Origin of the sequence: Micromonospora sp. AMSO31t, from assembly GCF_008868175.1 — a bacterium.
Taxonomy (GTDB): Bacteria; Actinomycetota; Actinomycetes; order Mycobacteriales; family Micromonosporaceae; genus Micromonospora.
In genome coordinates this window covers 1-49,124 of record NZ_WBKT01000030.1, presented here as the reverse complement: position 1 = coordinate 49,124, position 49,124 = coordinate 1, and the positions used below count along the sequence as shown (strand labels likewise).

The 49,124-nt window shown below is 72.7% G+C and carries 44 protein-coding genes and 1 pseudogene; 20 read left to right on the top strand and 25 right to left on the bottom strand.

The window, feature by feature from the left end; translation table 11 throughout:
* Positions 1-28 precede the first annotated feature (28 nt).
* Positions 29-484 carry an Rrf2 family transcriptional regulator gene (locus tag F8274_RS10095; RefSeq protein WP_151462025.1) on the top strand — a complete coding sequence of 152 codons (456 nt, stop codon included), beginning with the start codon at positions 29-31 and terminating at the stop codon, positions 482-484.
* A gap of 4 nt (positions 485-488) precedes the next feature.
* Here F8274_RS10095 and F8274_RS10090 read toward each other — a convergent pair whose 3' ends face one another.
* The 7 genes and pseudogenes from F8274_RS10090 to F8274_RS32595 form a co-directional block, all read right to left on the bottom strand.
* Positions 489-1,100 (bottom strand): malonic semialdehyde reductase, encoded by a 612-nt coding sequence (locus tag F8274_RS10090; protein WP_151462024.1) that lies wholly within the window; start codon positions 1,098-1,100, stop codon positions 489-491.
* Positions 1,097-1,660, bottom strand: a complete 564-nt coding sequence (locus tag F8274_RS10085) for a flavin reductase family protein (RefSeq protein WP_151462023.1) — start codon at positions 1,658-1,660, stop codon at positions 1,097-1,099. The genes F8274_RS10090 and F8274_RS10085 overlap by 4 nt, the downstream gene beginning before the upstream one ends.
* On the bottom strand, positions 1,657-2,991 hold the full coding sequence (locus tag F8274_RS10080) for an LLM class flavin-dependent oxidoreductase (RefSeq protein WP_151462028.1): 1,335 nt from the start codon (positions 2,989-2,991) through the stop codon (positions 1,657-1,659). The genes F8274_RS10085 and F8274_RS10080 overlap by 4 nt, the downstream gene beginning before the upstream one ends.
* 11 nt (positions 2,992-3,002) lie before the next feature.
* Positions 3,003-3,266, bottom strand: a complete 264-nt coding sequence (locus F8274_RS10075; RefSeq protein ID WP_255474567.1) for an ABC transporter permease — start codon at positions 3,264-3,266, stop codon at positions 3,003-3,005.
* Positions 3,267-3,381: 115 nt separating this feature from the next.
* A pseudogene (locus F8274_RS10070) lies at positions 3,382-3,624 on the bottom strand (ATP-binding cassette domain-containing protein); the annotation flags it as partial.
* A gap of 26 nt (positions 3,625-3,650) precedes the next feature.
* Entirely contained in the window at positions 3,651-4,685 is a 1,035-nt protein-coding gene (locus F8274_RS10065; protein WP_151462022.1) for an ABC transporter substrate-binding protein, read from the bottom strand.
* A 141-nt stretch (positions 4,686-4,826) separates the two neighbouring features.
* Positions 4,827-4,904, bottom strand: a complete 78-nt coding sequence (locus tag F8274_RS32595) for a putative leader peptide (protein WP_349881247.1) — start codon at positions 4,902-4,904, stop codon at positions 4,827-4,829.
* Positions 4,905-5,150: 246 nt separating this feature from the next.
* On the opposite strand from F8274_RS32595, the gene F8274_RS10060 reads away from it, so the two are divergent.
* A complete protein-coding gene (locus F8274_RS10060) occupies positions 5,151-5,330 on the top strand; it encodes a DUF4236 domain-containing protein (protein ID WP_151462021.1) in 180 nt (59 codons plus the stop codon).
* Positions 5,331-5,439: 109 nt separating this feature from the next.
* The gene (locus F8274_RS10055) at positions 5,440-5,958 is read left to right on the top strand and encodes a potassium channel family protein (RefSeq protein ID WP_151462020.1); all 519 of its coding nucleotides are present in this window, start codon (positions 5,440-5,442) and stop codon (positions 5,956-5,958) included.
* Here the strand turns inward: F8274_RS10055 and F8274_RS10050 are convergent.
* Both F8274_RS10050 and F8274_RS10045 read right to left on the bottom strand, forming a co-directional pair.
* Positions 5,924-6,826 (bottom strand): hypothetical protein, encoded by a 903-nt coding sequence (locus tag F8274_RS10050; RefSeq protein ID WP_151462019.1) that lies wholly within the window; start codon positions 6,824-6,826, stop codon positions 5,924-5,926. The genes F8274_RS10055 and F8274_RS10050 overlap by 35 nt on opposite strands.
* Before the next feature lie 24 nt (positions 6,827-6,850).
* Entirely contained in the window at positions 6,851-7,372 is a 522-nt protein-coding gene (locus F8274_RS10045) for a VOC family protein (RefSeq protein WP_151462018.1), read from the bottom strand.
* A gap of 50 nt (positions 7,373-7,422) precedes the next feature.
* On the opposite strand from F8274_RS10045, the gene F8274_RS10040 reads away from it, so the two are divergent.
* The 3 genes from F8274_RS10040 (at position 7,423) to F8274_RS10030 (ending at position 11,794) form a co-directional block, all read left to right on the top strand.
* The gene (locus tag F8274_RS10040; protein ID WP_151462027.1) at positions 7,423-7,893 is read left to right on the top strand and encodes a MarR family winged helix-turn-helix transcriptional regulator; all 471 of its coding nucleotides are present in this window, start codon (positions 7,423-7,425) and stop codon (positions 7,891-7,893) included.
* Positions 7,894-7,941: 48 nt separating this feature from the next.
* A complete protein-coding gene (locus F8274_RS10035; protein WP_151462017.1) occupies positions 7,942-9,504 on the top strand; it encodes a tetratricopeptide repeat protein in 1,563 nt (520 codons plus the stop codon).
* 67 nt (positions 9,505-9,571) lie between these two features.
* Positions 9,572-11,794, top strand: a complete 2,223-nt coding sequence (locus F8274_RS10030; RefSeq protein WP_151462016.1) for a hypothetical protein — start codon at positions 9,572-9,574, stop codon at positions 11,792-11,794.
* Between the two features lie 12 nt (positions 11,795-11,806).
* Here the strand turns inward: F8274_RS10030 and F8274_RS10025 are convergent, their stop codons facing one another.
* Positions 11,807-13,204, bottom strand: coding sequence for a sensor histidine kinase (locus F8274_RS10025; RefSeq protein WP_370518213.1), 1,398 nt, complete (start codon positions 13,202-13,204; stop codon positions 11,807-11,809).
* A 50-nt stretch (positions 13,205-13,254) separates the two neighbouring features.
* The gene (locus tag F8274_RS10020; protein WP_151462014.1) at positions 13,255-13,911 is read right to left on the bottom strand and encodes a response regulator transcription factor; all 657 of its coding nucleotides are present in this window, start codon (positions 13,909-13,911) and stop codon (positions 13,255-13,257) included.
* A gap of 96 nt (positions 13,912-14,007) precedes the next feature.
* Here F8274_RS10020 and F8274_RS10015 point away from each other — a divergent pair, with 96 nt between their 5' ends.
* Together F8274_RS10015 and F8274_RS10010 are read left to right on the top strand one after the other, a co-directional pair.
* Positions 14,008-15,150, top strand: coding sequence for a sigma-E factor regulatory protein RseB domain-containing protein (locus F8274_RS10015; RefSeq protein WP_151462013.1), 1,143 nt, complete (start codon positions 14,008-14,010; stop codon positions 15,148-15,150).
* A 282-nt stretch (positions 15,151-15,432) separates the two neighbouring features.
* Positions 15,433-17,652, top strand: coding sequence for an AAA family ATPase (locus F8274_RS10010; RefSeq protein WP_192579773.1), 2,220 nt, complete (start codon positions 15,433-15,435; stop codon positions 17,650-17,652).
* Positions 17,653-17,701: 49 nt separating this feature from the next.
* On the opposite strand, the gene F8274_RS10005 is transcribed toward F8274_RS10010, so the two are convergent.
* The gene (locus F8274_RS10005) at positions 17,702-18,124 is read right to left on the bottom strand and encodes a hypothetical protein (protein ID WP_151462011.1); all 423 of its coding nucleotides are present in this window, start codon (positions 18,122-18,124) and stop codon (positions 17,702-17,704) included.
* A 301-nt stretch (positions 18,125-18,425) separates the two neighbouring features.
* On the opposite strand from F8274_RS10005, the gene F8274_RS09995 reads away from it, so the two are divergent.
* Positions 18,426-18,803 carry a hypothetical protein gene (locus tag F8274_RS09995; RefSeq protein ID WP_151462010.1) on the top strand — a complete coding sequence of 126 codons (378 nt, stop codon included), beginning with the start codon at positions 18,426-18,428 and terminating at the stop codon, positions 18,801-18,803.
* A gap of 64 nt (positions 18,804-18,867) precedes the next feature.
* Here the strand turns inward: F8274_RS09995 and F8274_RS09990 are convergent, their stop codons facing one another.
* From F8274_RS09990 to F8274_RS09980, 3 genes are read right to left on the bottom strand one after another with little or no spacing between them, the layout of a single operon-like run.
* Positions 18,868-19,815: a sporulation protein gene (locus F8274_RS09990; RefSeq protein ID WP_151462026.1), complete on the bottom strand. Its 948-nt coding sequence runs from the start codon at positions 19,813-19,815 to the stop codon at positions 18,868-18,870.
* Positions 19,816-19,872: 57 nt separating this feature from the next.
* Positions 19,873-21,747: a response regulator transcription factor gene (locus F8274_RS09985; protein WP_151462009.1), complete on the bottom strand. Its 1,875-nt coding sequence runs from the start codon at positions 21,745-21,747 to the stop codon at positions 19,873-19,875.
* On the bottom strand, positions 21,744-26,468 hold the full coding sequence (locus tag F8274_RS09980; RefSeq protein ID WP_151462008.1) for an STAS domain-containing protein: 4,725 nt from the start codon (positions 26,466-26,468) through the stop codon (positions 21,744-21,746). Before F8274_RS09980 ends, F8274_RS09985 begins: the two co-directional genes overlap by 4 nt.
* A 134-nt stretch (positions 26,469-26,602) precedes the next feature.
* Between F8274_RS09980 and F8274_RS09975 the strand changes: the two genes are divergently transcribed.
* Complete coding sequence (locus F8274_RS09975) at positions 26,603-27,259, top strand: hypothetical protein (RefSeq protein ID WP_151462007.1); 657 nt, start codon at positions 26,603-26,605, stop codon at positions 27,257-27,259.
* A gap of 105 nt (positions 27,260-27,364) precedes the next feature.
* Here the strand turns inward: F8274_RS09975 and F8274_RS09970 are convergent, their stop codons facing one another.
* Together F8274_RS09970 and F8274_RS09965 are read right to left on the bottom strand one after the other, a co-directional pair.
* Complete coding sequence (locus tag F8274_RS09970; protein ID WP_151462006.1) at positions 27,365-28,147, bottom strand: DeoR/GlpR family DNA-binding transcription regulator; 783 nt, start codon at positions 28,145-28,147, stop codon at positions 27,365-27,367.
* Between the two features lie 37 nt (positions 28,148-28,184).
* Entirely contained in the window at positions 28,185-30,194 is a 2,010-nt protein-coding gene (locus F8274_RS09965; protein ID WP_151462005.1) for a beta-galactosidase, read from the bottom strand.
* Between the two features lie 279 nt (positions 30,195-30,473).
* On the opposite strand from F8274_RS09965, the gene F8274_RS09960 reads away from it, so the two are divergent.
* From F8274_RS09960 to F8274_RS09935, 6 genes are all read left to right on the top strand, one after another.
* On the top strand, positions 30,474-31,802 hold the full coding sequence (locus tag F8274_RS09960) for an ABC transporter substrate-binding protein (RefSeq protein ID WP_151462004.1): 1,329 nt from the start codon (positions 30,474-30,476) through the stop codon (positions 31,800-31,802).
* Positions 31,803-31,824: 22 nt separating this feature from the next.
* Positions 31,825-32,781, top strand: a complete 957-nt coding sequence (locus F8274_RS09955; RefSeq protein ID WP_151462003.1) for a carbohydrate ABC transporter permease — start codon at positions 31,825-31,827, stop codon at positions 32,779-32,781.
* Entirely contained in the window at positions 32,778-33,689 is a 912-nt protein-coding gene (locus F8274_RS09950; RefSeq protein ID WP_151462002.1) for a carbohydrate ABC transporter permease, read from the top strand. Before F8274_RS09955 ends, F8274_RS09950 begins: the two co-directional genes overlap by 4 nt.
* Positions 33,686-35,881, top strand: a complete 2,196-nt coding sequence (locus tag F8274_RS09945) for an alpha-galactosidase (RefSeq protein ID WP_151462001.1) — start codon at positions 33,686-33,688, stop codon at positions 35,879-35,881. Before F8274_RS09950 ends, F8274_RS09945 begins: the two co-directional genes overlap by 4 nt.
* A 120-nt stretch (positions 35,882-36,001) precedes the next feature.
* Complete coding sequence (locus tag F8274_RS09940; protein WP_225853704.1) at positions 36,002-36,394, top strand: YciI family protein; 393 nt, start codon at positions 36,002-36,004, stop codon at positions 36,392-36,394.
* A 66-nt stretch (positions 36,395-36,460) separates the two neighbouring features.
* On the top strand, positions 36,461-37,684 hold the full coding sequence (locus tag F8274_RS09935) for an RNA polymerase sigma factor (protein ID WP_370518212.1): 1,224 nt from the start codon (positions 36,461-36,463) through the stop codon (positions 37,682-37,684).
* 31 nt (positions 37,685-37,715) lie between these two features.
* On the opposite strand, the gene F8274_RS09930 is transcribed toward F8274_RS09935, so the two are convergent.
* Both F8274_RS09930 and F8274_RS09925 read right to left on the bottom strand, forming a co-directional pair.
* The gene (locus tag F8274_RS09930) at positions 37,716-38,015 is read right to left on the bottom strand and encodes a MerR family transcriptional regulator (protein ID WP_151461998.1); all 300 of its coding nucleotides are present in this window, start codon (positions 38,013-38,015) and stop codon (positions 37,716-37,718) included.
* Between the two features lie 522 nt (positions 38,016-38,537).
* Positions 38,538-39,917, bottom strand: a complete 1,380-nt coding sequence (locus F8274_RS09925) for a cellulase family glycosylhydrolase (RefSeq protein ID WP_151461997.1) — start codon at positions 39,915-39,917, stop codon at positions 38,538-38,540.
* Between the two features lie 379 nt (positions 39,918-40,296).
* Here F8274_RS09925 and F8274_RS09920 point away from each other — a divergent pair, with 379 nt between their 5' ends.
* From F8274_RS09920 to F8274_RS09910, 3 genes are all read left to right on the top strand, one after another.
* Positions 40,297-41,259, top strand: coding sequence for a TIGR03557 family F420-dependent LLM class oxidoreductase (locus F8274_RS09920; RefSeq protein WP_151461996.1), 963 nt, complete (start codon positions 40,297-40,299; stop codon positions 41,257-41,259).
* Entirely contained in the window at positions 41,256-42,101 is an 846-nt protein-coding gene (locus F8274_RS09915) for an alpha/beta fold hydrolase (protein WP_151461995.1), read from the top strand. The genes F8274_RS09920 and F8274_RS09915 overlap by 4 nt, the downstream gene beginning before the upstream one ends.
* A gap of 164 nt (positions 42,102-42,265) precedes the next feature.
* Positions 42,266-42,904, top strand: coding sequence for a GAP family protein (locus tag F8274_RS09910; protein WP_151461994.1), 639 nt, complete (start codon positions 42,266-42,268; stop codon positions 42,902-42,904).
* Between the two features lie 11 nt (positions 42,905-42,915).
* On the opposite strand, the gene F8274_RS09905 is transcribed toward F8274_RS09910, so the two are convergent.
* The 6 genes from F8274_RS09905 to F8274_RS09880 form a co-directional block, all read right to left on the bottom strand.
* Entirely contained in the window at positions 42,916-43,719 is an 804-nt protein-coding gene (locus F8274_RS09905) for an endonuclease/exonuclease/phosphatase family protein (RefSeq protein ID WP_151461993.1), read from the bottom strand.
* A 10-nt stretch (positions 43,720-43,729) separates the two neighbouring features.
* Entirely contained in the window at positions 43,730-45,220 is a 1,491-nt protein-coding gene (locus tag F8274_RS09900) for a phosphatase PAP2 family protein (protein WP_151461992.1), read from the bottom strand.
* An 81-nt stretch (positions 45,221-45,301) separates the two neighbouring features.
* Positions 45,302-46,300 carry a YihY/virulence factor BrkB family protein gene (locus F8274_RS09895; protein ID WP_151461991.1) on the bottom strand — a complete coding sequence of 333 codons (999 nt, stop codon included), beginning with the start codon at positions 46,298-46,300 and terminating at the stop codon, positions 45,302-45,304.
* The gene (locus F8274_RS09890) at positions 46,293-47,300 is read right to left on the bottom strand and encodes a diacylglycerol kinase family protein (protein ID WP_151461990.1); all 1,008 of its coding nucleotides are present in this window, start codon (positions 47,298-47,300) and stop codon (positions 46,293-46,295) included. Before F8274_RS09890 ends, F8274_RS09895 begins: the two co-directional genes overlap by 8 nt.
* 103 nt (positions 47,301-47,403) lie before the next feature.
* A complete protein-coding gene (locus F8274_RS32455) occupies positions 47,404-47,979 on the bottom strand; it encodes a Clp protease N-terminal domain-containing protein (RefSeq protein ID WP_151461989.1) in 576 nt (191 codons plus the stop codon).
* Entirely contained in the window at positions 47,979-48,215 is a 237-nt protein-coding gene (locus F8274_RS09880; RefSeq protein ID WP_089010418.1) for an HTH domain-containing protein, read from the bottom strand. Before F8274_RS09880 ends, F8274_RS32455 begins: the two co-directional genes overlap by 1 nt.
* 106 nt (positions 48,216-48,321) lie before the next feature.
* Between F8274_RS09880 and F8274_RS09875 the strand changes: the two genes are divergently transcribed.
* Positions 48,322-49,122: a PP2C family serine/threonine-protein phosphatase gene (locus tag F8274_RS09875; protein WP_151461988.1), complete on the top strand. Its 801-nt coding sequence runs from the start codon at positions 48,322-48,324 to the stop codon at positions 49,120-49,122.
* Positions 49,123-49,124: the final 2 nt, after the last annotated feature.

Sequence of the window (49,124 nt, the reverse complement as noted above, 5' to 3'; positions counted from 1 at the left end):
TGCCCGGCCGGCCGGGCATGATGGCACTGTGCAGATCTCCGCGCGCGGCGACTACGCGGTCCGGGCCGCTCTGAGCCTGGCCACCGCGTACCCCACCCTGGTGTCCACCCAGGCCATCGCGGCCGAGCAGGACATGCCCCGCAAGTTCCTCGAAGCGGTCCTGGCCGACCTACGCCGCGCCGGCATCGTCCGGGCCCAGCGCGGCGCCGAGGGCGGCTACACCCTGGCCCGGCCGCCGCGCGACATCACCATCGGGCAGATCCTGCGCGCCGTCGACGGCCCCCTCGCCGGGGTACGCGGCCTGCGCCCCGAGGAGACGCAGTACGAGGGCGCGGCGGAGAACCTGCCCCGGCTCTGGGTGGCCGTCCGCGCCGCCGTCCGGCAGGTGGTCGACGAGGTGAGCCTGGCCGAGATGGCCAGCGGGAAGCTCCCCGGCCACGTCCGCAAGCTGATCGCCCGCCCCGACGCCTGGGAGCCCCGCTGACCCCTCAGAGGGTGCTGACCACCTCGGCGTAGTCGAGCCGGGGCAGCCGCTCCCGCCAGGCGTCCGGCGCCGGCCGGCCGATGTTCATGAGCAGCAGCACCCGGTGCCGGCCGTCCGGGAAGAACTCCCGCTCCACCCCGGCGGCGTCGAACCCGGCCATCGGGCCGGCGGCCAGCCCGGCGGCGCGTACCCCGACGAGCAGGTAGCCGATCTGGAGCGCGGCGTTGAGCCGGGCCTGGGCCTCCCGGCCGGCCGGGTCGCCGGCGAACCAGTCGCGCGCGCCGGGCCGGTGCGGGAACAGCTCGGGCAGCCGGTCGTGCCAGTCCACGTCGGCGGCGAGCACCGCGGTCAGCGGCGCGCCCGCCGTCTTGTCCCGGTTGCCGGAGCTGAGGTACGGCAGCAGCCGGGCCCGGGCCGCCGCCGAGCGCAGCAGCAGCACCCGCAGCGGCTGGGCGTTCATCGCGGTCGGGCCGTTGCGGACCAGGTCGTGGATGGCCCGGACCTGCTCCTCGTCGACCGGTTCGTCGGTGAACGCGTTGGCCGTGCGGGCCGCCCGGAACAGCAGGTCCTGGGCGGCCCGGTCCAGCGCGAGCACCTCGGTGGCCGGTGCGCTCACCACGTCTCCGGCCAGGCGCCGAGGGTGGTGGTGTACCCGCCGCGGTGGTGCACGAGCGGGTCGCCGTCCTCCCCGGCGCCGAGCGCGAGGGGCTCGGCGAGCACGAGCGTGTGGTCGCCGGCGTCGATCCGGCGGACCACCCGGCACAGCAGCACGGCCAGGGCGTCGCCGATCAGCGGCACCCCGAACGGCCCGGTCGCCCAGCCGGGGTGGGCGGCGAACCGGTCGATGCCGCTGGTCGCGAAGATCCTCGCGACCTCCTGCTGGCCGGAGGCGAGCAGGTGCACGGCCACGTGCTCGGCGTGGGCCACGGTCGGCCAGCTCGACGACTCGCGGCCGAGGCAGAACGAGACCAGCGGCGGGTCGAGCGACACCGAGGTGAACGAGGTGGCGGTGAAGCCGGCCGGCGGCAGCGACGGCAGGCGCCGGCCGGGCTGCAGGCCGGGGGTGGTGACCACGGTGACCGTGGACGCCTGCCGGCGCAGCAGGCCGCGGAACGTGTCGTTGTCGACCGGACGCAGCTCGACGGTGCCGGCCGCGGGCCGGTCCACGGTGGTCACGCGGTCACCAGCTCACGGTCGGCCCAGGTGCTGGCCGGGCGGGGCAGGCCGTAGTGCTCGCGCAGGGTCCGGCCGGCGTACTCGTGCCGGAACAGGCCGCGCCGGCGCAGCAGCGGTACGACGTGGTCCACGAAGGCCTCCAGTCCGTGGGGCAGCAGGGGTGGCATGACGTTGAAGCCGTCGGCGGCGCCCTGGGTGAACCAGAGCTCGATCTGGTCGGCGATCTGCTCGGGGGTGCCGGCGACGACGCGGTGCCCGCGGCCGCCGCCGAGCCGGCCGATGAGCTGCCGGATGGTGAGCTTCTCCCGCCGGGCCAGGTCGACGACGAGCTGGTAGCGGCTCTGGTGCGACTGCACCGCGGTGACGTCGGGCAGGTCGGGCAGCGGCCCGTCCAGCGGCAGGCCGGTGAGATCGAGACCGGTCATGCCGGAGAGCTGGGCGAGGGCGTGCTCGGGCACGATCAGTGCCTCCAGTTCGTCGGCGAGGGCGCGGGCCTCTTCCTCGGTACCCCCGATCACCGGCGCGATACCCGGCAGCACCTTCACCCCGTCGGGGTCGCGGCCGGCCGCGGCGGTCGCCCGCCGCAGCTCGGTGTGGAAGGCCTGCCCGTCGGCGAGGGTCTGCTGGGCGGTGAACACGGCCTCGGCGTAGCGGGCGGCGAACGCGATGCCGTCGGCGGACGAGCCGGCCTGGACCAGCAGGGGCCGGCCCTGCGGCGGGCGGGGGGTGTTCAGCGGCCCGTGCACCCGGAACCGCTCGCCGTCGTGGGCGATCTCGTGCACCCGGTCGGTGTCGGCGAAGACGCCGGCCGCGGTGTCGAGGACCAGCGCGTCGTCCTCCCAGCTGTCCCAGAGCTTGATCGCCACGTCGACGAACTCGGCGGCCCGGCGGTACCGCTCGGCGTGCGCCGGATGGTCGTCGAGGTTGAAGTTGCGCGCCTCCCGGGCCTGCGCGGAGGTGACGATGTTCCAGCCGGCCCGGCCGCCGCTGAGGTGGTCCAGCGAGGCGAACGTGCGGGCCAGGTTGAACGGCTCGTTGTAGGTGGTGGAGGCCGTGGCGATCAGGCCGATGTGCTCGGTGACGGTGGCCAGCGCGGCGAGCAGGGTGAGCGGCTCGAACACGGCCTGGATGTTGTGCCGGACGGCCGGGCCGACGGCGAGTGAGTCGGCGAGGAACACCGAGTCGAGGGTGCCGCGCTCGGCGATCCGGGCCAGCTCCTGGAAAGGCGTGACGTCGGCGATCCGGCGCGGGTCGGTGCGCGGGTGCCGCCAGGCCGCCTCGTGGTGGCCGACGCCCATCAGGAACGCGTTGAGGTGCAGGGTTCGGGACATGGGGGGTCCTCTCAGGCGGTGACGTCGACGCGCCAGGTGGAGAAGCGGCGTTCCCCGGCGACGAGGAGCTGGTTGACGACCAGACCGATGGCGGAGATCGTGATGATCCCGGCGTACATGTCGGGGATGGCGAAGTTGTACTGCGCGTAGTTGATGAGGTAGCCGAGCCCGGCCTTCGCGCCGACCATCTCGGCCGCCACCAGGACGAGGATCGAGTACGCCCCGGCGAGCCGGACGCCGGTGAAGATGGTCGGGACGGCCGCCGGCAGGATCACCTTCTGGAACAGCCGCAGGTGGGTGGGCGATGAGCTCGGCGCGCCGGGCGCGCGGCACGCCCTTGGCCTCCAGTCCGAACGCGACGTTGCCCGCGGCGGTGCGCCAGGGCAGCAGCGCGTACTGCTGGAAGACGATGCCCCGGTCCAGGCCGGGCCCGCTGACCGGGCGGCCGTCGACCAGCACCTGCCCGCTGGAGGGGGCGGAGAGCCCACCGAGCAGGTCGAGCAGGGTGGACTTGCCGCAGCCGCTGGGGCCGACGACGACCAGGAACTCGCCGGGGCGTACGCCGAGGGTCAGCTCGTCGAGCGCGGTGACCGCGCCGCCGCTGCCCCGCCGGCCCGGGAAGACCTTCGTCACCCGGTCGAAGAGGATCTTGTCGGTGGTCACGCGCCACCCCCCGCGGCCCCGAATCCGTTGAACCGGTTCGTGTAGAGGTCGGCGGGCTTCGGCCGGTCGCCCTTCAGCTCGCCGGAGTCGGCCAGCCAGTCGACCCAGGTGGTGAACTCGCGGTCGCTGATCAGGCCGCCCTTGCCGGCGACGCCGCTGGACTTCCAGTACCGCACCAGGGACGGGTCCTCGTTGCGGCCGCGCTTGGCGATGATGGACTCCAGTCGGGCCACGACGGTCTCCCGGGGCTGGGTGCGGGCCCATTCGATGGCCTTGCCCACCCCGCCGACGAATGCCCGGACGGCCTCCGGGTTGCGCGTGATGAAGTCGTCCCGGAAGACGTAGCTGCCCCCGCTGAACGCGCCGAGCAGCTCGTAGTCGGTGAAGACGGTGCGGACGCCGCCGGCGGCGACGGCCTTGTCGCGGATGACGCCGCCGAGCACCGCCACGTCGATCTGGTGCTGCCGCAGCGACTGCTCGATGTTGACCGGGGGCAGCGCGACCGGTTCGACCTCGGCGATCTCGGCGGGGGTGAGCCCGCCCTGGGCCAGCCAGGTCTTGAGCACCGCCTCGGCGTGCGCGCCGAGCGTGTTCATGCCGACCTTCTTCCCGATCAGGTCGCGGGGACCGCGGACCGGGCTGTCCTGCAGGACGTAGTAGCCCTGGAAGGTCTGCGCGTCGGAGCCGTAGTAGGCGACCACGGCGGTGATCGGCGCGTTCGCGGCCCGGAGCTTGACGATGGCGCCGTTGAAGGCGCCGCCGAAGTCGGTCTGCCCGGTGGCGGTGGCCTGGATGTCGGCGGGGCCGCCGGTGACGTTGCCGATCCAGTTGAGCCTGACGTCGCCGAGGTAGCCGAGGTCGGCGGCGAGTTCGGGGAGGGTCACCTGGCCGGCCGAGCCCTGGTAGCGCAGCTCGGTGGCCTGCCGGCCGCCGGCGGCGGCGTCGGCGCCGCAGCCCGCGGCGGCGGTGAGGGCGAGCAGGGTGACGGCGGCGGCGAGGGTACGCCGCGGCGACTGACGGGTCGAGGGCATGGAGAGGACTCCTGATCTGTCCACGATGCGCTGGCGAGGGCCCGCGAGGGGCGCGAGAGCACGCCGCTGCCGGCCGGGCCACGATGCGCCGGCGACGGGAGCGGACGAGCGGAGGAGATGCGACGACCGGAAGCGGTCAGCTCAACAGAGCGCGCTCGCGTGCCGGACCAGGTCGACGTGCACGCGAGCGGTGAGGAGAAGCTCGTCCCGCTGCGACATGACCTCATGCTGCCGACCGTTCTCCGCGCCGGTCAATGCCCTTCCACGTATTGAGACTTGCATCGCTGGCTTTGTTACCACCCGTCACCACCAGCATTTACCGCCCCTTAACACCTACCCGTTGGATAGAGATTGTGACGGGTGGGAAGGGCACCGTCCAGACCGGATCGGACCGGGTTTCGCGAACCGTCGTTTCGGGCATGTTCGATGCCGCAGACGCAGGGAGGACGACGAGAGGAGCCCACGATGGGCATCGTGTTCCGCAAGCGGCAGAAGTACGGCCCGCTGATCTTGAACTTCACCGAGAACGGCTTCTCCTCCTGGAGCATCAAGATCGGCCGTTGGTCGTGGAACTCGCGGTCCCGCGCCCACCGCGTGGACCTCCCGGGGCCGCTCTCCTGGAAGCAGGACAAGACCCGGGCGTGACGTCCCGAGGTCGCGCGGGGTGCCGGTGGTTCACCGGCACCCCGCTCGGCGTGTTGGCGGGCTTCCCCGTTCGGCCGACGGGAGCCCCGACGCGACGGAGAATCGCGGAGTGGCGGACCAGTCCTTCCGGCGGGAGCGGCGGCGGGCCGCGGCGGCCGTCGCGCTGCTGCTGCTCGCCTATTTCGTGGTCCCCGTCGAGGCCGACCCGAACGGCCTGCGGCTGGCCCTGCGCTCCGCCGGCACCCTGGCCCTGGTGCTCGTGGTCGCGTTCCTGGTCACCGGCCAGGTACGCCGCCAGCTCGCCGCCACCCAACCCACCGGCGACGCGGAGACCCGGGCGCTCATCCGGCTCGCCGTCGCGCTGATCGCCGGGCTGCTGGTCTTCGCCCTGGCCGACTACGTGGTGGCGAACAGCCGCCCGGCCGAGTTCACCGGCCTGCGCACCCGGATCGACGCGCTCTACTTCGCGCTGGCCACGCTCACCACGGTCGGCTACGGCGACGTCAACGCCGAGGGGCAGATCGCCCGGGTGGTGGTCAGCGCGCAGATGGTGTTCAGCATCGGGGTGATCGCCACCGGCGCGTCCATCGTGGTCAAGCAGATGAGCCAGCGGCCGGGCCGGCGCTGATCAGCACGTCGCCGCCGAGCCGGCCGTGCTCCGGATCGCGGGTCACCGCGCCGGCGGCGAGCAGCGAGGCGAGCGCCCGGTTGGCGTCGGCGGCCCGGTAGACCGTCGAGGTGGCAGCGAAGCGGCGCAGCTCGGTCACCGTACGGGGGCCGGAGCGGGCGAGTTCGGCCAGCAGTTCCCGGCGCAGCGGGCCGGGTTCCGGGTCGAGGCTGATGTCGAGCAGCCGCCCCGCCGGGTCGGCCGGGTCCCGGTAGCGCACCCCCGCGTACTCGTCGACCGCCCAGAGCGCGTCCTTGACCGCCTCCAGGCCGCGGTCGGAGCCGGTCGCGTAGCCGAACAGGCGGCCCGGCCCGCCGTCGGCCGGCACCAGCTCGACCTCGGTGACCAGCGGGAAACCGGCCCCGGTCAGCGCCGGGCGCAGCGACCGGCCGGGCGCGGTGACCAGCAGCACCTCGGCGGGCCGGCCGGACGCGGCGGCGGCCAGCAGGGCCGGGTCGGGCTCGCCGCCGTCGACCACGGTGAACAGCGGGGCGCCCGCCGCGCCGGCCGCCTTGAGCGCCACCGGCAGCCGGTCCGGCCGGCCCGGCACCACGTGCACGGCGACGTCCGCCGGCAGGGCGGCCTCGGCCGCGCCCAGCCGGGCCGGCAGCTCCGCGCCACCCTCGGCGAGCACCAGCACGGTCAGCCGCCGGCCGCGCAGCCGGTCGGCGAACTCGGCCACCACCCGCAGCGCGGCCTCCGCGCCACCGACGTCGCTCCCGGCGTACGCGAGGGCCAGGGTGGCCCGCCGCGAACGGTGCAGCGCGGCGGGCAACCAGTGGTCGAGTTGCCGGACGAGCAGCTCGCGCAGGACGGCGTCGGTCGACATGCTGCCGTTCTACCTCATGCGCCGTCAGACCGGAACGGAGATGCCCACCCCGCCGCGGGTCTGGCCGCCGTAGCGCTGCCGCTCGCGGTCCAGGTCGAGCCGGCCGATCCGCGTGCGGGCGGCGAGGGCCGCGTCGTCGAGCAGGGCGGCGGGAACGATCCAGACGATCTCGAACTCCAGCCCGTCGGGGTCGCGGCCGTAGAGGCTCTTGGTGGTGCCGTGGTCCGAGGCGCCCACCAGGGCGTCGGCGGCGGCCAGCCGCTCGGCCGTGGCGCCCAGCTCGTCCAGGGTGTCCAGCTCCCAGGCGAGGTGGTAGAGGCCGACGGTGGTCCGCCCGGCCGGGGAGGGCCCGGCGGCCGCGCCGATCTCGAACAGCCCGAGGTCGTGGTCGTTGGTGGAGTCCGGCGCCTGGAGGAACGCGGCGCCGCGGAAGCCGTCCGGCGTCATCGGCACCGGGCGGAAGCCGAGCACGTCGCGGTAGAAGGCGACGCTGCGGTCGAGGTCACGGACGTAGAGGACGGCGTGGTTGAGCCGGTGGATTCCCATGACACCGACGGTAGCGCGGTTTGGTTGAGCGTTCAACAACTCGCGCTATGATGGCCGTCATGACCCGGTGGCTGGACCCCGACGAGCAGCGGACCTGGCGGGCGTTCCTCACCGCCTCCCGCGCGCTGATGGACACCCTCGACCGCGAGCTGCAACGCGACGCCGGGATGCCGCACGCGTACTACGAGATCCTGGTCCGGCTCTCCGAGGCCCCCGACCGGCGGCTGCGGATGAGCGACCTGGCCGACGCCACCGGCTCCTCCCGCAGCCGCCTCTCGCACGCCGCCGCCCGCCTGGAGGCCGCCGGGTGGATCCGCCGGGAGGAGTGCGCCACCGACCGGCGCGGCCAGCTCGCCGTCCTCACCGACGCCGGCTTCGCCACCCTGGCCGCCGCCGCGCCCGGCCACGTCGCCGGGGTACGCCGGCACCTGTTCGACGCGCTCAGCCCGGCCCAGGTGGACCAGCTCCGGCGGATCAGCGAGACCCTCGCCGACCACCTGACCGGATCGCGACCAAACTGATCCACAGCGGGGGTTGTACTTACCGTCGCCAAATGAGCACGATGGGGCGTGTCCTCCGGCTTCGCTGACCTGACCGTCCAGGCGCACCACCTGGTCTCCGAAGGCGACCTCACCGGTGCCCAGCGACTGCTCGCCGACGCGCTGAGCGACGCCGATCCCCGTCCCGCCAACGCCTCCGCCGAGCTGGCCGAGGCCGCCGGCCTCCAGGCCCGGGTCCTCGTGGCGCTCGGCGAGCCGCACTCCGCCCGCGGCTGGGCCGCGTTCGCGTACGCGGCGACCACCCGGCTGTTCGGCCGCTCCGACGAGCGCACCGTCACCGCCGCCGCGACCCTGGCCGCGGTGCTGCACCGGGTCGGCAGCGACGCCCGCGCCGCCCGGCTCTACGCCGACGTCATCATCGAGCTGACCGCCCGCGACGGGCCGGAGTCGCAGCGGGTCCTGGCCGCGCACGCCGACCTGGCCACCGTGGAATACGCCCGCGGCCAGTGCGACGTGGCCCGCGACCGGTTGCTGGACGCCTGGGAGCTGCACCGCGAGGTCTACGGCGACGGCCACCCCAGCGGCATCAAGATGCTGGCCAAGCTCGGCGCCATGGAACGCGACTGCGGCCGCTACGCCGAGTCCCACGAGCACCTGACGCTCGCCGAGGAGCTGTGCCGGGAGCACCTGGCCGCCGACGACCCCCTCGCCGCCCAGGTCGCCGGGCTGGCCCGGGCCGCCGCCGACCCGGACCACGTCTGCGGCGCGGCGGAGCCACCGGCCCGGGAGACGCCGGTGGTGCCGGCGGCCCGCGTCCCCCCGCCCGCCGAAGGGCCGCCCGACCTGCCGCCCTACCAGCCACCGACACTCGACGACCCGGTCGAGACGCCGCTCTACCGGCCGCCGGACCGGGCCGAGGTTCCGCACGTGCCGACGCCCCGCACCCCGCCCGAGGCGGACGACGAGGCGTTCGCCGACTACCCGTGGCCGCCGGACGAGCCGGCCGACGAGCCCTGGCGGCCCGGCGAGAGCGCGCTGCCACCGACCGTGGTCGGGCTGACCGACTCGGAGCCGGAGGGCGTACGCCGGGTGCCCCGGGCCGCCGAGCCCGTGCCGCCGTCGCGCTACCTGCCGGTGCACGTGCCCCGGCCGGCCGCCGCCGAGCGCCGGACCACGCCGTGGCTGCCGCTCGTGGTGGCCGGGGTGGTGGTGGCGCTGCTGCTCGGCACCATCGCGGTCATCGCCGGGGTGTCCCGGGTGGACGACGGGCGGGACGCCCCGGCGCCCGCGCCGACCGGGCGCGCCTCGTCGGCGGGTCCCACCGCCGGCACGCCCAGCGCCGCACCGGCCGCCTCCCCCGGCACCCCGCCCGGGCGGCTCACCCTGGCCGACCGGCGGGACAGCATCGTCCTGAGCTGGACCTACCCGGCCGGGGCCGAGGGGCCCGTGGTGGTCGCCGGCGGCCGCTCCGGGCAGCCCCAGCGCACCTTCCTGACCCTGCCCGCCGGCTCCGTCGACTACATCGCCTACGGCCTCGACCGCACCACCGACTACTGCTTCACGGTCGCGCTGGTCTGGTCCACCGACAGCGTGGCCCGGACCGGCCCGGTCTGCACGAAACGACGCCGCTGACCGTCGGCCTTCCGCGGTTTGGGCCGTATCGGCGGTGGGCCCGCCGCTGGTCTGTGACCCTGTCGGCGTGGGCACAACACCGGAGGGCGAAACCGTCGAGTTGCGGGTGCACGGGGTGTCCGGCGGGACCGCGGAGAAGATCCTCGACCATCCGATCGTGGACCGGGTCGCCGGGGACAGCCACGCGGGGTTCTACCGGCCCCGGCCGGGGGCCGGGCCGGCGGGCGGGGCCAGCGCCGGGATCACCGTCGAGGCGTACCGCTGGGGTGCCCTGACGGCCGGCACCGCGGTGCGGACGGCGTCCATGCTGTTGCTGCTGCCGTTCATGCTGAGCAACCTCGCGATCCGGCTGCGCCCGACACCGACCGACCGGTCCGCCCTGTTCGCGGTGCTGTGCCGCCTGCTGGCCGGCACCCTCACGGCCGCGTTCGTGCTCTCCGTCGTCGGGGTGACGCTCGACCTCGTCGCCTGGCAGTGCGTGCCCTACCACCGGTGCCGCGACGCCCGCCCCTACCTGTCCTGGCTGCACGCCCTGCCGATGGGCCCCCGGCTGGCCCTGCTCGCGCTCGTCCCGCTGTTCGCGCTGCGCGTCACCTGGCGCCTCGGCGCCCGCTCGGCGCGGGCGTTCGAGGGGTTCGGCACGCCACCGTCCCGTCCCCAGCCCTTCCGGGTGAACGAGAGCCTCAGCCTTCCGGGATTCTGGGACGACGAGCGGACGCCGGCGTGGCTGCGGCGGATCCACGTGGCCATCGGCGCCGGCACGCTGGACGCCAGCCTGCTCGCCGGGACCTCCCCGGCGGAGGGCGTGGCGGGCCAGATCCTGTTCGTCGCCGCCCTCGCCCTGCTCGCCTGCTGCGCGGTGCTGCTCTGCCTGCCCGTGCCCGCCACCCGGCGGAAGGTCCGGCTCGTGCTGCGCCCGTTGTCGGCGGCGGCCGCCGTGGTGACCCTCCTGAGCCTCGGCCACGCCGCCCTGGCCCGCGACATCCACCTGCTGCCCGGTCAACTGCCCGGCTACGAGGGCACGGTCGGTGGCCTGATGGCGGCCCAGGGCCTGCTGCTGGTGGTGCTGGCCCTCGTCGCCATGACGCCCCGGGCGCCCGGCAGCCGGCCCTTCCTGGCCGGGCTCGGCATGCCGGTCGTCGCGGCGGCATCGGTGACGGTCGCCGGCGCCTTCGCCGCCGCCCTGGTCTTCCGGGTCGCCGACTTCCTCGACCGGGGCTCCGTCCCCGGCCCGATCCGGCCGGACCCGTCGGACGCCGCTCCCCTGGACCCGCCGGTCGCCTACTGGTGGGCCGCGTTGGCCGGCCTGGCCGCACTGGTGATCGCCACCACCTCCGCCTCCCTCACCTTCCTGGCCACCCGGCGCCGGAGGCGGTGCGACGCTGCGCGGATCGTCGCGCGGGACTACCCCGACGTACCGGCCCAGGAGGCCAACCGGCGCGACGAGGTCCGGGAGACCATCGCCAGGTCCCGGGTGGTCGAGGAACTGGGTCCCATCCTCATCACGTTCCTCGTGATGTCCTCGCTGGGTCTGGCCACCATCGCGTTCGACCTCATCGGGATCGGGCCCACCCAGCTCGTCGACAAGGTCAGCGCGGACCCGCAGCACACAACCCTGCTGACCGCGTACGTCACCGACGGAGGAGTCTGGCTCATCAGCCTGCTCGTCATCGGCCTCATGATCCTCGCCTTCCGCTCCTACCGTTCGGCGCAGACGCGACGCACCGTGGCCGCCCTGTGGGACCTCGGCGACTTCTGGCCCCGCACCGTCCATCCCTTCGCACCGCCCTGCTACGCCGCCCGGGCCGTGCCCGAACTCGCCAGGCGGGTGACCGCGCTCGGCGCGCGGGGCAAGGTGGTCATCTCGGGACACAGCCACGGCTCCGTCCTGGCCGCGGCCACGATCCTGCAGCTGCCGCCGGAAGCCCTGCGCCGGGTGGCGCTGCTGACCCACGGGTCCCCGTTGAGCCGGTTCTACACCCGCCTCTATCCCGCCTACCTCGGCCGGCAGACGCTGTGCGACCTGGGCGACCGGCTCGACTGGCGGTGGCGCAACCTGTGGCGGGACACGGATCCGGTCGGCGGGCCCATCTTCGACCGGCCGGAGGGCAGGCCCGCGGCCTGCGACGCGCCGGAGACCCGGTCCGTCGACGTCCGGCTCCGCGATCCCAGCAGCCTCACCGTCGCCCCGGAGGACACCGTGCCACCGCCGCTCGAACGGCACTGGCCGTACCACACCCGGACGGCGTACCAGACCGCCGCACGCGACCTCGCCGCCCGGATCGGCTGACGCCCGGGGCCGTCAGTCCGCCTCCGGGTCGGCCAGCGCCGGCAGCCGTACCGTCACCCGTAGCCCCGGGGCGGCCGCCGCCGGCACGGCGTCGGCCAGCTCGACGGCGCCACCGGCCCGGCGGACCAGCTCCCGCACGATGGCCAGGCCCAGGCCGGCGCCGCCGGCGTCGCGCGCCCGGGCGTCGTCCAGCCGGGTGAAGCGGGCGAAGACCCGCTCCCGGTCCGCCGCCGGGATGCCCGGCCCGTCGTCGGTCACCGTGACCAGGTGGTACGCCGAACCGCCCCGCTGCCGGGGCACCGGCAGGTCGGTGTGCGGGCCGGTGACGGCGAGCCGCACCTCGCCGTGCGCGTGCCGCAGCGCGTTCTCCACCAGGTTGACCAGCACCCGGCGCAGCTCCCCCGGGTCCCCCTCGGTCCAGAGCGGGCCGGGCGGCGGCGTGTGACGCAGCGGCGGGGACGGGTAGCGCTCGGCCACACCGCGCAGCAGCTCCCCCAGCTCCACCGGGCCGACGGCGTGCGGCGCGGGACGGTCCGGCCGGGCGGCCTGCTCGTCGAGGCGGGCCAGCAGCAGCAGGTCGTCGACGAGCCGGCTGAGCCGCTCGGTGTCGGCCAGCAGGTTCTCCGCCACCGCCGGCCAGTCGGTGCCGTCGCCCAGCCGCCGGGCCACCTCCAGCTCGGTGCGCATGTTCGTGACCGGGCTGCGCAGCTCGTGCGCGGCGTCGGCCACGAACGCCCGCTGCCGGTCCCGGGACGCGGCCAGCCGGTCCAGCATGTCGTTGAGGGTGACCGCCAGCCGCTGGATCTCGTCCCGCCCGGCCGGTACGGGCAGCCGCTCAGCCCCGGCCCGGCCGGTGATCTCGGCGGCCCCGCTGCGCAGCGCCTCCACCGGGCGCAGGGTCGCTCCCACCACCCGCCAGGCCACCACGGCCAGCCCGGCCACCAGCAGCGGGAAGCCGACCAGCAGCAGGTTCCGGACCACGTGCAGGCTGTGCTGGACGTCGGACATCGACTTGGCCACCAGCACGGTGAGCGGCTCGTCCGGGGTGCCCGCCGGCACGGTCACCACCCGGACCGGCCCGGTCAGGCCGACCCGCCGCCCGTCCACCACCAGCCGCTGGCGCTGCCCGGCGCGCAGCTGGTCGGCGCCGAGCATCGGCACCAGGCGGTCGGCGTCGATGGAGGCGGCCCGGATCCGGCCCTGGCCGTCGATCACCTGGACGCGGAGCTGCCCGCCGGCCACCGGCAGCGGGTCGGGCAGCGCGTCCTCGGCGGCCAGCAGGGCGACGGCGTCCGCGGTGCGGAGCGTCTCGGCGTCGACGGAGCGCTGCAACGTCCAGCCGAGCGCGCCGAGCAGCAGCGCACCGCCGAGCGCGAACCCGAGGGCGAGCCCGAGCACCCCGAGCGCCAGCAGCCGGGAGCGCAGCCCGAGGTCCGGCAGGAGCGCGCTGAGCCGGCGCCTCATGTGGCCAGCCGGTAGCCGGCGCCGCGGACCGTCTCCAGCCGGTCCCGGCCGATCTTGCGGCGCAGGTAGCCGACGTAGACCTCGACCGCGTTCGGGGCGGTCTCGACCGAGGCGTCCCACACGTGGTCCAGCAGCTCGGTCTTGGAGACCACCTCGCCGGGGCGGCGCATCAGGTAGGCGAGCAGGGCGTACTCGCGGGCGGTCAGGGCCACCTCGGCGTCGGACCGGGTCACCCGCCGCCGCGCCGGATCCAACCGCAGGTCGCCGACCGCGAGCACGGCCGGGCGCTCCGGCGCGCCGCGGCGCAGCAGCGCCCGCAGCCGGGCCAGCAGCACCACGTACGAGAAGGGCTTCGTGAGGTAGTCGTCGGCCCCGCAGTCCAGACCGTCGGCCTGGTCGTACTCGCCGTCCTTGGCCGAGAGCATGAGCACCGGCAGCCAGCGCTCCTCGGCGCGCAGCCGGCGCACCACCTCGTAGCCGGAGAGGCCGGGAAGCATCACGTCGAGGATCATGGCGTCGTAGTCGCCGTGCCGGGCGGCGTCCAGCCCGCCGGCGCCGGTCGCCTCGACGTCCACGACGAAGCCCTCCGCCTGCAGGCCCCGCCGCAGCGACGCGGCCAGCCGCGTCTCGTCCTCCACCACCAGCACACGCACACCTCAAGGGTGCCATCCGGTGACACCCCCTAGGGAATCTCCTCAGCGCTCTCACAGCGACCCTGGTGCAGCATCTACCGTCAGGAGGTGCACATCATGTCCGTACTGAAGAACCGCGCCGTGCTCCGCTGGCTGGTCCCGGTGACCGCGGGGGTCGCCGTGATCGGGGGCGGCGCGGCCGTCGGCACGTTCGCGGCCGGGGCCGACCCGGCGCTGCCGCCGCGTACCGCCGCCCAGCTCCTGGAGGACCTGCGGACGTCCCGCCTCGACGGGCTCTCCGGCACCGTCGTGCAGCGCGCCGACCTCGGGCTGCCGCCGATCGCCGGGCTGGTGGGGCAGGCCGCCGGGAACGACCTGGCCGCCCTGGTCAGCGGCACGCACACCCTGCGCGTCTGGTACGCCGGCCCCGAGCGGCAGCGGCTCGCCCTGGTCGACACGCTGGGCGAGCGGGACGTGCTGCGCGACGGGCGCGACGTCTGGACCTGGGACAGCCGGGCCAACACCGCGTCCCACCGGAAGCTGCCGGCCGACGCGAAGAACCTGGAGACGGCCCCGGCCACGCCGGCCGACGCCGCCGACCGGGCCCTCGACGCGATCGACCCGAGCACCGCGGTCACCGTCGGCCGCTCCGCCACCGTCGCCGGGCGCAGCGTGTACGAGCTGGTGCTGACCCCGCGCGACCGGGACTCCCTGGTGCACCAGGTACGGATCGCGCTGGACGCGAAGGAGCACGTGCCGCTGCGCTTCGAGGTGCTCGCCGACGGTAAGGACGAGCCGGCCTTCGAGGTGGCGTTCACCCAGGTCGACTTCCGCACCCCGGACGCCGACCAGTTCCGGTTCAACCCGCCGCCCGGCGTGACGGTCAAGGAGGAGCCGGCGGGCGACGCCCGTGGGCCGGCCGACAAGCAGCGCCCCGAGCGCGGCGAGGACGGGCCGGACGTGCGTGCCGTCGGGACCGGCTGGACCACCGTGCTGGTCGCGAAGCTCGACGCCGCCGGTGCCGCGGGAGCGGCCGGCGCCAAGCCCGGCCAGGCGGCCGGCGCGAAGCCGGGCGAGGCGGCCGGACCGGACGCCGACATGCTGGCGAAGGTGCTCGGCGGGCTGGAGCGGGTGAGCGGCGACTGGGGCAGCGGCCGGCTGCTCACCGGGAAGCTGTTCAGCGTGCTGCTCACCGACGACGGCCGGGTGCTGGCCGGTCTCGTGCGGCCGGAGCGGCTGTACCAGGCGGCGAAGGGCTGAGATCCGCAAGCGGACCCGTCGGGGCCCGGTCGGCGTGTGCCGGCCGGGCCCCGCTGTCGTGTGCGAACCTGCGGTGTGACGTGGTCGCGGACGGTCGGTGAGGCTTGGTCCGGCGGCCTGCCGCGCGGTATCTTTCTCAGTTCAAACACAAAAAGGAATGGCTCGTTGAGCCATTCCTGCCGCAATTCTAGGCGATGAGGAGCCGGCTTGTCAACGCACTCCGACGTGTCGGGTGAGCTGCACCAGGACGACGAGATCGGTCACGAGCAGAAGTACGTCACGATGCTCTACGACCGGCTGGACGGCATGCGGGACCAGGCGGCCCGGCGGCTCACCGAGGAGCTGCGCGCCACCGGCGGCACGCAGCAGGCCCGGTCGCAGCGCGACCACACCGTGCGGATGTACGCCGACCAGGTCGAGCAGTACTCCGCGGTGGAGAACGGTCTCTGCTTCGGCCGCCTCGACGGCGACGACGACTCGTGCCGCTACATCGGCCGGATCGGCATCTTCGACACCTCGGGCGACTACGACCCGCTGCTGATCGACTGGCGTGCCCCGGCCGCCCGCGCCTTCTACCTGGCGACCGCCGCCAATCCCCAGGGGGTGCGCCGGCGCCGGCACCTGCGTACCCGGGAGCGGAAGGTCACCGGGCTCAACGACGAGGTGCTGGACATCGCCGCCGCCTCCCCCACCGCCCACGAGGAGGTGACGGGCGAGGCGTCGCTGCTCGCCGCGCTGAACGCCGGGCGTACCGGGCGGATGCGCGACATCGTCGAGACCATCCAGGCCGAGCAGGACCGGATCATCCGGGCCGACCTGCCGGGCGTCATGGTGGTGCAGGGCGGGCCGGGCACCGGCAAGACCGCGGTGGCGCTGCACCGGGCCGCGTACCTGCTCTACACCCACCGCGAGCAGCTCTCCACCCGGGGCGTGCTGCTCGTCGGCCCGAACCCCACCTTCCTGCGCTACATCTCCCAGGTGCTGCCGGCGCTCGCCGAGACGGGGGTGCTGCTGCGTACGCAGGCCGACCTCTTCCCCGGCGTGCACGCCCGGCGCACCGAGCCGGCGGCGATCGCGGCGCTGAAGGGCCGCGCCGTGCTCGCGGAGGTGCTGGCCAACGCGGTGCGGGACCGGCAGTGGGTGCCGGACGAGCCGCTGGAGATCGAACTGCCCCAGCGGGAGGTCCTCACCCTCGACCCGGCGACCGTGCGCCAGGCGCGGGACCGGGTCCGCCGCGCCGAGCGCCCGCACAACCTGGCCCGGGCGCTGTTCGACCTCGAGATCGTGCACGCGCTCGCCGACCAGGTGGCCGAGCGGATCGGGGCCGACCCGCTCGGCGGGGAGAACCTGCTCTCCGAGGCCGACCGGGCGGAGATCCGCCGGGAGCTGCGCGACGAGCCGGAGATCCGGGCCGCGGTGGACGAGCTGTGGCCGGTGCTCACCCCGCAGCGGCTGCTCGCCGACCTGTTCGAGTCGCCGGAACGGATCGCCTCCGCCGCGCCGATGCTCACCGACGAGGAGCGGGCCGCGCTGCAGCGGGAGCCGGGCGACTGGACGCCGGCCGACGTGCCGCTGCTGGACGAGGCGGCCGAACTGCTCGGCGAGGACCAGCGCGCCGCCGCCGCCCGCCGGGAGCGGATCCGCGCCCTGGAGCGCGAGTACGCCGAGGGCGTGCTGGAGATCTGGCGCGGTTCCCGCTCCATCGACGTGGAGGACGAGGCCGACGGCGGCGAGATCCTGGGCGTCACCGACCTCATCGACGCCGACCGGCTCTCTGAGCGGCAGGAGGAGACCGACAACCTCACCACCGCGCAGCGCGCCGCCGCGGACCGGACCTGGGCCTTCGGGCACGTGATCATCGACGAGGCGCAGGAGCTGTCGCCGATGGCTTGGCGGCTGCTGATGCGCCGGTGCCCGAGCCGGTCGATGACGATCGTCGGGGACGTGGCGCAGACCGGCGCGCTCGCCGGCACGCCGTCGTGGCAGGAGGCGCTGGCGCCGTACGTGGCGAACCGGTGGCGGCTGGAGGAGCTGACCGTCAGCTACCGCACCCCGGCCGAGATCATGGCGGTCGCGGCCGAGGTGCTGGCCGAGATCGACCCGGCGCTGCGCCCACCCCGCTCCGTACGCGCCAGCGGCGTGCCGCCCTGGGACCGCACGGTGCCGGCGGACCGGCTCGCGGTCGAGCTGGTCGAGGCGACCGCGCGGGAGGCGGCCGGGCTGGCCGACGGCCGGCTCGGGGTGATCGTGCCGGCCGGCCGGGTGGACGAGCTGGGGGCGGCGGTCGTCGCCGCGTTGCCGGAGGCGACCGTCGGCGAGCAGCCGGAGCTGGCGAACCGGGTGGTGGTGCTCACCACCGAGCAGGCCAAGGGCCTGGAGTTCGACTCGGTGCTGGTGGTGGACCCGGAGAGGATCGTCGCCGAGTCCCCGCGCGGCCACAGCGACCTCTACGTCGCGCTCACCCGCGCCACCCAACGCCTGGGCATCCTCCGCACCACGTGAGACGGCGGAGGGGGCGGCTCAGCCGCCCCCTCCGTTCGCGTGCCCGGTGTCAGCCGGGGTTCGCCTGGTCGTTGGTGAAGTTGCCGACCTGGCTGCCGGACGACGAGGCGTCGCTCGTGGACCCGCCGGCCGGGGTGCTCAGGCCGCCGGTGGTGGCGTCGCCCGTGGTCGTGGGCGCCACCGTGCCGCGATGCTGCTCCGGTTGGCGGGCCACCCGCCGGACGCTGGCCGGGCCGGCGGTGCCGCCGGTCGTGGTGACCGCGCCCTGGCCCCGGGTGGGGCCGCCGTCGCGCAACACGTTCGGGTCGATCGGTGCGTCCGCCGGGTCGTCCGGATCCTCCTCCTGGATGACCCGCAGCACGTCGGTCTGCGGCACGGTGACCTCGTCCAGCGCGCCCTCGCCGTAGACGCCGCCGGCGATCCGGTCCTCGGCCCGCCGGGCGGCCTGCTGCCGCATGTCGTCCTCACGCACGTGAACCACCTCGCAGGTTTCTCGGGATCCTCCTTGCGTGCCCGAGGGCCGGAGGCTGAAACCGCCCGGCCCGGCCGGCCCTCGGCGACGCCGGTTACCTGCCCTGATGTCCGATTTCGGGTCCGGCCGCCGGTGGGCGGGCGCGGTGCTCCTATTCGACGGCAAGGTGGCGTTACCTTCGCCGAGGCCAGGGGTAGACGGAGGGTGCCCCCGCCAAGTGCGCGAACCGTGCCGTGGCCGACCTGCGGCAGCGGGGCGGGAGGTTGCAGAGAACGACTCATCGCATCCTGAGGAGGACCAGATGAGCACGCAGGCTGCATCCGCCAGGCCGATGAACCGGCCGGCACAGGACATGTCCAACCGGGCCGGGATGCAGGAGACGCCCACCCGCCCGATGCCGATGATGCAGGACGGACATCGGCAGGCGATGACGGCGCCCGGCACCGAGACCAAGCCGTCGCTCCGGACGACCGAATTCTGGGTCTACCTGGCGTCCGTCGCGGCCGTGCTGGTGGCCTCGTACCTGGTCGGCAAGAACTCGGTCGGCGTGGACATCTTCCGCGCACCGCAGGCCTGGTTCTTCATCACGCTGCTGACCATCGGTTACCTCGGTAGTCGCGGTCTGGCCAAGGCCGGAAGCAACTTCCGCAGCGGTGAGGAGCGCACGGCCCGGCACTGACCGGAGCCACTCCTGAGACGACGATGCCCCCGGGGAGTTCCCCCGGGGGCATCGTCGCGTGTGGTCACTCCCCGCCGAAGTCGCCGAAGTCCCCCTCGAAGGCGTCCTCGATCAGCTCACCGGCGACCAGGCCGCCCGCCACGCCGAGCGCGGCGCCCGCCACCATGCCGCCCATGCCCGGGCCGCGGTGGCCGTGGTGCCCGCGCGGCGCGCCGAAGCCGTGCGCGCGCAGGTTGCCGTAGCGCGAGGTGGTCTCCCGCAGCCAGCCGTCGACCACCTGGACCCAGTCGGAGCGGCCCGCGTCGCTGTGCGGGACGGCGTAGCGGCCGAAGGCGTCGTGCCCGGGGGTGAGGAAGCCGCCGCGCTTGTCGCACTCCAGGATCACCTCGACGCCGTGCTGGCTGGTGACGAAGGTCAGCTCGACCTCGTTGGTCACCTGGGCGTACTGGGGCGCGGCGAAGAACTCGATCTCCTGGTAGAAGGGGAGCGTCTGCTGCACGCCACGGATGTGGCCGCGCTCCAGGTCGGCGTGCTTGAAGCGGAAGCCGAGCGCCTGGAACGCGTCGAGGATGCTCTCGTGGATGGGCAGCGGGTGCACCGCCACCTGGTCCAGGTCGGACTTGTCCACCGCCCGGGCCACCGCCAGCTCGGTGCGCAGGCCCATGGTCATGCCGTGCAGCCGCTGGCCGTACACGTCGGTGACCGGGGTCTCCCACGGCACCGGGAGCTGGAACGGGATGGACAGCTGCTGCTTCGGGGCCAGGTGCAGCGGGCCGCTCACCGACATCCGGTGGAACTCCATGACGCCGGCGTACTCGGTGTCGCCGCTCTCGATCTCGACCCGGGTGACCAGGCCGACGGTGATCTGCTCGATGCTCGCCGGCGCGTCGCCGCCGACCAGGTTGACGTGCCCGTCCAGGCTCAGGCCCGGCCGGGTGTTGGGGTTGGTCAGCACGGTGTCGACGCTCGGGCCGCCCACGCCGAACGCGCTCAACATCTTCTTGAAGACCATGCTCACCCCTGGGGAACGCGCTCCTCGGCGGAGCGTCGGACGCTTGCTCGCCGCAGCCTAGCCCGCCGCGCTGTGAGGTGGCTGTAAACGAGGCCTGGCATGCCCGTCCGACAGCCCGCCGGGCTCGTCCCGCGGCAGTTCGCGGGCCTTGTCCTTCCTCTGGGCCGGCACGACCGGCCTCGATGACTGCTCCTGCTGCTCGACCTTGTTCGCCACGCAGGCGAGCATGTGGGTCTTGCGGGCATAACCGATGTAGTCGATCCGTGCGAAGGCATCCGCCGCGAACAGGAGCTGACGCACCGCGGCGATGAGGGCGGCGACCGCCCTTGGCCCCGGCAGCCCCGCCCTGGTGCCCTGGCGGATCAATTCCTTGGCGAGCGCGGCGTGCCACTGCCAGTGCCACTGCTCGGTCGTCATCTGCAGCGCCTCGGCGCGCACGTAGCTCGGCAACTTGTCGACCACCCGATCGATGAACTCGTCGACCGGGTCGGCTACGACCGCCAGCCCTACCGATCGAGCTGGTTTGCACAGTCCATCGAGATAAGCGGACACCTCGGCCGTATCCGACCACTGCAGCGGGGCGACACCCGCTCGCCGCACCGACAGCACGAGGTCGACCAGCAGCCGGGCCGCGTCGACCGCCCAGTGATTCGGCCCGTACATGGAGGCGTCCACCAGCACCGGTCGACAGTCCGGGCTCGGATAGACCAGGACATTCGTGGAGTGCAGGTCGCCGAATGCGTCGATGAAGGTCGTCTTACCCTCGGGCTTCCGGCCGCCCGGTAGCGCGCCGTGGTCGACGAACGCGGTGAGAATCTCAACGCACTCTGCCCCGTCCGTCGTCTGGCCCAGCTTTTCCCATTCCGCCGTCAGAATCTCCTCGTAGAGATTGAGCGTGTCGCGAACGCGCAGACGAAGAACCGGTGTCGCCACGAGCCATTCACCGAAGGACCTCGTGTCCCGCTGCCCGGGCGCGAACAGCTTGGTGAGCTGAGCCCCGAAAAGAATGTCCGCGACGCCCGCGGCTTCTCTGTCCGCCGGGCCGGCCAACCACTCGGCCAGCGTTACGGCTCCGGTGGCGAGGCGGGCCGCGACGGCGTGATAGCCGGACTTCTGATGCGTTCGGATCTGCCCGGAGAAGCCGACGAGGTCACCCGTTCCGAGAAGATGCAGCGCTCGTTTGTTGGCCTGCAGCTCAAATTCGAGCGCCCGACGATCCAACCCAATCTTGAGGACGTAGGAGGTGACGGCCCTACCCTCCATGTGATCGACCTGGCACACATGCGCTCCGGATCGGCCCGGCGCCAGGTAGCCGACAGCCAGCGTCGTGGCGTCGGGTCGGTAGTCCGGTGCGAGACAGTCGATCGCGAGACTACGCACGATGCTCTTTCCGATGGCCACCGAGTCCATCCCTGGCGGATTGGGGCTGCCGATACTGTGCAGGGTGGACTCCAAAGCGAGGTCGTCGTCGGTGAACACCACCTTTAGGCCCTCGAAATCGCGCTTCCGTGCCAGGTGCAGTCGGATATTGTTCGCGAGAGCACGGAAGGTCATTCCGCCCTGGCGTCCCATGTTGAGGATGAAACGGATGACCGCCTCGTCCGCGCCAGCCCGGAGCGCCTCGTCCCGGAAGTTCGGGTACTTGTTACCGAGGCCGGTGATGACCAGGACATGCGTCTGCCCACCCCTGGCCCGGATCGCCTCGACCACGGCGATTCCGCTCTGCTGCCCTTCACCGAGGCCGTAGTCGACGATGGCGAAGTCAAATGGCGGGTTGTCGCGGATGGCCTTCCTCGCCGAGGTCGCGTCGGACGAGACAGCCCAGGCGACCTTCATTCCGATGTCCTCGAACTCCAGGTCCATGGAGTCCCGGATGATCGGGGTGTTGCTGGGATCGTCATCGACGAGCAGTCCGCGGATCTCCAGCGTCATGTCGACAACCTCCACCGTTCGAACGTGACCTCGACGCAGTAGCTGGCCCAGTCCACCGCAGGCCGGGCTGGCTGGAGATGTGCGCCGAACGCGGCGAGTTCGTCCGCGAGTGAACTCAAGCCTCGGCCACCTCCCCTACCCGTGGGCCGACTGCCGTCGTTGCGGACCGAAACCGTCACATGCCCGGCAGACCGGTCTTCAACGATGACCTCGATTCGCTGGTCTCCGTCGCCCACCCGATGCACCTTGACGGCATTCATCTGGATGTGGGTGAACACGTCCTTGACAATGCGCTCACTGCAGAAGACCGGTAGCTGCTCCTCGGGCGCGGCCTGCGCCTGCTGGTCAGGAAAGGTATTACGGAGGATCCTCAACAGGTCCGTAGGGCACCTGTCGACCACCTTGTGGATCCCCGCCCCGCTCGCCGGCAGGAAGAAGTCGTACCACCACTGCAGATCACGAAGCAGTTGGTCGACGTCGTGCGGAGCCCTCCCGACACTCGCCCGCACCCGGTCGATCAGGGCGTCGAGCTGCACGGTCGTCTCGTCCAGAGCGCTGCGCCCCGGAGCGGCATTGACCACCTCGGCGAAGCGATCCGCGTCGTCTCTGCCCAGTCTGAGAGCGGTGTCGCGAGTCAACAGGGCGTTGCGCAACAGATGGATGTTGGGAAGCACGTCCAGGTTAAGGAAGTTGCTGCACACCTCCCAGTCCTCGCGCATGCCATCCAGATCCTCCGGGCGGCGGCCCCGGCCGATGAGCGTGACAGTCTGGATGACTCGCCACATCGCGTTCTCGTAATCGTGGTCGGCGACCGAACGCCGGTGCTCTCGTAGCGCAGCCCAGGCGGTCTGTCGGTCGGCCGGCTCGGGCGCGACAGTGCGCTGCCCGTGGGAGAGGACGTACCGCACCAGATTGCGGCTGAGTACGGACGTGTCCTGGGCGCTGTCGGCTCGCGCCCCACGCAGCTCGTCCTCGAGCCGGACAAGCCGCTGCACGATCGGATGGATCACCAAATCTCGAGAGTACCGGTTCGGGGAGCGCGTGGCGGCCACGAGTCGTAGGGCTTCCAGCATCGTCTGGAGCACCACCGGCTCGTCGTGCTGGTTCTTGTGCAGGATACGACTCAGCTGATCGGCGAACGTGATCGCCGAGACCCGGGCCAGGAGGATCACCGCTTGGACCCGCAGCATGGCGTCGGCGGACGGGGCGGACTCGCCGACCAGCAACATCAGCGCCAGATCGGCGACGGTTGACTGGCACTCCGGAAACCACAGGGGAGCCGAGCGCAGCCAGTGCGCTTCGGCCACCAACAGCCGCACCAACGCGTCCCTGATGATTGGCTGTTGGCGTGCGCCGACGAGTTTCCGGTTCACCTCCCGCCGCTGAAGCGTGTCGAGGTCGGCCTCGCGCAACTCGTAGCGCCAGCGCAGGTATTCCGTGCAGTCCCTGGGCCCGACGTGCGCCCCGAAGAGATCGGTGGCCTGTTCCTCGAAAGCGGCGCGCTTGGATCGCGGCTCCAACAGCCGCAGCAGCCAGTCCCGGTGCGCCTCCAATTTGATTGGAATGGGCACGAGCATGGCCGATTCCTGATATGCACGGCGTAGCGTACAGATGTCGCACACCCCGCGGCCGAGCCCGCTCATCGCGGTGCGGGCTACGTAGTGCAGAGCGACGGGAATGGAGTCGCTGCGGGATCTGTCGTTCGAGCGGGAAACGGTCCTGGTCTGGTGCAGGACCAGCGCGTCGTCGCCGGTGAGGCCGTTGAGCAGAAGGAATCCGGTGATGGCGGCGATGCCGCCGGTCGCCGCTATCCGTTGCAGGTGACCGATGGTACGCGCGCTGCCGGCACCGGCATCAACGATGACCGCATGCCGCGCCTCGGCGGGCAGGCTCACCGAACCTGGGTACCACCACCACTCGCCGACCGGCGCGCGCGGAATTCCTAGCGTTGCGATCACCGGGATGCCGGCGCGGACCAGTGCGGCTCCCAACGCCTCGGCGACCCGCGGCAGGTCATCCAACGTGCCCTCCGGATAGAGCACGCAGGCGGCGGAGGGCTCGGCCTCGTCGCCAAAGGTCGCGTGGTGCATCTCGGTCACCCGTTTGACCAACAGGCGGTTGACCGTCTCGGCCCAGTCCCGCTGCCGGAACAGGCGGGTGGGGTCGACGTAGGCGGTGTAGTGCCGATTTGCCGGCCGTTCGATGTGACCGAGGCGGGCGGCGTTGGACCGCTCCATGGCGGCCACATAGGCGTCCTGCGTGACGAGAGCCTTCGGTATCGTGCGCGTACCCGTCATGGGTTGGCGGAGCACCGGATCGATCGGGTCCGGCTGACGAGGGAGCGGCGTATCCACCTGCACATCGACGTCGGAAAGCTTGATCATCGGCACCCGGCGGTTCAGGAAGAGGACCTCCCCCGCTTCGCTGGTGTCGTCCGTCATGCCGGTGTCGACCCCGGCGGCAACCGCGAGGGGCACCATGTCCCGATCGACGAGCTGCAGCAGCGCGTGCTTGAGAGTGCGGCGGCTCGATACCAGGTCGGTGACCAGCAGCACCTGAGCCGCGCCTTCGGTCCCTCGGCGGGCGCGCTCCAGCCGTACGTCCTCCAGCGAGTCGGCATAGCTGTCGTGGCCGGTGAATGACCGCGCGAACGCGGCGACCATGGCGTGCGGCGCGTCGCCGACGCGGACGACCAGCGGCGCCGCTGCTCGGTTGAATCGACCGATGCGGTCCTCCATCCGGGCGGCGAGAGCGTAACCCGCCAGGCCACTGAGGTTCAGGCCGGCGAGGATCCGACCGAGGTGGCACCACCGGCTGGCCACCTCCAGGTTGGGGGTCAGGAAGACGCCCTCCACAACGCCCTCGGTGGTGTTGTTCTCGATGGCGTTCCGCAGCTCCTGACCGACGTAGCTGGCCAGCGCGCTCATCGCGTCCTGCGGCTTGATCCGCAGGCGAAGCGCGTCGTTCTCCGCGTGCAGCAGCCCGGTCCGGTCCTGCAGTTCGCGTACGGCGGGTAGCGCGTCGGCCAGGTTGCGACCGCCGGTAGCGAGGTCATGCAGATGCATCGGATGCTGCGCGGCGGACAGCCGACGCAGGATCTCCCGCCCGGAGGCGGTGCCACCGATCCAGAAGTGTCGGTTGTCCGGGCCGAGAACCAGGACCGGTGACCGCATGTCAGGTGGGACATTCCCGGCTCCCGGACCGCACTCGGCGTTGAGGAACTCCACCGCGACCGACATCATCTGCCGGTTGACGCCGGGAAGGGCAAGTACCACCGTGGCCAAGTCACCCGGAGCGTTGGCGAGGCGCAGGACCTGCGCAATGGCGGTGCCGATGTCGACATCGTCTGGGCGAACCTCGCTATCGGGCGCGGTGACCGCGACGACCAGGCCACCGGTGGCCGTCGGCCGTCGGCCCAGCTGCCGACGGATATTGTGCAGGTCCTCCTCGGTCAGGCCGCGCCGCCGGCGCAGCGACACCGTCACACAGTCCAGATCGGGTCGTCCGTCCTCGCGGCCGGTGGTCCGCGGTGGGGTGATCACTTCCTCCGCCCCGAGCTGCGCCTCGTCGTCCGGTTGGAGGAGCATGTCGCACTCGACGAGCGTGCCCGCGGTGACAACGGTGCAGGTCCGCGCCAAGTCGTGCGGCTCCGAGGATTGCCCGAAGACGCGGGTGACCAGCTGACCGCTGGAGGTGATCACAAGGCCGCCCTGATAGCCCCGTGCGAGACGGGCCACCTTCCACAGCCCTCCGGCGTGATGATCACTCAGTCCGGTCGGCTTCCGTGTCGGGGGCCGGCGGTCCAGCGTGGTCAGGATCGCCTGCTGTGCCTCTTCCGGGTCGAACTCGACCTCCGCCGAGTTGGCTGCCGCGAGCGCGCTGATCATGCCAGCACCGGCATCCGCGACCACGAGGCGCACCAGCGGGCTGGGTACCTTGGCCGCCCACGTGACCAGGTCGCGAATGCTCTCGTCGAGGTCGCCGCCGCGGTCCTTGTACGTCTCTGGCGGCACGATGACTCCGCCGAGCAGGATCTGGCGCCGGCATGTGAGCTCGCCGTCATGGTCGCGCAGGCCGGAATGCTCGGCGGCGTTCTCCAGAAGCTCGGCAATGATGCCGGCGCCGAACGCCGCCGCCTGCTCGTCGGACAGCCCGAGGTCCTTCAGGTCGGCGACCCAGCGAGAGGCATCGTCGGACTCCGTAAGGCCGCGCGCTTCACCGACGTTGACCCAGCGATAGGGCAGGATCCGGCGGCGACGCTTCGGCAGCTGACCGCTCTCACCGCCATCGGACCGCTGGGAACCGTTCATGATGGGCGAGAGCCGCTCCGCGCCATCCGGCGCCTCGAACTCGACCTGACCGTCCATCTCGGCGTAGGCGGCCTGGAAGCCGGTCTGTTCCAGGTAAAGCTGACAGTTGCGACGAGCCAGTCGGCGCATCCCGGTGGCAGCATCCTGGGGCGACTCGTGCGCAAGTGCCTCCGGCTGGGGTGGAACCACCGAGAACTGCGCGCCCGCATTGGTCATCGCGCGCAGGAAGTTGAGCAGGTGGCCCAGCGTGACAAAATCCGCGAACCCTACCTCGGACAGGTCGACGACAATGTGCTGGCCAAACATCGCGCCGGGGGCGAAAGAGGCTCCACTGAAACCGTCGGCGTGCGCGCGGAGTGTGTCCACCCAGGACCGGGCGTTGAGGCGAATGCCGAAATTAAGGAGAATCATGCCGCATCTCCGCTCGATCGCCCGTGTGGAGACTTGTCTGCCGATCACGCTACCGAGCTACTCCGGCATCGCAAACCGCTGTTCATCCGAACCGTGCGAGTGGCGCGCGGCCGTTGTCGACGAGAGGACGAGTTGTGACCGATACTGATGCCCAGGGGGCGTTGGCCGAGTACCAGTCACTCCGCGCGGAGATTGACTCGCGGGCCAAGTTTCAGCAGCAGATCGTCGGGTTGCAGTTGACCCTCACGAGCGCAATCATCGCGTTCGGACTGTCGCGTCCAGACTTCCAGGCGGTGTTGCTGATCGTGCCACTCAGTTCCTATCTGCTCTGCGGGCGCTATGTCGGACAGCGAACCGCCATGCGCTGGACGACGAGGTACATCGACGAGGAACTTGCCCCACGGGTGCCGGGCGGACTCGGCTGGGGCGCCTGGTCGCGGGCGAACCGGCGGCCGGCTCGGCTCCTGGACTGGTTCCTACCTCTGCTGATCTGCTTCCCCGGAGTGAGCCTGCTGGCTCTGGGGTGGACCTTGCGATTGATCATCGCGCACCAGGCCTGGTATGCGACGGCCGGCTTCGTCATCGTCTGGGTGGTCGGCCTCTTCGCCACCGGCACCTCGGTCTACCTGCTCGTCGACGTGCTCCGCCGCCCGGTCCCGGCGCCAGCGCCGGTCTCAGGGCGGGCGGTCCTGCCTCCATCACCAACTCCTCGGGCCGCACGGCCCGGAGAGTCCGTACCGCCGGCATCGGCGCCGCTGGCACCCGGGAATGCGGAGCCCACCGTTCACTAGGCGGAAGCGGTACGACCGGGTGTGATCACACACCGAAGGCGAGTCGGTTTCTTGACACGGGCCGGCTCGTCAGGTGCCCGTCACCCCCCGCCCCACCGCGGCCTGTCACAGACCGTCGACGTCGACCACGATGAGCTCACCGACCTGCTCGCCGATCTGCCGGCGCCCGTCCGGCGGCAGCCCCCCGTCGGTGACCAGCACGTCGGCCTCCTCCAGCGGGGCGATGGTGGCGATGCCGATCGTCTCCCACTTGGTGTGGTCGGCGAGCACCACGAGCCGTCGGGCCGCGCCGATCAGCCGCCGGTTGACGGCCGCCTCCAGCAGGTTGGGGGTGGTGAACCCGGTACGCGGGCTCATCCCGTGCACGCCGAGGAAGAGCAGGTCGACGTTGAGCGCGGCGATGGCCGCCTCGGCCACCGGCCCGGTCAGCGCGTCCGAGGGGGTGCGGATGCCGCCGGTGAGCACGACGGTCTGGTCGGCGCGCGGGTTCTGGTAGAGGGCGTCGGCGACCGGGATCGAGTTGGTGACCACGGTCAGCCCCCGGACGTCGGCGAGCCGGGCGGCCAGGGCGGCGGTGGTGGTGCCGGCGGAGAGCGCGACGGCCATGCCGGGCTCGACCAGGCCGGCGGCCCGCTCGACGATGGCCCGCTTCTCGGCCTGCTGCCGGATCGACTTGGCCGCGAAGCCCGGCTCCTCGGCGGAGCCGGGGCCGGCCAGCGTCGCTCCCCCGTGGACCTTGTCGACGAGGCCCCGCTCGGCGAGCACCTCCAGGTCCCGCCGGATGGTCATGTCCGACACCCCGAAGCGGCTGACCAGGTGGCTGACCCGGACGCCGCCGCGCTGGCGGATCAGCTCCAGGATGGCGCTCTGCCGTTGCTGGGCGAGCATCGGACCTCCTTCAGGCGCGCGGCACGGGTGGGCGGGATCAGGCGACCTGGGGGCGGGCCGGTGCTTCCTCGCGGACCACCGCCACCTCCCCCGCCGGGACCGCCAGTTCGCCGTCGCACCGGCCGCCGCCGAGCAGTTCAACCCCGGTCACCGCCAGCCGGGCCTCGGCGTCGGTGTGGTTGAGGACGAACAGCCAGGTCCGGTCGCCGGCCCGGCGGCGGACCACCTCCACCCCTTCCGGCGCGCTCACCGCGGGGCGGGCGCCGGTCTCGGCGAGCAGGCGGGCGAACAGCCGGTCGGTGGCCGCCTGGTCGAGCCGGGTGCCGAGGTACCAGGCGGCGCCCGCGCCGACCGCGTGCCGGGTCAGTGCCGGCACGCCCGGCAGCGGCCCGTCGGCGTACGCGGCGAGCACCTCGGCACCCTCGGCGTGCAGCCACTCGGTCCACACGTCGGCGGTCGTGCCGTCGTCGAGGCGGACCGACTCGCCGGCCCGGAGCGGGAAGAACTCCTCGGTGCGGACGCCGAGCAGGTCGCGGAACGCCCCCGGGTAGCCGCCGAGCCGGATGTGGTCGTGCTCGTCGACGATGCCGCTGAAGTAGGTGACCAGCGTGGTGCCGCCCGCCTCGACGTAGCGGCGCAGCGCGTCGGCGTCGGCATCGCGGACCAGGTAGAGCGTGGGGACCAGGACGAGCCGGTAGCGCGACAGGTCGGTGGACGGGTGCACCACGTCGGCGGTGACACCGGCCCGCCAGAGCGCGCCGTGCAGCGCGGTGAGCCGGTCTGCGTAGGTGACGTCGACGCTGGGGTGGGAGTCGAGTTCGGCGCCCCACCAGGCCTCGTAGTCGAAGAGGATGGCCACGTCAGCGTCGACCCGGCTGCCGCGCACCTCGGCGAGCGCCTTCAGGTCGGCGCCGAGCCGGCACACCTCGCGGAACACCTTGGTTTCCGGGCCGGCGTGCGGCACCAGCGCGGAGTGGAACTTCTCCGCGCCCGCCCGGGAGGCACGCCACTGGAAGAACAGCACCCCGTCGGCGCCGCGCGCCACGTGGGCGAGGCTGTTGCGGCGCATCTGGCCGGGGGTCTTGGCGACGTTGCGCGGCTGCCAGTTCACGGCGCTGGTGGAGTGCTCCATGAGCAGCCACGGCGCGCCGCCGGCGACGCCCCGGGTGTGGTCGGCGGCCAGCGCGAGGCCGACCTGTGGCTGCGGGTCGGCGGCGGTGAGGTAGTGGTCGTTGGCGACCAGGTCCACGTCGGCGGCCCAGGAGTGGTAGTCCAGGTACTTGACGCCGGCGCCGATCATGAAGTTTGTGGTGACCGGCTGGGTGGTGAGCCGGGTCAGCAGTTCCCGCTCGGCGCGCAGTTGCGCGCGCTGCTCGTCGGAGGAGAAGCGCAGGAAGTCCAGCTGCTGCGTGGGGTTGGCGAAGGTGGGGGCACTCCGCGGCGGGTTGACCTCGGCCCAGTCGTGGTAGCGCTGGCTCCAGAACGCGGTGCCCCAGGCGGCGTTGAGGGCGTCGAGGTCGCCGTAGCGCTCGCGCAGCCAGGTGCGGAACGCCCCGGCGCTGACGTCGCAGTAGCAGTGCACGTTGTGGCAGCCCAGCTCGTTGGAGACGTGCCACATGACGACGGCCGGGTGGTCGGCGTACCGGCCGGCGACGGCCTCGACCAGGGCGAGCGAGCGCTCCCGGAACACCGGCGAGCTGGGGCAGTACGCCTGCCGCCCGCCGGGCCAGAGGATCGTGCCGTCGGCGCGGCGGGGCAGCGTCTCGGGGTGCCGGTGAGCCAGCCAGGGCGGCGGGCTGGCCGTGGCGGTCGCCAGGTCGACGCTGATCCCGCCGGCGTGCAGCAGGTCGAGCGCCCGGTCCAGCCAGCCGAACTCGAAGCGGCCGGGAGCGGGTTCCAGCAGGGCCCAGGAGAAGATCGCGACCGAGACGAGGTTGACCCCGGCGCGGCGCATCAGCTCGACGTCCTCGGCCCAGGTCTCCTCGGGCCACTGCTCCGGGTTGTAGTCCGCGCCGTACCAGATCTGCTCGCCGTGCCAGTTCCGCATGACAGCAGAGAGTGCCGCCGAACGTCACCCAAGTCAACACTTTCCAACATCGACAGAAATTCCAACGTTTACCCTGTCCCGCCGTTGTCACAACTGGGTTATCGCTGTCCTTCCGGCCTCTTGACAGCGCCGAAGCAAGGGGTAGCTTCAACCGCCACCGGCTGTTTGTGTTCGGACGTGTGGATTCACGGTGGATCTACGCCAGCCGGCATGAACACCTATCCCCGCCACCCATCACGGCCCTTGGGCGCAGCGCACCTCTTCCACGCAGGAGGCACAATGTCCCGTCCCCGTACCGAAGCCGAGTACCTCGCCCGACTCGTACCCCCGTCCGTCGCCGGCCTGAACCGCCGCTCGCTGCTCGCCGGCGCGGCCGGCGCGGGCACGCTGCTGGGCACGGGACTGCTCGCCGGCTGCGGCTCCGACTCCGACTCCGGCGCGGACTCGAAGACCGTGTCGATCGGCTCGAACGCCTCGGACCCCACGCCGAAGGACGTCCTCGCCAAGCTGGCGGCCGGCTTCCAGAGCAAGTCCGGGGTCACCGCCAGCATCAACACGGTCGACCACAACACGTTCCAGGAGAACATCAACAACTACCTGCAGGGCAAGCCGGACGACGTCTTCACCTGGTTCGCCGGCTACCGGATGCGGTTCTTCGCCGCGAAGGGTCTGGCCGGCGACGTCAGCGACGTCTGGGGCAAGCTCTCCGGGTTCTCCGACGCGTTCAAGAAGGCGTCCACCGGCGACGACGGCAAGCAGTACTTCGTGCCGGCGTCCTACTACCCGTGGGCCGTCTTCTACCGCAAGTCCGTGTGGCAGCAGCGCGGCTACCAGGTGCCGAAGACGCTCGACGAGTTCAACCTGCTCGGCGCGCAGATGAAGAAGGACGGCTTGAACCCGATCGCCTTCGCCGACAAGGACGGCTGGCCGGCGATGGGCACCTTCGACATCCTCAACCTGCGGATCAACGGCTACCAGTTCCACGTCGACCTGATGGCCGGCAAGGAGGCGTGGACCTCCGACAAGGTGAAGAAGGTCTTCGACACCTGGGCGGGGCTGCTGCCGCTGCACCAGCCGGACGCCCTGGGCCGGACCTGGCAGGAGGCGGCCCAGTCGCTGCAGCAGAAGAAGAGCGGCATGTACCTGCTCGGCCTCTTCGTCGCCCAGCAGTTCAACGAGAACGAGCAGGACGACATCGACTTCTTCACCTTCCCGGAGATCGACTCCACGATCGGGGCCAAGGCCCTGGACGCGCCGATCGACGGCTACATGATGGCCCGGAAGCCGAAGTCCGAGACCAACGCCAAGAAGCTGCTGGAGTACATCGGCGGCGCCGATGCCGCGAACATCATGGTGAAGGGCGATCCCGGCACCCTGGTCGCCAACACCGGCGGGGACACCAGCGGCTACACCGCGCTGAAGAAGAAGGCCGCCGAACTGGTCGGCTCCGCCACCGAGATCGCCCAGTTCCTCGACCGGGACACCCGGCCGGACTTCGCCTCGACCGTGATGATCCCGGCGTTGCAGCAGTTCATCAAGGACCCGAAGGACATCGGCGGGCTGCTCACCAGCATCGAGAACCAGAAGAAGTCGATCTTCACCAGCTGACGGCGGAAGGGGGAGGACAGCCATGTCCGACCTGCCCCTGATCCAAGCGGATCGCGCCGTGCCGCCGCCGGCCGCGACCACCACCACGCGTGGTCGCGGCCGCCGGCTACGGCTCCTGTCCGGCACCGACCGCGTGGTGATCACGCTGATGGTGCTGGTGCCCCTGCTGCTCGTCGTCGGCCTGGTCTGGCTGCCGGCGGGCGCGACCGTGCTGCTCTCCGGCACCAACTGGGACGGCATCGGCCCGCTGGGCGAGATCGACTGGGTCGGTCTGAAGAACTACGACGACGTGGTCAACATCTACCCACCGTTCGTGCCGGCCGTGCAGAACAACCTGCTCTGGCTGGCCGCGCTGTTCGTGGTGGCCACCCCGTTCGGGATGTTCCTCGCCGTGCTGCTGGACAAGGAACTGCGCGGCAGCCGGTTCTACCAGACCGCGCTCTACCTGCCGGTGGTGCTCTCGCTGGCGCTGATCGGCTTCGTCTGGCAGCTCATCTACAGCCGCGACCAGGGCCTGCTCAACGCCCTGCTCGGCAGCCAGACCGACTGGTACGGCGACCCGAACGTCAACATCTGGGCGGTGCTGTTCGCCGCCGGCTGGCGGCACGTCGGCTACATCATGCTGCTCTACCTGGCCGGCCTGAAGGGCGTCGACCCGTCGTTGCGCGAGGCCGCCGCCGTGGACGGCTCCTCGGAGGCCAGCACCTTCTTCCGCGTCGTGTTCCCGGTGATGCGACCCATCAACATCATCGTGCTGGTGGTGACGGTGATCGAGTCACTGCGCGCCTTCGACCTGGTCTGGGTCATCAACAAGGGCCGCAACGGCCTGGAGCTGATCTCCGCCCTGGTCACCCAGAACGTGGTGGGCGAGGCCAGCCGGATCGGCTTCGGCTCGGCGCTGGCGACCATCATGCTGGTCGTCTCCCTGGTCTTCATCACCCTCTACCTGTTCACCGTGATGCGGGAGGACCGCCGATGAGCAGCGCGACCCTGACCCGTGACCCCGACACCGCGGCGCCGCCGGCCCGCCGCCGGCCGCTGCGGCCGGCCCGGGTGGTCCTGCACGTCTTCCTCGCCGCGGTGGCGGTCGGCTGGCTCTTCCCGATCCTCTGGGCGGTGCTGACGTCCCTGCGCTCGTACGAGTACACCGCCACCCACGGCTACGTCTCGCTCGGCGGCTGGACGCTCGACAACTACGTCACCGCGTGGCGGACCGCCGAGTTCGGCAAGCACTTCCTCAACTCGGTCTACATCACCGTCCCGGCGGTCCTGCTGACCCTGTTCCTCGCCTCCTGCGTGGCGTTCGTGATCGCCCGGTTCAGCTGGAAGTTCAACATCGCGCTGCTCGGCCTCTTCACGGCGGCGAACCTCCTGCCGCAGCAGGCCCTGCTCATCCCGCTGTTCCGGATGTTCACCGAGATCCCGCTGCCGGCCTTCATGAGCGACTCGGAGCTGCTCTACGACAGCTACTGGGGGCTGATCCTGGTCAACGTCGCCTTCCAGTGCGGCTTCTGCGTCTTCGTGCTGAGCAACTACATGAAGGCCCTGCCACACGAGCTGTACGAGGCGGCCATGGTGGACGGCGCCAGCGTCTGGCGGCAGTACTGGCAGGTGACCATGCCGCTGTGCCGGCCGGCCCTGGCCGCGCTGGCGACGCTGGAGGTGACCTGGATCTACAACGAGTTCTTCTGGGCCACCGTGCTCATGCGCACCGGCGACAAGTTCCCGGTGACCAGCTCGCTGAACAACCTGCGCGGCGAGTTCTTCACCGACAACAACCTCGTCTCGGCCGGCTCGGTGCTGGTCGCCATCCCCACCCTGGTGATCTTCTTCCTGTTGCAGAAGCAGTTCGTCCGGGGCCTCACCCTGGGAGCTTCCAAGGGATGACCATCGTTCACCTGCGCCGCGCGCGGACCAGCCTGGTGCTCGACGCGCGCGGCCCCGGCCTGCCCCGGATCGTGCACTGGGGCGCCGACCTCGGTCCGCTGCCCGCCGCCGACCTGCCCGCGCTGGCCGACGCCACCATCCCACCGGTGGTGCCGAGCAGCTTCGACGCGCCGACGGTGCTGTCGCTGCTGCCCGAGCCGAGCGCCGGCTGGAGCGGCCGGCCCGGCCTGGCCGGGCACCGGGACGGCCGGGACTGGTCGACCGCGTTCCGCCTCGACACGATCGACGTGGACGACCCGCCTGGCGGCGGTGGGGACGCGGTGCGCGTACCCGAGGAGGAGCGGGACCACGGCGGGGCCGGGGCCGCGCGGGTGACCGTGCGGGCCGCGGACGCGGGCGCCGGGCTGTCGCTGACCGTCGAGATCACCCTGACCACCGCGGGGCTGCTCACCGTGCGGCACCGGCTGCGCAACGACGGCGACCGGCCCTACGAGGTACGCGAGCTGACGCCCGTGCTGCCGGTGCCGGCGGTCGCCACCGAACTGCTCGACCTCACCGGCCGCTGGTGCCGGGAGCGGGCGCCGCAGCGGCACCCGTGGCCGATGGGCGCCTGGGTGCGCGAGGGGCGGCACGGCCGGACCGGGCACGACGCCACCCTGCTGCTGGTCGCCGGCACCGCGGGGTTCGGCTTCGGGCACGGCGAGGTGTGGGCGGTGCACACGGCGTGGAGCGGCGACCACGTCACGGTCGCCGAACGCCGGCCGACCGGCGAGGCCACCCTGGGCGGCGGTGAGCTGCTCGCCGCCGGCGAGATCGTGCTCGGGCCGGGCGAGGAGTACGCCACTCCCCTGCTCCACGCGGTGCACTCCGCCGACGGGCTGGACGGGCTCAGCGACGTGCTGCACACCCACCTGAGGGCCCGCCCGGAGCACCCGCGCGGCCCGCGCCCGGTGACCTTGAACGTGTGGGAGGCGGTCTACTTCGACCACGACCTGGACCGGCTGAAGGGCCTCGCCGACCGGGCCGCCGAGGTGGGCGTGGAACGCTTCGTGCTGGACGACGGCTGGTTCCGCGGCCGGCGGCACGACCGCGCCGGGCTCGGCGACTGGTGGGTGGACGACGAGGTCTGGCCGGGCGGGCTGCAACCGCTCGTCGACCACGTCCGCAAGCACGGCATGCAGTTCGGGCTCTGGGTCGAGCCGGAGATGGTCAACCCGGACTCGGACCTGTTCCGGGCCCACCCGGACTGGGTGCTCCAGGCCCCCGGCCGGCTGCCGCTCCAGTGGCGGCACCAGCAGGTGCTCGACCTGGCGCACCCGGACGCGTACGCCCACCTGCTCGGCCGGCTGGACGCGGTGCTGAGCGAGCACGACGGGATCGCGTACCTGAAGTGGGACCACAATCGGGACCTCACCGAGGCCGGGCACGGCGGCCGGCCGGGCGTGCACGCGCAGACCGTCGCCGTCTACCGGCTCCTCGACGACCTGCGCGCCCGGCACCCCGGCCTGGAGATCGAAAGCTGCTCCTCCGGCGGCGCCCGGGTCGACCTGGAGATCCTGCGCCGCACCGACCGGGTCTGGGCGAGCGACTGCAACGACGCGCTGGAGCGGCTGTCGATCCAGCGCTGGACCGGCCTGCTGCTGCCGCCCGAGCTGATCGGCACCCACATCGGACCGGAGCGCTCGCACACCACCCACCGGGTGCACGACCTGGGCTTCCGGGCGGTCACCGCGCTCTTCGGCCACCACGGCATCGAGTGGGACATCAGCGGGATCGGCGCGGCCGAGCGGGCGGAACTCGCCGCCTGGGTGGCGCTGCACAAGCGGCTCCGCCCGCTGCTGCACGGCGGCCGCGTGGTCCGGGTCGACCACCCGGACCCGGCCGTCCAGGCCCACGGCGTGGTCGCCCACGACGGCTCCCACGCGGTGTACGCGGTCTCCCGGCTGGCCACCTCGGCGGCGCAGGTGCCCGGCATGGTGCGGCTGCCGGGGCTGGACCCAGCACGGCGCTACCGGGTCCGGCCGCCCGCCGGGGTGCCGGAGCCGGCACTGCTGGAGCTGGCGCCGCCGGCCTGGCTGGCCTCGGGCGACGGGGTGACCCTGAGCGGGTCGGTGCTGGGCTCCGTGGGCCTTCAACTGCCCGCCCTGCATCCGGAGCAGGCGCTGCTGCTGGAGGTGACCGCGGCCGGCTGAGGGCGGCCCCGGGCGAAGTTTTTTTCTGGACGGATGTCGAGAAGCGGGGTGGCAGCTTCTACCGGAGGGTGGAAGCACCGACAATCGGTGCTCGGGCGTGAGGAGCCAACCGTGAAGTACATGCTGCTGATGCAGTTCAGCGCCGCCGGCACCGACTTCCCCTCGATCGACACGTGGACGCCGGAGGAGATCCGGGCGCACATCGGGTTCATGGGGGAGGTCAACGCGAAGCTCGTCGCCGACGGGGAGTTCGTGCAGGGCGAGGGCCTGGGCGGGCCGCAGCAGGCGCGGATCGTCCGGGCCGGCGAGAACGGCGCGCCGGTGGTCACCGAGGGGCCGTTCGCCGAGACCAAGGAGTTCCTGGCCGGCTGGTGGATCGTGGACTGCGAGACGCCGCAGCGGGCCGTGGAGATCGCCGCGCACATCTCGACCGCGCCCGGGCCGGGCGGGCGTCCCCTGAACATGCCGATCGAGGTGCACCCCGTCATGTCGGCGCCGCCGCAGGAGCTGTGACCCCTGGGCGTCCCGGACCGCACCGTCGAGGACCTGCTGCGCGAGCTGGCGCCGCAGGTCCTCGGCGTGCTCGCCCGCCGGTTCGGCGACTTCGCCACGGCCGAGGACGCCGTGCAGGAGGCGCTGCTGGCCGCGGCCACCCAGTGGCCGGCCGAGGGGCTGCCGGACCATCCGCGCGGCTGGCTCGTGCAGGTCGCGTACCGCCGGATGATCGAGCTGGTCCGGGGCGAGGCGGCCCGCCGGGACCGGGAGGACCGGGCCGCCCGGCGCGGCGGTGACGACCGGCGGACCGCGCCGGCCGCCGACGAGCCGCTGACCGCGGACCGGGACGACACCCTGGTGCTGCTCTTCCTCTGCTGCCACCCGACGCTCTCCACGGCGTCGGCGATCGCGCTGACCCTGCGCGCGGTCGGGGGGCTCAGCACCGCCGAGATCGCCCGCGCCTTCCTCGTGCCCGAGGCCACCATGGCGCAGCGGATCAGCCGGGCCAAGCAGCGCATCCAGTCCTCCGGCCTGCCGTTCCGGATGCCGGCGGAGGAGGAACGGCAGGCCCGGCTCGCCGCCGTGCTGCACGTGCTCTACCTGGTCTTCACCGAGGGGCACACCGCGAGCCTCGGGGACGACCTGCGCCGCGTCGACCTCTCCGAGGAGGCCATCCGGTTGACCCGGGCCATGCACGCGCTGCTGCCCGACGACAGCGAGGTCGCCGGGCTGCTCGCCCTCATGCTGCTCACCGAGGCGCGGGCCGCCGCCCGCACCGGCCCGTCCGGCGAGCTGATCTCCCTGGCCGAGCAGGACCGCTCGCGGTGGGACGCCGCCGCGATCGCCGAGGGGACCGCGCTGGTCACCCGCGCCATGGCGCGGGGGCCGGTCGGTCCCTACCAGGTCCAGGCCGCCATCGCCGCCCTGCACGACGAGGCGCCGGCCGCCGAGCGCACCGACTGGCCGCAGATCCTCGCCCTCTACGAGGTGCTGGAGCGGCTCGCGGAGAGCCCGGTGGTGTCGCTCAACCGGGCCGTGGCGACGGCCATGGTGCACGGCCCGGCCGCCGGGTTGGCCGCCCTGGAGACACTGGCCGCCGATCCCCGGTTGGCCGACCACCACCGGCTCGACGCGGCCCGGGCCCACCTGCACGAGATGGCCGGCGACCGGGACGCGGCGGTGGCGCACTACCGGGCCGCCGCCGGGCGGACCACCAGCCGGCCGGAGCACGAGTACCTGCTCATGCGGGCGGCCCGTCTCGCGAACCCGGACACACCACCCCGCCGGGGTCGCCAGCCAGATCCGTGAGGCGATGCGATCAGGCCGCGTTCGCCTGCCGTCAGCGCTGGTGGTTCTGGTTGTGCCGGAGGGCTTCTTCGAGCTGGTCTTCGAGAATGATGATTCGGCAGGCGGCTTCCAGGGCGGTGCCCTGGTCGACCATCTCCCGGGCCCGCGCGGCGAGGCGGAGCTGGTAACGGGAGTATCGGCGATGGCCGCCGGCCGAGCGGGACGGGGTGATCAGCTTCGCCTCGTCGAGGCGACGCAGAAAGTCCGGCGAGGCGCCGGTGATCTCCGCGGCGCGGCCCATCGTGTAGGCGGGGTAGTCGTCGTCACCGAACATGTCATCGGGTTGGGCCATATATATGTCTCTCCATGACGAGGGCCCCGGCGCGGGAAGCACCGGGGCCCGGGGTTACGGGTCGAAAGCACCATCTACCGACAGATTCGTCGGGTTGTCGTATCCGCACCTGCCGCCGTCGGCGGTCTGGAGTGCGAGGATCGCATAAGCGTGACCGGAGACCACCTCTCGTTCGATGGAAACTGCGGTGTCCGGCTCCAGAGCTGAACTGGGTCCTGGAGACGGGCGATCCAACGGTGTTCGTGCCCTCCCTTTCCTCTGCTTCCCATTTCTGTGGTGCCTGTCGTGCGGCAGGCGAGCCCTGAACCAGCATCGGCCCACCCGCTTGCCCTGACCTGGAATGACGTCAGGGTCCTGCTGCTTCGTCTGCGTCTTCGCCGATCTCTTCTCCCAACCCCAGGAACATTAGCCAGGCGCGGCGAGAATGTCTAGCGGATCGGGCCTAGATTTTCTGACCGTCGCCGGGGCGTATCCGGACAGGGTGGTGGCCGGGCCCGCGCGGACCCGGCCACCGGTGGATGTTCAGCTCGCGGCGCAGGTCACCGCGGGGATCGTGTTGCTGCCGTTCCAGCCGCCGATGAAGCCGAACGAGGTGCTGGCCCCGGCGCCGAGCCGGCCGTTCCAGTCCACGTTGCGCGCCGTGTACGCCGCGCCGCTGCCGCTGACCGCCGCGTTCCAGGACTGGCTGACGGTCTGGCCGTTGGCGAACGTCCACTTCGTCGTCCAGCCGGTGATCGCGGCCGCGCCCGCCGTCACCCTGACCTCACCCTGGAAGCCGCCCTGCCAGGAGTTCACGATCGTGTAGACGGCGGTGCAGCCGGCCGGCGGTGGGGTGGGGCCACCGGTCGGGCTGGTCGTCGGGCTCGGGCTGGTCGTCGGGCTCGTCGTCGGGCTGGTGGTCGGGCTCGGCGAGGTGCCGGCGTAGACCGAGGCCTCCCGGGCGGTGGCCCTGATGCCGTTGGCGCCGTTGAAGATCCGCTGGCCCCAGGTGGAGAGCTGGCTCGGATCGAAGTTGGTGACCATGTCGAGGTATTCGACGCCGCCGCCGTTGCCGCTCCACGACCAGCCGAGGTAGCCGACCCCGTTGGCCTGGCTGTAGGCGAGGATGGTGTCCTCGTCGGGGTTGCCGTCGGAGTGGTTGAAGCCGAACTCGCCGACCACGATCGGCAGGCCGGCGGTGCGGAAGCGGCCCAGGTAGTCGGTGATCTCGGCGGCGGTGTCGAAGACGCCGTACATGTGGATCGAGAAGACGGTGTTCTTCTGCGGGTCGGCGGCGAAGACCGGGGCGGCGTTGTCGCGCATGGTGAACGACCAGTCCTGGCCCCAGTTCGGGGCGTCCACCATGATCGTGTGGGTCAGGCCGCCGGCGCGCAGCCGCTTCACGGCGTTGGCCGTGTCGGTGGCCCAGGTGGCGTAGCCCTGGTTGCCGTAGGGCTCGTTGCCGATGTTGACGATGACGTACTTCTCCTGGCCCTGGAGGGCGCCGGCGATGCCGAGCCAGTAGTCGACCGCCCGGTCCAGGGTGATCGCACCGCTCTGCTCGCCGTACCCGGTGGTGTCGTGCACCTCCAGGACGCAGATGAGCCGGTTCGCCTTGCAGAGCGAGATGACGTTGGTGACGTCGGCGGCGCTGTTCTTCGGCCAGCGATCGCCGCTGGCCAGCACGACCCGCACGGTGTTCGCGCCGAGCGCCTTGATGTTGGCGAACGACGAGGTCTGCTGCGGGTACCAGGTGTGCGCGTGGTTGACCCCGCGCATGACGAACTCGGTGCCGTTGGCGTCGTAGAGCCGGCCGTTCGCGACGGAGAAGCCGGCGGCGGCGTGGGCCGGCTGCCCGAAGGCGAAGACGGCGGCGAGGACCGTCAGCAGGGCGACGCCCGCGACGGAGAGCAACTTCTTCATGGCTGTCCTCAGGGAGGTCTCCCCCGTGCCCAGGTGGGGGTGCGGCGATGACGAGGGCGTGGCGGCTGAGCCCGGCAGCCGCCGCCCGACTCCGGCGGACGCACGCATCAGCGTAGGGCGATGGAACGGGGAAGGCAACCGGTTAAGCAGATCGGCCGTACGGCCCGGAAGCCTGCGGCGGCCCATGTCGCCACGGGCCGCCGCAGGGGCGGTCATCCCCACCACAGGATGGTGCGCCACCGGAGTCTGAACCGGTTAAGCCGGACTGTCGGCATCTCCCTCACCGGCGTCAAGACGGCCGGCCGCCGAAGCGGACACCAGGGTTGACCGTCGCTGCGCGGGGTATCCGGTGACGATCCGCCCCGGAAGGAGAGGTGTCATGGTCAAGGTCGGCTACACCCTCATGTGCGAACAGGCCGGACCCAAGCAGCTGGTCGACCACGCCGTCCGCGCCGAGGCCGCCGGCTTCGACCACCTCGTCATGTCCGACCACTACTACCCCTGGCTCGACTCGCAGGGTCACTCCCCGTACGCCTGGTCGGTGCTCGGCGCGGTCGCCCACGCCACCAGCCGGGCCGAGCTGCTGTCCTTCGTGACCTGCCCGATCCGGCGCTACCACCCGGCGGTCGTGGCGCAGAAGGCCAGCACCATCGGGGTCCTGTCGGACGGGCGGTTCACCCTCGGCCTCGGCGCCGGGGAGAACCTCAACGAGCACGTGGTGGGCGGCTGGCCGCACGTGCAGCAGCGGCACGAGATGTTCGAGGAGGCGCTCCAGATCATCCGCCCGCTGCTCAACGGCGAGACGCTGACCTTCTCCGGCAACCACTTCGACGTGCCCGACGCCTACGTCTGGGACCGGCCGGAACGCCCGGTGCCGATGGCCGTGGCCGCCTCGGGCCGGCAGTCCGCCACCCTCGCCGCCGACTACGCCGACGCCATGATCGCCACCGACCCGCTGCCGCACCTGGTCGAGATGTACGAGGAGGCCGGCGGCGCGGGCCGCCCCCGCTACGGGCAGGTGGCCATCTGCTACGGGCCGGACGAGGCCGAGTGCCGCAAGATCGTGCACGACCAGTTCCGCTGGTTCGGCATGGGCTGGAAGGTCAACGCCGACCTGCCCGGGCCGGACGCCTTCGCGGCGGCCACCCAGTTCGTCCGCGAGGAGGACGTGGCCGAGGGCATCTCCTGCGGGCCGGACGTGGACCGGCACGTCGAGGCGTTCAAGAAGTTCGTCGACGCGGGGTTCACCCACGTGGCGCTGGTCCAGGTCGGCGGGGACAGCCAGCCGATGTTCCTGGACTGGGCGCAGGAGGAGCTGCTGCCCCGGCTCCGCGAGCTGTGACCGGCCGGGAGGTCCGGCTCTCGCCACCGGGACGCTTCGGGCCGGCGGAGTTGCGGCTGGCCCTGGCCGCGCCCCGGCCGGCCGCGGGCCTGACCAGCGAGTTCCGGCTGGTCGACGGCCTGCGTACGCACACCCGCCGGTCGGCGGACCCGGGCGGCGACGGGCCGCCCGTCGTGCTGGTGCACGGCCTGGCCGTCTCGCACCGCTACCTCACCCCGCTGGCGGTGGCCCTGTCGGCCACCCATCCCGTGTACGTGCCGGACCTGCCCGGCTTCGGGCTGACCGAGCGTCCCGGCACGGCGTACGACGTGCCCCGGCACGCCGCGTTCCTGGCGGACTGGCTGACCGCGTACCGGCTGGGGCCGGTCTGCCTGCTCGGACACTCGTTCGGCGCGGAGGTGGTCGCGGCGCTCGCCGCCCGCCGCCCCGACCTGGTGAGCGCGCTGGTGCTGGCCGGGCCGACCAGCGACCCGGCCGCCCGTTCCCGACGCGGTCAGGTCGGGCGGTGGCTGCTGGACACCCTGTGGGAGGCGAAGTGGCAGGCGCCGATCCTGCTGCGCGACGTCCTCGACGCCCGCCCGTGGCGGGTGTTCGCCACCCTGTCCCACTCGGTGCGCAACCCGATCGAGGCGGACCTGGTCCGGGTCACCGCGCCGACGCTGGTGCTGACCGGCACCCGGGACCCGGTCGTCCCGGCCGGCTGGCGTGTGGAGGCGGCCCGCCTGGTGCCGGGCGGCCGGACCGCCGCCGTGCCGGGGGCCGCGCACAACGTCGTCACCACCGCTCCCGGCCAGGTCGCCGACGCGATCCGCGACCTGCTGGCCCCCGTCCTGCGAAGGTGAGTCCATGCGCATCGGAAACACGGAGATCCGGCCTCTCGGCGGCGGTCTCGGCTGCCTGCTGATGATCCTCTTCTCGATCGTCGCCTCGGTCGTGCTGACCGTGCTGCTGAACCTGCTCATCTGAACCGGCCCCGCGCCCCGACGGCCCTCCCGAGAATGAGGGCGTGGACCTGCTGAGCGTGCTGCCGCTGGCGATCGTGATGATCGCCGGGCCGCAGCTGATCAGCGCGGTCTTCCTGGCGGCCAGCCGTAGCCCACGGCGCAGCTCGACCGCCTTCCTGCTCGGCGCCGCGCTGGGCGTCCTGGTGCCGCTGACCGTCTGGTACGGCGTGTTCCGGGCGCTCCGGCGCGGCGTGGGCGACGGACCACGGGACAGCGGGAGCCGGCACCTCATCGACTGGATCGTGCTGGCACTGCTGGTCGCGTTCATGGTGGCCACCTTCCTGCGCCGCCGGCGCAGCCGGCCGCCGTCCTGGATGGCCCGGCTGGAGGATCCCCGGCCCGCGTTCGCGTTCACACTCGGTGTGCTGCTCTTCCTCGCCATGCCCACCGACGAGGCCATCATGGCGTCGGTGGCGGGCAGCCTGGCCGGGCACGACCGGCCCTGGTGGCACCTGCTGCCGTTCCTGCTGCTCACCGTCCTGCTGCTGGCCCTGCCCCTGCTGGCGCTGCTGCTGCTCGGCGACCGGGCCACCGCCGCGCTGCCCCGGGTGCGCGACTGGGCCAACGCGCACTCCTGGGTGGTCAGCGAGCTGGTCACGCTCATCTTCGTCGCGATCGTCGCCGCGGACCTGGCGAGCTAGGGCCGTTCCGGTCAGCCGGGCGCCAGCGCCAGGTCGGCGACGACCGGGTAGTGGTCGGAGGCGCGGTCCGCGTCGCCGCCGCGCACCACCCGGACGGCGCGCGCCGTCGCGGTCAGCGCAGGGGTGGCGAGCAGGTAGTCCAGCCGCATCCCGGCGAACTCCGCCCCGCCGTACCGGGTCGGCACGGTCAGCCCGGCCGGCTCGCCGCCGCCGGTGCGCGGCCACAGGTCGACCAGCCCCGCGTCGAGCAGCCGCGCCACCGCGCGGGTGTCGACGGTACGGCCGTCGCGGCGCAGGTGGCGCCGCCGGTGCAGGGCGTTGAGGCCGGCGAGCCGGGCGGTGTGGTCGACGGCCGGCTCCAGGGTGTTCAGGTCACCGGCGAGCAGGGCCAGCTCTCCCCCGGTGCGCCGCACCGCCACCGCCAGCCAGTCGGCCTCCATCCGCCGCCGCCCGCCCGAGTACGGGCTCAGGTGGGCGCTGAACACGGTCAGCGGGCCGTCCGCCGTGGCCACCTCGATCCGGGCGGCGGCGTGGTGGAACGGGCGGCGTACCCGGCCCGCGCGGAGCACCCGCAGCGGCGGGCGGACCAGCACGGCCACCGCCTGCCCGAAGCAGGACCGGGCGACATGCGGCACCATGCCCATCCGCTCCGCCAGCTCGGCCAGCCGGCCGTCGGAGTCCAGGCCGCGCAGCTCCTGCAGGGCCAGCAGGTCGGGGCGCTGGTCGGTGACCACGGCGACGATCCGGTCCCGGCGGTCGGTGCCGTCGCGGTCCCGCCCGCCGGTCCGGATGTTCCAGGTCATCGCCCGCAGCATCGGCGCCCGATCAGTCCTCCCGGCCGGCCTTGGCCAGCTCGTCGTCGAGTTCGTGCACCTGTTCCGACTCGATGGCCGGCCGGTTGCCCGCGCGCACGTCGGCGTTGGGGCGCACCACCCACCAGAGCAGCGAGAGCCAGAGCGCGCCGAGCAGGATCGCGCCCATGAAGTCGGTCGGGTGGTGCATGCCCCGGTACATCCGGGAGGTGGCCACCCCGACCGGCATGATCACGGCCATGGCCACGAAGAGCCAGCGCCACCAGCGGTCGGTGCGGGGCAGCACGATGATCGCCATGGCGGCCCACAGGCAGATGGTCGCCGCGATGTGCCCGGACGGGAACGACGAGGTGGGCATCTGCCCGTCCAGGTTTTCCACCGGCGGGCGCGGCCGCTCGACCACCCGGGCCGTGGCCAGGAAGAGGCTCAGCTCGCCGAACAACGCCAGCACCACGAACAGCACCGGCCGCCACCGCTTCCAGATCGCCAGCACGATCGGGCAGAACACCAGCGAGACCAGCAGGATGGCGTGCGTGTCGCCGAACTTGCTCCACCACCAGCTCAGGTCGGTGAGCGCGTCGGTGCGCCGGTCGGCGAACCAGTGCGGCACCTCGGTGTCCAGCGTGTCGAACACGGTGCCCTTGGCGTGGTAGCTGACGTACATGCCGAAGGCGTAGAGGGCGCCGAAGACGAGCACCCAGCCGACCAGCAGTTCGGCCACCGACGAGCGGGGATGCTCCAGGACGTGCTCCTCCGCCGGGGCGGGCGTGATCTCCTCCCCCGCCTCGGGCTCCAGACCCTCGGTCAGCGGCGGCACCGGCCGGCCGCGCTCGCGCCGCCACAGCCGGAAGGCGTACGCCGTGACGCCCAGCCAGGCCGCGCCGAGCAGCCAGCCGCCGAGCACGTCCGAGACGAAGTGCACGCCCAGCGCGATCCGGGTCAGCCCGATGAGGACGACCAGCAGGCCGGCGACGGCGATGGCCGGCTTGCGCCAGCGGGGCGCCACGGCCGGCAGGAACACCAGCAGCAGCGCCCCGTACGCGACGAACGAGCCGAGCGCGTGCCCGCTCGGGAAGCTGTTGCCGGGGGCGCTGGCCACCGGCACGTCCACCACCGGGCGCAGCCGGCCGACCAGCGCCTTGAGCGACGGGTCGAGGATCAGCCCGCCCACCCCGGTGATGATCAGGTAGACGGCCAGCCGGGACTGGCGGCGGATCAGCAGGCCGACCACCGCGATGGTGACCAGCCAGATGAGCACCGGCCGCCCGCCCAGGTCGGTGACCGCCTGGAGCACGGTGACCAGCGGGTGGTGCGGCGCCACGAGTCCGTTGAACCATTCGGCCGCCTCGTGGTCGGCGCGGTAGAGCGGACCCCAGTGGAACCGCACGAGCATGAGCAGCACGCCGAACCCGACACCCGCGCCGGCCACGACGAGCAGCCCCGCCAGGCTCCGCTCGGCGAAATGGCCGAGCGGGCGGCGAGTCGCCTCCTTGACCGCGGTCACCCCGCACCTCCCCCTCCGTCTGCTGCGAGGCGCGCAGTACCCGATTCGGACTCCACGTACACGCCGGAAGCCGGCGTGGCGTCAGAGGGCGGTCATGTCGCCGGTGTCGAGCAGCTCCTCGCGCTCGGCCTCCGGCTGCCAGAGGTCGGGCTGGGCGGGCTCCTCCACGCCGATCCGCATCGCCTCCAACTGGGCGGCGAAGGCCAGCCCGCCGAAGAGCGCCATCCCGGTCAGGTTGGCCCAGAGCAGCAGGGCCATCATGCCGGTCAGCGCGCCGTACGTCTGCCCGAACCCGCCGCTGTACTTCACATAGGCGGCGAGCAGCAGGCTGGCCAGCCACCAGAGCGCGGTGGCGATGCCGGCGCCGAAGAAGAGCCAGGACAGGCCGGGCTGGTTGCGCCGGGGCGCGTGCCGGAACAGCACCGCCACGGCGAGCACGGTCAGGCCGAGGCTGAGCGGCCAGCGGATGACGTCCCACGCCCCGTGCGCGACGTCGCCCCACTCGTAGTGCCGCCGCACCGAGTCGCCCATGGCCCGGCCGCCGACGAGGATGAGGAACCCGGCCAGCGCGGGCACGCCGGCCACCAGCGCGAGGACCGCGGCGCGCAGGTACTTGAACAGGGCCGGGCGGTCCCGCTCGACGCCGTAGATCCGGTTCGCGCCCCGCTCGATCTGCGCCATGGTCGTGGTGAGCGCGACCAGGCCGGTCAGCAGGCCGAGGGTCAGCGCCAGCTCACCGGCATCCTCGGTGCGCTCGCTGTCGACCAGCAGTTCCTGCACCATCGACTCGCTCTGGCCCGGGGTGATCGCGAGCACGGTGTCGGCGACGACCTTGCCGCCTTCGTCGACGCCGAGGTCGGTGATGAGGCCGGTGAGCGCGATGAGGAACGGCACCACGGCCAGGCAGAGCTGCAACGCGAAGGCCCGGGAGTGGCTGAAGCCGTCGCCGTAGCGGAACCGGATGAAGGCGTCCCGGAGCAGGCACCAGCCGCCGTGGCGGCGCAGGGTGTGCCAGGCGTCGGCGGAGAGCTCCTCCTTCGCCATCAACCGGGTCTCGGGGACGAGCTTGGTGCTACTCATGCCGGGTTCCCTCGACGAGCCGTTCGCCGCGCTCGGCGGCGGCGTCGGCGTCGACCGACAGGTCCGGGTGCTGGGCCGGCCGCGGCACGCAGAGCCAGAGCGCCCCGGGCCGGATCTCGACCTTCAGCGACCGCCCCGGCTCGATGAGGTCGCCGTCGAGCTGCCGGGGCTGCGCCCGGTTGCTGGTGATCTCGACCTTGCGCGCCCGGAACACCTCCATCCGGGGCACGCTGCCCCTCCGCCGCACCACCGCCCAGCCGAGGGCGAGCCAGTGGCCGAGCGTCCGCGGGGTCAGCACCGCCACGTCGAGCCAGCCGTCGTCCGGCTCGGCGTCGGTGAGCAGGCGTACCCCGCCCTGGAGCCGGCCGACGTTGCCGACCAGCACCGAGCGGGCCCGCCGGCGCAGCGGCGGCCCGCCGTCGATCCGGATGGAGACCCGCATGGGGCGGTCCCGCAGGTGCTTGGCCGCCCCCACCACGTAGGCCGGCCAGCCGATCCGCTTCTTGGTCGTCTCGGAGGTGGAGTCGAGCATCTGCGCGTCGAAGCCCATTCCCGCCATCACGGCGAAGCACCGGTCGCCGACCGCGCCCACGTCGAGCCGGCGCACGCCCCGCTCGACGGCGACCTCCAGCCCGGCGGCGAGATCGCCGGAGAGGCCGAGGTTGGCGGCGAGCAGGTTGCCGGTGCCCTGGGGCAGCACGGCGAGCGCGACGTCGGTGCCGGCCAGGGCGGTCACGCAGGCCATCACGGTGCCGTCCCCGCCACAGGCGAAGACCACCTCGGCGCCGGCCTCGACGGCCGCCTCGGTCTGGCCCCGGCCCGGGTCCTCGACCGTGGTCTCGTACCAGGCGGGCTCGGGCCAGCCGGCGGCGGCGAGGGCGCCGTCCACCGTCCGGCGGAACTCGTCGAGATCGGTCACCTTGACCGGGTTGACCACCACAGCCGAGCGTGGTGCGGGGTTGTCCGCGGTCAACGGGCGCTTCTCGTCTCCACCGTCCACGGCGCAAGTGTGCAGCAACCGGGGCGGCTGGGCGACCCGACGGCCGCGGACGTTGCGAGGACCGCAATCAGGTTTGAACCCGGCCGGCGGCCGGCCGGCCCGGTCAGGCCGCCGCGCGCAGGGCCGCCTCGACCCGCCGGCGCAGGTCGTCGAGGTCCGCACCGGCCTCGGTGAGCACCAGCGCGGCCAACCCGTTGCCCTCGCGCAGCAGGCCGAGCAGGATGTGCTCGGTGCCGATGTGGTGGTGGCGCAGCCGCAGCGCCTCCCGCAGGGACAGCTCCAGCACCTTCTTGGCCCGGGGCGAGAACCGCCCGTTGCCCGGGCGGCGACCCCACCACCGGCGCGGGGCGGGGGCCGCCTCGCGCAGCGCGTCCGGGCCGAAGGACTCCTCGATCCGGGCGACGATCGCGGCGAGGTCGATGCCGATCTCGCGCAGCGCCGCCGCGTCCGCCGCGCCGAGGCCGTCGACCCCGTGCGCGGTGTGCCGGGCCACGGCGGCGCGCAGGTCCTCGGCCCGGATGCCGCCGGCCGAGAGCACCCGGACGGCCAGGTTGTCGCCGTCGGCGAGCACGCCGAGCAGCAGGTGCTCGGTGCCGACCGGCCGCCGGCCCTCGGTGCGCGCCTCGTCGACCGCGTGGTGCACCACCGCGCGGGCCCGGTCGGTGAATCGTTCGAACATCACGCCTCCCAGCTTCCGCGGACCGCCGGTCGCCCGGCGTGCTTCTTGTGGACCGCCTGCCGGCTGACCTCGAGGGCGTCGGCGATCTCCTGCCAGGACCAGCCCTGCCGTCGGGCGTTGTCCACCTGGACCACCTCCAGCCGTTCGAGCAGCCGGCGCAGGGCGAGCACCGCCCGCAGCCCGACCTTCGGGTCGGTGCTGCCGGCTGCCGCCGCGAGTTCCGTCGCCTGACTCATGCTGTCAACTTAGGTTGACGGACGGCGTTTGTCAACCCCGGTTGACAGGCCGACACGTCGCCGCGACCTGCCGATCCACGGCCCGGACCGGTGCTACGGTCCGCAGGTGTTCCGCCGCCGCCCGCTGGACCAGCCGGTCCAGGCCACCCGCCGGCTGACCGTCGGCCGGCTCACCCTGGAAATCGCCGGCGGCAGCGTGGTCGGGCACCGCTACGCGGAGAACTTCGACGTCCTGCACGTCGACCCGGAGCTGCCGCTGGCCGCGGTCGCCGACGGCATGGGCGACGGCGAGGGCAGCCGGATCGCCGGCGGCACCGCCATGACCACCTTCGTGGCGCAGGTCCGCGCCGGCTGGCCGGCCCTCGACGCCGCCCGGCTGCGCGCCGCCACGGCCGAGACCCAGCTCCGGGTACGCCGGGCCGGGGCGGGACTCGCCGGGCTGACCGGCTGCACGCTCACCGCCCTGGTCGCCGAGCCCGACGGCGGGCAGGGCTGGCTGGTCCAGCTCGGCGACTCGCGGGCGTACCGGCTGCGCGACGGCCTGCTGGAGCTGGTGACCGTCGACCACACCATGGCCTGGCTCGGCCTGCTGCACGGGTGGTGGCCACCCGACTCGCCGGAGGCGGCCCGGGCCCGCTACCAGCTGCTGCGCTACGTCGGCCACCCGGACAAGCCCGAGCCGGACCTGCTCGCCGTGCCGCTGCGCAGCGGGGACACCTGGCTGCTCTGCACCGACGGGGTGAGCGACCAGCTCGGCTACCACCGGCTGCGCGACCTCCTGGCGGCGCGGCGTGACCCGGCGCGGACCGCGCAGGCCGTGCTCGCCGCCAGCCTGGCCGAGGGCGGCGAGGACAACGCCACCGCCGTGGTCGTCCGCGTCCACCCCGCCCTGCCCAGCCCCCGCTGACC

Bases quoted from the DNA above. Each gene is read 5' to 3' on its own strand.
- F8274_RS09990 (WP_151462026.1), bottom strand. From the start codon at position 19,815: ATGGTCTTCAAGAAGATGTTGAGCGCGTTCGGCGTGGGCGGCCCGAGC.
- F8274_RS10010 (WP_192579773.1), top strand. From the start codon at position 15,433: ATGCTCTACGACCGGCTGGACGGCATGCGGGACCAGGCGGCCCGGCGG.
- F8274_RS10045 (WP_151462018.1), bottom strand. From the start codon at position 7,372: ATGGGAATCCACCGGCTCAACCACGCCGTCCTCTACGTCCGTGACCTC.
- F8274_RS09880 (WP_089010418.1), bottom strand. From the start codon at position 48,215: ATGAGTCAGGCGACGGAACTCGCGGCGGCAGCCGGCAGCACCGACCCG.
- F8274_RS09985 (WP_151462009.1), bottom strand. From the start codon at position 21,747: ATGACGCTGGAGATCCGCGGACTGCTCGTCGATGACGATCCCAGCAAC.
- F8274_RS09945 (WP_151462001.1), top strand. From the start codon at position 33,686: ATGACCATCGTTCACCTGCGCCGCGCGCGGACCAGCCTGGTGCTCGAC.
- F8274_RS09980 (WP_151462008.1), bottom strand. From the start codon at position 26,468: ATGATTCTCCTTAATTTCGGCATTCGCCTCAACGCCCGGTCCTGGGTG.
- F8274_RS09930 (WP_151461998.1), bottom strand. From the start codon at position 38,015: ATGGCCCAACCCGATGACATGTTCGGTGACGACGACTACCCCGCCTAC.
- F8274_RS10050 (WP_151462019.1), bottom strand. From the start codon at position 6,826: ATGTCGACCGACGCCGTCCTGCGCGAGCTGCTCGTCCGGCAACTCGAC.
- F8274_RS09950 (WP_151462002.1), top strand. From the start codon at position 32,778: ATGAGCAGCGCGACCCTGACCCGTGACCCCGACACCGCGGCGCCGCCG.
- F8274_RS09970 (WP_151462006.1), bottom strand. From the start codon at position 28,147: ATGCTCGCCCAGCAACGGCAGAGCGCCATCCTGGAGCTGATCCGCCAG.
- F8274_RS10080 (WP_151462028.1), bottom strand. From the start codon at position 2,991: ATGTCCCGAACCCTGCACCTCAACGCGTTCCTGATGGGCGTCGGCCAC.
- F8274_RS09905 (WP_151461993.1), bottom strand. From the start codon at position 43,719: ATGCTGCGGGCGATGACCTGGAACATCCGGACCGGCGGGCGGGACCGC.
- F8274_RS09925 (WP_151461997.1), bottom strand. From the start codon at position 39,917: ATGAAGAAGTTGCTCTCCGTCGCGGGCGTCGCCCTGCTGACGGTCCTC.
- F8274_RS32595 (WP_349881247.1), bottom strand. From the start codon at position 4,904: ATGTCGCAGCGGGACGAGCTTCTCCTCACCGCTCGCGTGCACGTCGAC.
- F8274_RS09940 (WP_225853704.1), top strand. From the start codon at position 36,002: ATGCTGCTGATGCAGTTCAGCGCCGCCGGCACCGACTTCCCCTCGATC.
- F8274_RS10040 (WP_151462027.1), top strand. From the start codon at position 7,423: ATGGCCGTCATGACCCGGTGGCTGGACCCCGACGAGCAGCGGACCTGG.
- F8274_RS10065 (WP_151462022.1), bottom strand. From the start codon at position 4,685: ATGCCCTCGACCCGTCAGTCGCCGCGGCGTACCCTCGCCGCCGCCGTC.
- F8274_RS09955 (WP_151462003.1), top strand. From the start codon at position 31,825: ATGTCCGACCTGCCCCTGATCCAAGCGGATCGCGCCGTGCCGCCGCCG.
- F8274_RS09960 (WP_151462004.1), top strand. From the start codon at position 30,474: ATGTCCCGTCCCCGTACCGAAGCCGAGTACCTCGCCCGACTCGTACCC.
- F8274_RS09920 (WP_151461996.1), top strand. From the start codon at position 40,297: ATGGTCAAGGTCGGCTACACCCTCATGTGCGAACAGGCCGGACCCAAG.
- F8274_RS10060 (WP_151462021.1), top strand. From the start codon at position 5,151: ATGGGCATCGTGTTCCGCAAGCGGCAGAAGTACGGCCCGCTGATCTTG.
- F8274_RS09965 (WP_151462005.1), bottom strand. From the start codon at position 30,194: ATGCGGAACTGGCACGGCGAGCAGATCTGGTACGGCGCGGACTACAAC.
- F8274_RS09895 (WP_151461991.1), bottom strand. From the start codon at position 46,300: ATGAGTAGCACCAAGCTCGTCCCCGAGACCCGGTTGATGGCGAAGGAG.
- F8274_RS32455 (WP_151461989.1), bottom strand. From the start codon at position 47,979: ATGTTCGAACGATTCACCGACCGGGCCCGCGCGGTGGTGCACCACGCG.
- F8274_RS10015 (WP_151462013.1), top strand. From the start codon at position 14,008: ATGTCCGTACTGAAGAACCGCGCCGTGCTCCGCTGGCTGGTCCCGGTG.
- F8274_RS09995 (WP_151462010.1), top strand. From the start codon at position 18,426: ATGAGCACGCAGGCTGCATCCGCCAGGCCGATGAACCGGCCGGCACAG.